We start from the raw sequence: 56,086 nt of genomic DNA on the forward strand, positions 1-56,086 counted from the left end.
ATGCAGGTGCTGGGCTCGGCGGACGCGGCGATCGTCCTGGTCGAGGGCAAGCCGACCGGCGTGGTCAGCCGGCAGGACCTGCTGGCGTTCCTCGCCAAGGGCGGCAACAAGTAGCGAACGCCGGATGAAGGGCCCAGGGTCCCGCCGGACTCGCGGTCACCTGGGCCATCGAGCCGTCCCGGAAGTGGTACGAGCGTGTCATGTGCGCGCAGCACCCGCTTAACACGGGTCCGGCACAGTGGTGGGTGTCGGCAGGGCGCGGGGCACCTCCCAGGCGTCAAGCACTGGGGGAGAGGCTCCCCGCCCGGGCCGGCGCCGAACGGCGCCAAGGACCTCCGGAGCGGCTCCCGGACCTCCATGGACGCCACGGACGCGCAAGCCCGGCCCTGACCCGGCACGCGTCCCTCGCGGGGACCGCCGTCGTCCCGCCCCCCGGCAACGGGGGTGCGGCGGTCCCCGCGCAATTCCTCTCCGGGCCCGGCCGGCCCCGGCACGTCAACCGCCGCCGGGCCGTGGTGCTGCCGGACCGGCGGGCGGAAGTGACGGGCGGCCGGCCCGCTCAGTCGTCCCCGCCGGACCGGTCCCGGCCGCGGCCCGCGAAGAGTTCCGGGTTCAGGCGTACGGCCTGTACCGCGTTGACCCCGACGATGCCGATCCAGGTGACCACCATCCCGGACAACCCGGCGAGGGCGCCGGCGATCGCGGACAGCGGGATCGCCAGGACCAGCGTGATCAGGGCGAAGCCGTAGCGCTCGCCCCAGGAGTCGGCCGGTTTCGGCCGCCGGGTCTCGCGGGCCGTGGCCATCTGCCGCTCGGCCAGCTGCCGTCGCACCCGGCGGTCCACCGCGTCGTCGATCCGCTGCTCGACCTTCTCCAGGAACGAGTCGACCAGGGCGGAGTCGTAGTCGTCGCCCAGCTCCCTGCGGGCCCCTACGGTCGCGTCCAGGTCCTTGCGGAGCCAGGGGTCCGTCCTGAGGCCGGCGTCGTCCCGGGGATCGAGTGTGTCCATGCCGGTCAGCCTAGAGAGCGGTCGGCTCCGCCGCAGTGGGGTCAGCCCCCCTTTCCGGTGCCGGGAAAACCACCGTCCGCCGGCGCGCGACCAGCCAGTACAGCAGCGCGGGCACGGCCAGGCCGACGATCCAGGAGATGTCCGCGCCGCCGAGCGGATCCACCAGCGGGCCGGTGTAGAAGCTGGTGGCGAGGAACGGCAGCTGAGCGAGGAGTCCGGCCGCGTACACGGCGAGGGCGTCCCAGCGCCAGGCGCCGTAGCGGCCGCCGGGATCGGTGAGGGCCGGGAGGTCGTACCGCTCCTTGGCGATCAGGTAGTAGTCGACCAGGTTGATCGCCGACCAGGGCGTGAAGAACGTCAGCAGGAACAGCAGGAAGTCCTTGAACGAGGACAGGAAGCTGTCCTTGCCCAGCAGCGCCACCGCGGTGCCGGCCACCATGATCAGCGCGATGTACGCGGCCCGGCCCGCCCGGGACAGCCGCCGCTGCCCGCGGAAGCCGCTCACGCTCGTCACCATCGACATGAAACCGCCGTAGGTGTTGAGGACGTTGACGGTGAGCTTGCCGAGCGCGATGACGAAGTAGAAGAAGGACGCGACCAGGCCCGTGCCGCCGAGGGCGACGACATAGCCGACCTGGCTGTCCAGGAACTTCTCGCCGGCCGTGGCCGCGACCAGCACCCCGAAGGTCATGGACCACTGGCTGCCGAGCGCCGAGCCGGACAGGGTCCACCAGAAGGTGGCCTTCGTGGACGTCGTACGCGGCAGGTAGCGGGAGTAGTCCGCCACGTACGGGCCGAACGCCAGCTGCCAGGACGCCGACAGGGACATCGCCAGCAGGAACATCGGCAGCGAGAAGTGCGCGTCGTGCAGCAGCGCGGAGGTGTCCGCGCGGTCCAGGAGGCGTACGGCGAGATAGCCGAAGGCGAGCGCGCAGACGGCGCTCGCGACGCGGCCGAGGGCGTGGATGACCCGGTATCCGACGGTCGCCGTGACCGCCGTGACGGCGGCGAAGACGACGATGCCGGTCGTGTCGTCGGTGTGGGTCAGCTCGCCCACCGCCTGCCCGGCGAGCACGCTGCCCGACGCGAAGAAGCCGATGTACATCACGACCACCAGCAGCAGCGGTACGACCGCCCCGCGCACCCCGAACTGGGCCCGTGACTGGATCATCTGCGGCAGGCCGAGGCGCGGGCCCTGGGCGGAGTGCAGGGCCATCACCGCGCCGCCGAGCAGGTTGCCGAGCAGCAGGCCGGTGACCGACCAGACCACGTCACCGCCGAAGACGACCGCCAGGGCGCCCGTGACGACGGCCGTGATCTGGAGATTGGCCCCGAGCCACAGCGTGAACTGGCTGAAGGCCGTGCCGTGCCGTTCCTCGTCCGGGACGACGTCGATGGAGCGCAGTTCCACAAACTGTGCCATGCGTTCTCCCCACACTGGGCTGTATAACGGTATGCAGCGACACACTTTCTGAATAGACGGTCTGTGTCTGTCAATGCCTCGGCGCTGTACTCTCCCGAGGCGGCAAGGAGATCTGGAGGGGGAGTACGGCATGAGCGCGACCGACAGTCCGGCGAACCGGTTGCAGGCGCTGTTCGAGGGTCACCGGCTCACGCCGACCCAGCGCCGCATCGCGCACAGCATGGTGCGCCGGGCCGCCGACGTGCCCTTCCTGTCCAGCGTGGAGCTGGCCGAACTGGCCGGGGTCAGCCAGCCGTCGGTGACCCGCTTCGCGGTCGCCCTCGGCTTCGACGGCTATCCCGCCCTGCGCAAGCACCTGCGCGAGGTCGTCCCGGCCGAACCGGCCACCGAGGCCGGCGCCTACAACGAGTACCAGCAGGCCGTCGAGGCCGAGATCGAGAACCTCAAGCACCTGGCCGAGCTGCTCGCGGACCCGCGCCCGGTGCAGAAGGCCGGCCGGGTCCTCGCCGCCTCCCGCCCGCTGCCGGTGCTCGGGCTGCGTGCCGCCGCCTCCCAGGCGTACGGCTTCGCCTACTTCGCCGCCAAGGTCCACCCGGACGTCCGGCTGCTGAACGAGGGCGGCACGATGATCCACGACCGTATCGACGCCGCGGTCCGCGCCGGCGCCACCGCCCTGCTGTGCTTCGCGCTGCCCCGGCACCCGCGCGAGGTCGTGGACAGCCTCGCCTATGCCAAGGACGCGGGCCTGACCGTGGTCACGGTCGCCGACTCGGCGTTCGCGCCGGTCGCCAAGTACTCCGACCTGCTGCTGCCCGCCGCCGTCGGGACCGGGCTCGCCTTCGACACCGCGTGCGCGCCGATGCTGCTCGGCCGGGTCCTGCTGGAGGCGCTCTGCGACGACCTGCCGGACGCCCAGGCCCGCCTGGAGGAGTTCGACGCACGGGCGGCGGCCCGCGGGCTGTTCGTCGAATGACCGCGGGGCCCCGCCGCTCTCAGATTCGTCTCACGTTCTGCCGTTAGCGTCCCCGCGAGACATGTGCGCTGTGGAGACACGTGACACGGGAGGCTGACGTGGCGCGCGGAGGACAGGGGCTGGCCCGGGTGGCCGTCGTCGTGCGGGCGGGTGCCGCGCCGCTGTGGTGGCTCGGGGTGGCCGCCGCGGGGATCGGTGTCGTACCGGAGGGACTGACCGGGCGCCGGATCGGCGTGCTGGCCGGGGCGGCGCTGTTCCTGGTCGGCGCGGCCGGTGTGGCATCGGCCCGCCGGGGCCGGTACGCCGCCCTCGCCCGCGGGGCGGCCCGCGCGGGCAAGTACGACGTGCTTCAGGACCGGGCGGTGACCGTGCGCGTCTGGCGCCGGGGGCACCGCTGGTGGCTGCTGCTGGGCTGGGCGCTCGCCTTCGGCTCCGCCTTCGTGGTGCCCGCGGCCGGCGGCATGCTGCTGGCCGGGCTCGGCACCGGGCTGCGGCTGAAGGCCGCCTGGCTCGGGCGGCTGGAGCGGGCCGGGCAGACACTGCTGTGGGTGCGCGTCGACTGGCTCGACCGGCGTGGCGGGCACCCGGCCGGCAAGGCCGTCAAGGGCCTGCGGGGTACGGGCATCGCGGCCGGCGACGCGGCCCCGGGCGGGGCCCGCCGCCGTACCGCGGCACTCGTCTGAGCTGCCGTCAGACCTCCAGGTCCTCCTCGATCCGCTTCAACTGGTGCCGGGCCATCGCCAGGTTGGCCCGGCTCGCGTCAAGCACCAGGTAGAGGAACAGGCCGTTGCCGCCGCGGCTGCTGAGCAGGCGGATCAGGTGGTACTGGTCCGACAGGGTGATCAGTATGTCCTCGATGCCGCCCTTGAGGCCCAGCATCTCCATGGTGCGCATCTTGGCGCGGATGACGTCCGTGTTGCCGGCGGCGGCCACGTTCAGGTCGAAGGTCTTGGTGCCGCCCATCGTGCCCAGCGCCATCCCGCTGGTGTAGTCGACGAGCGCGACGCCGGTGGCGCCCTCGATCGAGGTGAGGGCTTCCTTCAGTGCGGTTTCGGTGTTGGCCATGGTGGTCCTCTCAGCTGTCGGTCGCGGTGCGTGTTTCGGCGGCCGTGGTGCGTGGCGCGCGTGCGGTACGGGTTCGTGCGGGCGGGATCCGGGCGGTCGTGGGTACGGCGCGGGCGGCGGCCTCGGCGGCGTCCAGCAGCTCCCCGACCCGGGCGCCGGCCCGGCGGCCCTCCAGGTGCAGCCGGCCGACGTTGACCCGGTCCTGGGCGAGCAGCGTCAGGACGGCGGTGCGGCCGGCCGCGTAGGTGGCGATGTAGCCGCGCTCGCCGCGCACCAGCAGCTCCCGGAAGCCGCCGTTACCGGTGGCGTCGGTGACCCGTACGGCGACACCGAGCGCGGCGGCGGTCAGCGCGGCCAGGCCCTCCGGGTCGACGCCGGGGGTGTCGTGGGCGACGACGAGGCCGTCGACGCCGGCCGCGAGGGCGCCGGTGAGCTGCGGTACCCGGGTGCGCAGCCGGCGCAGCTCGTCCAGCACGCTGTGCAGGTCCTCTTCGGCCACCATCAGGTGTCTCCTCTCGGCGGGGCGGTGCCGTTCAAAGCGCCTCCAGCGCATCCCTGAGCCTCTTCAGCAGCGCGATGTCGGGGTCGGTGGTGACCGGTTGGGGCGGGAGCGGTGCGAGGGCCGGTGGCGCCGGTGCCGTCGGCGTGAGATGCCCGGCCGCCGTGAGCCGGCGGACGTCGACCAGTGTGTGGAACGCCTGCCGACCCAGGTTCCGGGCGATGTCGGCGGCCGTGCGCAGGCCGTCCACGCGGTCCAGGACGGCCCGCTGCCGGGGCGTGACCGGCGCCGCCGGGGCGTGACCGGCGGCCGGGGCCGCGCGGATCAGCGGGGCGCTGTCGGCGGCCGGGTCGGGCCACATCCGGTGCAGCAGCAGGCGGCGGCGCAGTGTCTCGCGCTCCAGCGCGACGACCGGGACCGAGGGCAGTGGGCCGAGCCGGGGCGCGGGGTCGTAGCGGAAGCGGCCCGGGGTGCTGCTCGGGGCCAGCGCGAAGTACCCGGCGTCGTACAGCGCGTCCAGGTGGCACAGCTCCAGCGCGCCGGTGGGCAGCACCCCGGAGCGCAGCAGGAGTTCGGCCGCGTGCAGGGGGCCCGGGGTCTGTGCCGCGGCCCGCTGCCAGGCGGTGCCCGCGAGGGTGCCGTGGGCCGTGAGGAGCACGTCGAGCCCCGGGGCGTGGGGGCTCTCGGCGTGCACCACCCGGCCCTCGGCGAGGTGCAGGACGCCGTGTTCGCGGACCAGGACGCCGGTGGCCCGCTCCTCGGCCAGCCGGGTCAGCATCGGGGACACGGCGCGCGCGGCCTGCCTGTCCCGCACCGGCAGGGCCGGCGGAGGGGTCCTGACCATGGTCATCCCAGCACCAGCCGGGCGGCCATCTCACCGAGCCGGATCCGGGCGAGCGCGAGGTTGCCCTCCTCGCGGCCGAGCCACAGGTGCAGGAACACGCTGCTGTCGAAGGACGTGTCCACGAAGCGCAGCAGGTGATAGCTGTCGCCGTTGCTGATGATCACGTCCTCGACCGGCGGGGCCTGCGCGCCGTGCGCCGCGAAGGTGCCGTGCTCGGCGGCCATCCGGGCCAGTTCGGCGGCCTCGGCGGCGGTCGTCTCGTGGTCCCCGCCGGGGGCCTCCCCGACCGTGCCGAGGGCCAGTCCGCTCGTCCAGTCCACCAACGCGGCTCCCCTGGCACCAGGCAGCCTCATCGCTTCCAGTAGGCACTCGTCGATTCCGGGCACCGTGGCTCCCCTCCCGCCTGGGACTCCGGCTGAGTGACGTTGACACTACGCAACGTGTACGCGAGAGGTGAGGCCTTTGGCATTTTCCAGTGGAACATGCGTCCGGCGTACTAGTGTTGTTCAACTGACGTGTGTTCCGCGGCCGTTGATCTATTTGTTCGAGGCGTGCCGGGGCGTGTCAACGGCTCCCGGGCGCGCGCAGGGTGGTGAGCGCGGACGCGTGCGCCCCTCCGGACTCCGCCACCACCTCGGCGACGGTCTGCCCCTGCCGTACGGTCGCGAAGGCCATGCCGCCGTCGCCGTCCGGCGCGTAGCCGTGGATCCCGGGCCGGGCCAGGGAGTTGTAGGCGTAGTGGTGGGCGAAACAGTACGCGCCGGTGTCGAGCGCCGCCGCGTAGTCGCCCTGCTCCAGCAGGGGCAGCGCGCGACGCTCGGCGAGCAGGTCGCCGGAGAAGCAGGCCGGCCCGGCGATGTCCTGCTCCACCTCCGGACCCGTCTTCGGGCGCCCCCCGGCGTCGTACGCGGCGATCCTGAGCGGCCACGCGTCCGGCGCGTACACCGTCCGCGTCGCCACCTGCACGCCCGCGTGCGTCACGGCGATGCGCCGCCCGCCCGCGCTCTTGGCGTACTCCACGCGGGCCACCACCGTCCCGTACTTGGCCAGCAGTGACCGCCCGAACTCGGTCACCAGCCCGTACCGCCCGTCGAACAGCCCCGGCACCTGGGCGGCCAGCATCCGCGCGTACTGGGCGTACGACGGTGTCGCCCCCTCCGAGGCGAAGTTCACCGGCAGCCCGCCGCCGATGTCGACCGTGTCGACCTGCCGCCGCCCGGCCGCGGCGTTGATCTCCTCCGCGAGCGCGTACACCTCCGCCACCCCCTCGGCCAGCAGCGACAGCGGGATGCCCTGCGAACCGGTGTGCGCGTGCAGCCGGGTCAGCCACGGCCGCCGCGTGTACGCCCGGACGACCCAGGCGCGCGCTCCCTCGTCCCGCAGCGCCACCCCGAACTTCGAGGTCCGTGTGGCCGTGGAGGTCGCCCCGATGGTGCCTCCGCCGATCTGCGGGTTGACCCGGAGGCCGAGCGGGGACCGGGTCGGCGCGGACCCGACCAGGGCGTCCAGGCGGTCCAGCTCCTGCGGGTTGTCCGCGTTCACGGCGATGCCGAGGGCCAGTGCCTCGCGCAGCTCCGCCGGTGTCTTCGCCGGCGAGTCCAGCACCGTCCGGGCGGGCGGCACCCCGGCGGCCCGGGCCAGCGCCAGCTCGCCGGGGCTCGCCACCTCCGCGCCGATGCCCGCCTCGTGCAGCAGGCGCACCACCGGCACCAGCGGGGTCGCCTTCACCGCGAAGGCGTGCAGCACCGCGGTGCCGGGTGCCGTGACCGCGTCGAAGGCCGCCCGCAGGTCCGCCGCCGCCTCCTGGATGCCGACGACGTCCAGCAGTCCCACCACGGCCGCGTCCGGCCCCAGCAGCCCCTGCTCGACCGCGGCCCGCACCGCCCGGTCCCGGCGGGCCACCCGCTCCCGGGTCCCGCCGTCGACCGTCCGCTCCTGCTCCCGCGTGTCCTCGCGCTCCACGGTTTCCCCGTCCTGTGTCTCGGCCTCGTGCTTCCAGCCAAACACCCGCCACGCGAGGACGCGGCCGCCCCGGCGTATTGACTAGTCCTATTCAGAGAGACAGGATGTGAATAGACATAGGCATGAAGGAGGCAGACGATGTCGGGACCCCGCCCCGTACGAGCCCCGCGCGGCACGGAACTCAGCGCCCTGGGATGGCAGCAGGAGGCCGCCCTGCGCATGCTGCAGAACAACCTCGACCCCGAGGTCGCCGAGCACCCCGACAAACTCGTCGTCTACGGCGGCACCGGCAAGGCCGCCCGCGACTGGCGCTCCTTCGACGCGATGGTCCGCACCCTGAGGACCCTCAAGCAGGACGAGACCATGCTGGTCCAGTCCGGCCGACCGGTCGGCGTGATGCAGACCCACGAGTGGGCCCCGCGCGTCCTCATCGCCAACTCCAACCTGGTCGGCGACTGGGCCAACTGGGAGGAGTTCCGCCGTCTGGAGGCCCTCGGCCTGACCATGTACGGCCAGATGACCGCCGGCTCCTGGATCTACATCGGCACCCAGGGCATCCTTCAGGGCACCTACGAGACATTCGCCGCCGTCGCCGCGAAGAAGTTCGGCGGCACCCTCGCCGGCACGATCACCCTCACCGCCGGTCTCGGCGGCATGGGCGGCGCCCAGCCCCTCGCGGTCACCATGAACGACGGCGTCGCTCTCTGCATCGACTGCGACCCGCGCGCCATCGAGCGCCGCATCGAGCACCGGTACCTGGACGTCAGGGCCGACTCCCTCGACCACGCGCTCCAGCTGGCCGTCGAGGCCCGCGACCAGCGCAAGCCGCTGTCCATCGGGGTCCTCGGCAACGCGGCCGAGCTGGTCCCGCAGCTGCTCGCGATGAACGCCCCCATCGACATCGTCACCGACCAGACCTCCGCCCACGACCCGCTGTCCTACCTGCCCGTCGGCATCGCCTTCGAGGACATGGCCGACGCCGCCGCCAAGGACCCCGCCGGCTTCACCACGCGCGCCCGGGAGTCCATGGCCAAGCACGTGGAGGCCATGGTCGGCTTCATGGACGCCGGTGCCGAGGTCTTCGACTACGGCAACTCCATCCGGGGCGAGGCCCGGCTCGCGGGCTACGACCGGGCGTTCGCCTTCCCGGGCTTCGTCCCGGCCTACATCCGCCCCCTCTTCTGCGAGGGCAAGGGCCCCTTCCGCTGGGCGGCCCTGTCCGGCGACCCGGCCGACATCGCGAAGACCGACAAGGCGCTCCTGGAGCTGTTCCCCGAGAACGAGTCCCTGGCCCGCTGGATCAAGATGGCCGGCGAGCGCGTCCACTTCCAGGGCCTGCCCGCCCGTATCTGCTGGCTCGGCTACGGCGAGCGCGACAAGGCCGGCGAGCGTTTCAACGACATGGTGGCGAGCGGCGAGCTGGCCGCCCCGCTGGCCATCGGCCGTGACCACCTCGACTGCGGCTCCGTCGCCTCCCCGTACCGCGAGACCGAGGCCATGCTCGACGGGTCCGACGCGATCGCCGACTGGCCGCTGCTGAACGCCATGGTCAACGTCGCCTCCGGGGCCTCCTGGGTCTCCATCCACCACGGTGGCGGCGTCGGCATGGGCCGCTCCATCCACGCCGGCCAGGTGACGGTGGCCGACGGCACGAAGCTGGGCGGGGAGAAGATCCGCCGGGTGCTGACCAACGACCCCGGCATGGGCGTCATCCGGCACGTGGACGCGGGATACGACATCGCGGAGTCCGTCGCGCAGGAGCGCGCGGTCCGGGTGCCGATGCGCGAGGGTGACCAGGCGTGACCTTCCACAGCATGTGGGCGGAGCTGCTGCCGATCGGCCGCAGTTCCGCCTCCGGCGGCTACCGCCGGTTCGCCTGGACCGGGGCCGACGCCGAGTGCCGGGCCTGGTTCAGGGAACAGGCCGAGGCGCGCGGGCTCACCTACGAGGTCGACCGCAACGGCAACCAGTGGGCCTGGCTCGGGGACCCGGCCGCCGGGGACGCCGTCGTCACCGGGTCACACCTGGACTCCGTGCCGGACGGCGGTGCCTTCGACGGGCCCCTCGGGGTCGTGTCCTCCTTCGCCGCGCTGGACGAACTGCGTCACCGGGGAGCGCAGTTCGACAAGCCGCTCGCCATCGTCAACTTCGGGGACGAGGAGGGCGCCCGGTTCGGGCTCGCCTGCGTCGGCTCCCGGCTCACCGCCGGGCAGCTGACCGTCGAGCAGGCCCACCGGCTCACCGACGGGGACGGGGTCAGCCTGCCGCGCGCCATGGAGGCCGCCGGGTACGACCCCGGGGCCATCGGGCCCGATCCCGAGCGGCTGGCCCGGATCGGCGCCTTCGTCGAGCTGCACGTCGAACAGGGCCGCGCGCTGGACCTGTCCGGCGACCACGTGGGCATCGCCAGCGCCATCTGGCCGCACGGCCGCTGGCGGTTCGACTTCGGCGGGGAGGCCAACCACGCCGGTACGACCCGGCTGGTCGACCGCCGTGACCCGATGCTGTCCTACGCCGAGACCGTGCTCGCCGCCCGACGCGAGGCCGAACTCGCCGGCGCCGTCGCCACCTTCGGCAAGATCTCCGTCGAGCCGAACGGCGTCAATGCGATCCCCTCCCTGGTGCGCGGCTGGCTCGACTCGCGCGCCGCCGACCAGGAGACGCTGGACACCGTCGTCGGCGGCATCGAGAAGGCGGCCCGGGAGTACGCGGACGCCCACGGTGTCGACCTCGACGTCGTCCGGGAGTCCTTCACCCCGGTCGTCGAGTTCGACCACGCCCTGCGCGACGAACTCGGCCGCATCCTGGGCAAGGACACCGGCCTGAAGGTGCCGGTCCTCGGAACCGGTGCCGGACACGACGCCGGGATCCTGTCCGGGAGCATCCCGACCGCCATGCTGTTCGTACGCAACCCCACCGGTGTCTCGCACTCCCCGGCCGAGTCCGCGGCCGAGGACGACTGCGTGGCCGGGGTACGCGCACTCGCCGACGTACTGGAAGGGCTGGCCCGCAGGTGACGACACGGACGTACTGGCTGGAGCACGCCTGGCTCGACACCTACGTCGAGCCGGGTGTCGCGGTGGAGGTCGCGGACGGCCGGATCAGTGCCGTCCGCACCGGGACGCCCGTCCCGCCGCCCGGCGCCGAGGTGCTGCGCGGGCTCACCCTGCCGGGCCTGGCCAACGCCCACTCGCACGCCTTCCACCGGGCGCTGCGCGGCACCGTCCAGGTCGGTTCCGGGACCTTCTGGACGTGGCGCGAGGTGATGTACTCCGTCGCCGACCACCTGACCCCGCAGACCTACCACGCCCTCGCCCGCGCGGTGTACGCCGAGATGGCGCTCGCCGGCATCACCTGTGTCGGCGAGTTCCACTACGTGCACCACGCCCCCGGCGGCACCCCCTACGCCGACCCCAACGCCATGGGCGAGGCACTGATCGCCGCCGCCGCCGAGGCCGGTATCCGGATCACCCTCCTCGACACCTGCTACCTCTCCTCGGGCTTCGGGGAACCGCCCAACACCCATCAGAGGCGGTTCTCCGACGGCAGCGCGGAGGCGTGGGCCGAACGCTGTGCAGTTCTCAAGGAACGGGACCACGCGCGGATCGGGGCGGCGATCCACTCCGTACGGGCCGTACCGGCCGAACAGTTGGGGACCGTGGCCCGCTGGGCCGAGGAGCGGCGGGCCCCGCTCCACGTGCACCTGTCGGAGCAGACCGCGGAGAACGACGCGTGCCTCGCCACGCACGGCCGCACGCCCACCCGGCTGCTCGCCGACCACGGTGTCCTCGGGCCGCGCACCACCGGCGTGCACAACACCCACCTCACCGACGAGGACATCGCCCTGCTCGGCGGCGCCGGCACCGGCACCTGCATGTGCCCCACCACCGAGCGGGACCTGGCCGACGGCATCGGCCCGGCCGTCGCCCTCCAGCGGGCCGGCTCCCCCCTCTCCCTCGGTTCCGACAGCCACGCCGTCATCGACCTGCTCGAAGAGGCCCGCGCGATGGAGCTGAACGAGCGGCTGCGCACCCGCACGCGGGGCCACTGGACGGCCGCGGCGCTGCTGCGGGCCGCCACCGCCGACGGCCACGCCGCCCTCGGCTGGGCCGACGCCGGCACCATCGCGCCCGGCGCGCTCGCCGATCTGACGACGATCGCCCTGGACTCGGTCAGGACGGCCGGGCCACTGCCCAGACTGGGCGCCGAGACAGCCGTATTCGCGGCGAGCGCGGCGGACGTACGGCACACGGTCGTGGGCGGCCGGCACGTCGTACGCGACGGCGCGCACACGCTCGTGCCGGATGTGCCGCAGGCCCTGGCCGCCGCCGTCGAAGCCCTGCGGGGCTGAGGAACGCCGACCTCCAGGAGGACGACACCATGAGCAGCAGCACCGTCATCACCAACATCGCCACGCTGGTCACCAACGACCCCTCCCTCGGATGCGGGTCCCCCCGTTCGAGCACATTCGAGAAGGGGGGAGGATCCCCCCTCGGTCTGGTCCAGGACGCGGCCGTCGTCATCGAGGGCGACCGCGTCGTGTGGACCGGTGAGTCAAGCAAAGCACCCGCCACTGACAACCGGGTCGACGCGGGCGGCCGGGCGGTGCTGCCGGGCTTCGTCGACTCCCACTCCCACCTGGTCTTCGCGGGCGACCGGACGCAGGAGTTCAACGCCCGCATGTCCGGCCGTTCCTACACCGCGGGCGGCATCCGCACCACGGTCGCGGCCACCCGGGCGGCGAGCGACGCGGAACTGGAGGCGAACCTCACCCGTTTTCTCGACGAGGCACTCCGCCAGGGCACGACGACGTTCGAGACCAAGTCGGGCTACGGCCTCACCGTCGAGGACGAGGCGCGCGCCCTGCGCCTCGCGGCGAAGCACACCGACGAGGTGACGTACCTCGGCGCGCACATCGTCCCCCCCGACCACGCCGACGACCCGGCGGCCTATGTCTCCCTGGTCACCGGCGAGATGCTGGACGCCTGCGCGCCGCACGCCCGCTGGATCGACGTGTTCTGCGAGAAGGGCGCCTTCGACGGCGACCAGGCACGCGCGATCCTCACGGCCGGCCAGGCGAAGGGCCTGCACCCGCGCATCCACGCCAACCAGCTCTCCTACGGCCCCGGCGTCCAGCTGGCCGTCGAGCTGGACGCGGCGAGCGCCGACCACTGCACCCACCTCACGGACGCGGACGTCGACGCCCTCGCCCACGGTCGTACGGTCGCCACCCTGCTGCCCGGCGCCGAGTTCTCCACCCGCGCCGCGTGGCCGGACGCCCGCCGTCTCCTGGACGCGGGCGTGACGGTCGCCCTCTCCACCGACTGCAACCCGGGCTCGTCCTTCACCTCGTCGATGCCCTTCTGCATCGCCCTGGCCGTCCGCGACATGGGGATGACCCCCGACGAGGCGGTCTGGTCGGCCACGGCGGGCGGTGCCGCCGCCCTCCGCCGCACCGACATCGGCCGTCTCACCCCGGGCGCCTACGCCGACCTGACCCTCCTGGACGCCCCGAGCCATGTCCACCTGGCCTACCGGCCGGGGGTGCCGCTGGTCAGCGAGGTGTGGCGCAGGGGCGTACGCGTCGTCTGACCGGCGGTCAGAAGGCCGCGCACCGGCCGCGCCCGCGAGGCCCCGGGGTCCGCAGCCGGACTGCTGCCGCGGGCCGGTCAGACGGGCCCGGGTCACGCAGCCGGACCTGCTGCCCGCGGGCCGGTCAGACGGGCTCCACGGCGGGACCCTCGGCCTGCACAGCGGCGCTCTCGGCCGCCGCCGCGGTGCCGTCGGAACCGCTCCCCGCCGCCGTGCCGTCGGAAACGCTCCCCGCCGCGGTGCCGTCCGGAACGCTCCCCGCCGCCGCGCCTTCGGGAACGCTCCCCGCCGCCGTGCCGTCGGGAACGCTCAGCACGGCGGCTGTCCCGCTGTCCGTCACCGCATCGTCGGCGTCCCGCTCCCGGTCCGCCGTCGCACGCCCCCACGCCGTACCGGCGAGCACCAGTACCGCGCCGAGCAGGCCGAGGACGCCCGGTCGGTCGCCGCCCACGGCGATGCCGACGGCCGCGGCCCACACCGGCTCCGTGCCGAGCAGCAGGCTGACACGGGAGGGTGAGGTACGGCGCACCGCCCACGGGGTTCACCGCCCCGACGGGGGGCGTCGGTTCGCCGACGACGGCCCCCTGGACGGCCGGGCCGGAAAGTCGCATCGACCGGAGGGCCGGGCCGGAAAGCCGCATCGACCGGAGGGCCGGACGGCCGCCGACGGTTCGCCGACGACGGCTCCCCCCTCGGACAACCGGGGCGGAAAGCCGCATGACGATCGCGGTGCCGGGTACTCCGCACTCGGTGAGCTGGGCCACGGACACGGCGAAGCGGCCCGGCGTCATCGCCGGGCCGCTTCCCGCAGGCCGTAATCGCTGATCCGTAGGCGCGAACCCCTGCGCACGGGCCGTTCGCACGGTCCGGACGGAGGTCACTCCTCCAGCGTCAGCCCCTTGCGCAGCCGTACCAGCGTGCGCGACAGCAGCCGGGACACGTGCATCTGGGAGATGCCCAGTTCCTCGCCGATCTCCGACTGGGTCATGTTCGCCACGAAGCGCAGGGAGAGGATCTTCCGGTCCCGGGACGAGAGTTCGGCGATCAAGGGCTTGAGCGACTCGATGTATTCGATGCCTTCGAGCCCGTGGTCCTCGTATCCGATGCGGTCCGCGAGCGCGCCCTCGGAGTCGTCCTCCTCGGGCTGGGCGTCCAGCGAGGAGGCGGTGTACGCGTTCGAGGCGGCCATGCCCTCGACGACCTCGTCGTTGGAGATGCCGAGGCGCTCGGCGAGTTCCGTGACCGTGGGGGCGCGGTCCAGCTGCTGCGCCAGCTCGTCGCCCGCCTTGGCGAGGTCGAGCCGCAGCTCCTGCAGCCGGCGCGGGACCCGCACGGACCACGAGGTGTCACGGAAGAACCGCTTGATCTCGCCGATGATGGTCGGCATCGCGAATGTGGGGAACTCCACACCACGGGCGAGTTCGAAGCGGTCGATCGCCTTGATCAGGCCGATGGTGCCGACCTGGATGATGTCCTCCATCGGCTCGCTGCGGGAGCGGAAGCGGGAGGCGGCGAACTTGACGAGCGCGAGGTTGAGCTCCACGAGGGTGTTGCGGACGTACGAGTACTCGTACGTCCCTTCCTCGAGCGACTCCAGGCGCTCGAAGAGAGTCTTGGACAGGGCCCGCGCGTCGACCGGGCCGATCTCGGCGTACGGGGGGATCTCCGGGAGTCCCTCGAAGAGGTCGAGGGCGGCGATGGGATGATCCAGTTGTTCCGGTGGGGGTGTCGACGTCGCGATCGGGGTATGCGATGCGTCGAGCCGGGGTGACATGGGTGTCCTCCATCGTTCTCGGCATATGGCTGCCGAAGCCAGTACGTGCACTGCGGTGTGCGGCGCCTCCGAAGCCGGCTGTAGGAATGTGTGTCCTTAATAGCCCTACCCGCTGCACCGAGCGGGTCGCAAGTGCGTTCTGTGGCGATATGTCCGATTGTGTGCGGATGTTCGGGTGTCGGAGTGCGCATGGAAGGCGTAATGTTCGAGGGCATCAGCAGCCACGACGCTCGGGAGAGAGACGGCATGGACCACGGGACGGTCGGCAGCGCACAGTCGGGCCGGCTTCTGGTGGAGGTTCGGGAAGAGGGCTCCAGCGCCGTCGTGACGCCGGCGGGTGAGCTCGATCACCACACCGCCGATCTTTTGCGTGAGCCCCTCGACGACCTCTTGGACAAGGGCTTCTCACGGCTCGTTGTGGACTGCTCACGCCTGGAGTTCTGTGACTCCACGGGGCTGAACGTCCTGCTCGGCGCCCGGCTGAAGGCGGACGCCGCCGGGGGCGGGGTCCACCTGGCCGGAATGCTGCCGGTGGTCGCCCGCGTGTTCGAGATCACAGGGGCCGAGGCGGTCTTCACCGTCCACGACTCCGTGGAGGCGGCCCTGGCCGACGGTGCCGACTGAACCCGCCGCCCCTCCTCGTCCGGTCCGGTCCGCGCACCGGCCCCCACCGGCGTTGCGTGTGTCACGCCGAACCCGGGGGTGTTCCGCCGGATCGGTCGGGCAGGAGAGGGCAGAAGAAGGCAGGAGGCGTCCTGCCGGCCACCGGCCGCCGGATCCCGCGGGAACCGGCGAACGGCCCGGACGGGGCGCGCGGACGAACGACCTGGACGGAACGCGCGTCCGGCGGGCGGACGGGTACGGGATCCCGTCCGGCCGGCGGGCGGACGGCGCCCGACCGACGGCCGGACGCCGTGACGGCCGGCCGGTGCCGACGGTGCCGGACCCTTGACCGGACTGCTGCCGGACTGCTGACCGGACTTTTGAATCATGAACTGGTGAATCGGTGAGGTGAAGCGCTGATGAGCACCACCCGGCCTTACTCGCCGGGCGACCGCGGCCCGGAGCCCAGCGGCGCTTCCGGGGCGTCCGAGGGGGCTGCGCCGGCTGTCGGCGCGGCCACGGGGGCAGCCGCGCCGTCCGTGCCGTCCGGGTCGACCGACGGCACACCGCAGGCCCGCGGCCGGCAGATGCGCAGACTCCGCCTGGAGGGCGAGAGCGGTGTCGTCCCGCTCGCCCGTGATTTCACCAGGCAGGCGCTGTACGCGTGGGGCTGGCTGCCCGCCGCCACCGCCGACCAGCGGGCCGCCGCCGAGGACGTGTTGCTGGTCGTCTCCGAGTTGGTCACCAACGCCTGCCTGCACGCCGAGGGGCCCGACGAGTTGTTGCTCTCCTGCGACAACAAGGTGATCCGGATCGAGGTCTCCGACCGCGGCGCCGGCCAGCCGGCCCCGCGCACCCCGCACCGCGCCGGACGCCCCGGCGGCCACGGCATGTTCATCGTGCAGCGGCTGTGCCTCGACTGGGGCGTGGTCCGCGTCCCCGAGGCGCCGGGCAAGACGGTGTGGGCGGAGCTGGGCGCGCCCGCCTGACCGTCCCGGTGGGCGCCCGGGCCCCCGTCTGCACTCCCACACCGCGTCGCACACGCCGGATCGCCACAACTCCGGCGTGTGACGCGTCTTCCTTCCTCACGACCCCGGGCGTACCTTGACGGCCGAATCTGATACGTCGTCAGGAATGGACGGGGTGGACCGACCGTGTCGTACCCGAAACGAAGCGCCGTGCTCGCGTCCGCCGCGGCCCTGGCCGGCACGGCGGTGCTGCTGGCCGCACCGGCGGCCCACGCCGACGTCGTCGACGTCAACTACCGCTGTCAGACGCCGATCGGCGTCAAGAGCGCCGTCTCGCCCATCGACATCAAGGGCGTCAGGAGCGGCAGCGGCTACCGGATCACCATGTCCTGGCAGAAGGGGGTCTCCTCCAGCCCGGTCGAGCTGGGCAAGGGCGCGATGAGTCCGAGCGCGACCATCAAGCTGGGCGGCGCCGACAGCGGCACGCTGGCGGTCAGCGGTCCCGCCAACGCCGCCGCCATCCCCGCCGACACCCCCATCAAGATCAGCGATTTGAGCGGCACCTACACGCCGGAGAAGAGCGGCAAGGTCACCTTCACGGCGGGCACGCTCACCATCAAGGCGCTCGGTACGACCACGACCTGCACACCGACCAACACCCCCAAGGCGTCCCTCACCCTGGACGTGACGGCGACCGGGGGCTCCACCGGCGGCACTTCCGGCACCACGGGCGGCGGCTCCGCCGGTTCGTCCACCGGGGGTTCCGCCGGTTCGTCCACCGCCGGGCAGCTTCCGCAGACCGGCCCCGACGACTCCGCGGTCGCCCTCGGCACGCTGGGCGGCACGGTCCTCCTGGCCGGCGCGGCGGGCGCCCTGTGGCTGACCCGGCGCAACCAGACCGCCCGCCCCTGACCGCTCCGAGCGGACCGCCCGCCCCTGACCGCTCCGAACCGGACCACCTGCCGCCGATCGGTCCCGGCCGGACCGCACCCAGCCCCCCGGCGCCCCCGCTGAACCGCCCGGCCACCACCGCTGGAGCCGCCCATGCCGCCCGCCGCAAGCGTCCTCGGCCCGCCCCCGCGTACCGCGCGCACCCTGCCGCCCACTCCGCGCCCCCTGCCCACCGCCGGCACCCTGCGTCCCCCGCACACCTTGCGCATCGCCGGCGCTCTGCGCACCATGCGCACTCGGCGCCCCCTGCCCCCCGCGAGCACCCCCCGCCCCCGGAACACCTTGGGCATCCCCTGCACTCCGCGCACCCCCCGCTCGCCCTTCGCGTTCGTCGTCCTGCTCCTGGCTCCGCTGATCCTGTGGACCGCCGCCCCGCGTGCCGTCGCGCAGCCCGTCGGGTGGTCGCTCGCGCCGCTGGGGGGTGGGCGGCCCGCGTTCTACGCCGAGGGCACCCCCGGGACGGTCCTGCGGGACACGGTGGCCGTGACCAACACCGGGCGGTCACCGGTCACGGTCCGGCTGCGCGGCTCCGGTGTCCCGGCGGTGTTCGCCCGCACTGGCCTGCGGGTCCCGGCCCGGACCCGCGCCGAGGTGCCTTTCACGGTGACCGTGCCCGGGGACGCCGGGCCCGGTGACCGCGCCGGCGCGATCGTCGCGCGGGATGCGCACGGCCGTACCGCGACCGTGCCGGTCCGGCTGCGCGTCGGCGGCCCCGCGCTTGCCGCGCTGACCGTCGAGCACCTCGCCGTACACGCCGGCCGGATCACGTACGACCTGGTCAACCGCGGTACGACCGTCCTCGTGCCGAGACTCGCGGTGCGCGCCGACGGTGTCTTCGGCGGGGTCCTGGACCGCGCCCCGCGCCCCCTGCCCGTCCGGTTGCCGCCCGGCGCCCGGCGCACGCTCAGCGAGCCGTGGCCCGACCGGCCGGTGCTGGACGAGGTGCGGGTCCGGCTGACGGTGACGGCGGCGGGCGGGGCGCGCGACACGGCGGACACGTCGGCCGCGTTCGTGCCGTGGGGCGCGGTGACCGGCGGCTCGGCGGCGGTGGCCGCCGGTACGGCCGTACTCCTGCGGTGGCGGCGCGGGCACCGTGCGCGGTCCCTACCCCGGCCGGCCGGGGCCGAACCGAGGGGAGCGGTGGCGTGAGGCGGATCGTGCTGCCGGCGGTCGCCGCGCTGCTGCTGGCCCTCGCCGGACCGGCCGGCCCGGTCCGGGCGGCGGACGGACCGGCCGTGCACCTGTCGGCGTCCCAGGCCGGCACCGGCGGCTCGGTCACCGTCAGCGGCACCGGCTGGCGGCCCCGCGCGCTGCTGATGATGCTGGTGTGCGGGCGGGCCACCCCGGCCCGGGGCGTCATCGGCGGGACCAACTCCTGCGCCAACGGCGACGGCAGGGCCGTGACCAGCGGCGCCGACGGCCGCTTCAGCCGGAGGCTGCCGGTCGCCGAACCGCCCGTGCCCTGCCCCTGTGTGGTCCACGTGGCCACCGTCACCGGCGCCAGGGCCGAGGCGGACACCGTCCTGGCGGTCGCCGGGCACCCTGTGGCCCCGCTGCCCGCCGAGCGCTCCGCGGGCCGGCTGGCGGTCCTCTCCGACACCCGGCTCACCGGGTCCGGCGGCCTGCTGACCTGGTTCGGGGCGCCGCCGAGCCGCACCCTGGTTTTCACCGTCGGCAACACCGGCACCAGCCCGATCGAGAACCCGGTGTTCCGGGTCGGCACCGCGCACGGCGTCTTCGCCCCCGAGTGGGACGAGCGGCAGTGGCACGGCACCCTGGCGCCCGGGAAGAAGGCGCAGATCGAACTGCCGGTCGAGCTGTCGGCCGGGGCGCACGGCGACTACACCGTGACGCTGCGGTACGCCGGCCGGGTGCTCTCCGAACAGCCGTGGGGGGTGGGCCGGCCGTGGGGTGTGACGCTGTTCTGGATCCTGCTCTGCCTGGTCGTCCCGGCCGCGCTGTTCCGCGTCGGCATGGCCGTGGTGGACCGCGTCCGGCCGCGCCGCCCGGGCGGCGCGAGCCACCGGCGGCGCCTGCCCCGGCCCACAGCGCGCCTGCCCCGGCCCACCGCGCTGCTGTCCCGGCCTACCGCGCGCCTGCTCCGGCCCACCGCGCTGCTGTCCCGGCCCACCGCGCGCCTGCGCCCGCCCACCGCGCGCCTGCGCCCGCCCCTGCCGCGTTCCCGTACCGACGGGTCCCCGGCGCCCGCGGCCGATCCGGCCGCCACGACTCCGACCCTGCCGTGGTTCACCCCGGACTCCACTCCGGGCGGCCCGGCCGGCCGGACCTCCGCACCGCACGACGACAGCCCGACGAGTCCTACGACTCCCACCACGAAGGGACCCACGTGAGCATGCGAAGGAGAGGCACAACGGCCGGGGGCACGGGCGCCCTGCTGGTGCTCTGTGCGGCGGGCGTCCTGCTGGGCCCGGCGGTGGCCCCCGCGCAGGCGGCCGAGGTGTCGTACGCCACCCACTGCGTGCCGCCCGCGGGCATCGACCCCGTCGACGGCACCACGAAGGTCGAGATCACCGCGCCGGCCACGGCGAAGGTGGGCGACACGGTGGACATCGGGTGGAAGTTCGTCCAGGCCGCGTCCAAGAACCCGGACATCATCGACCTGCCCGCGAACTCCGTCCAGCCGTCCGGTGTGCTGAAGGCGGCCGGCGCGCAGACCGCCGGCGTCGCGATGCGGGGGCCCCGCGAGAATCCCGCGATCCCCAAGGGCGGCGCCATGGTGCTCTCGGACATGAAGGGCACCCTGAAGCTGACCGCGGCGGGCGAGGTGACGCTGACCCCGGACGCGTACACCGTCAACGCGATGTCGACCGACACCAAGTGCGCGCCCAAGGAGACCGTGCAGCAGGCGGCGACGATCCAGGTGACGGCGGGCGGCGGCGGCACGCCCACTACGACACCCACCCGGACCGCGACGCCCACCGGCTCGGCGACCCCGACGCACACCGCCACCGCCACCCCGACGGCGACCGGCGGCGGGCAGACCGACTTCACCGGCAAGGAGGTGCAGATCCCGTACGCCTGCAAGACCCCGATCGGCGACAAGAGTGCGACCTCGCCGGTGCAGATCAACGCCAGGAAGAACGGCGGGAGTTACGCCCTCACCGTGCAGTTCAAGAAGTCGGTGATGGACAGCCCCGCCGAGATCCCCGAGGACTCCGTGAAGCCGTCCATGGAGGTGGTGCTGGGCGGTGCCGACCAGGGCACGGTGCATGTGGAGGGACCGACGAACGCGAGCCCCATCAAGTCCGGCGACCCGATCGCGGTTCCCGACCTCACCGGCACCTACAAGCCCGGCGCGAGCGGCTCCTCGACGCTGTCCCCGGGCGTGCTGACGGTCAAGGCGCTCGGGACGACCACGACGTGCACGCCGACGAAGACGGCGGTCTCGCTCACCCTGGACACCACCGGGCAGCCCGGCGGCGCCGCGGGCGGCACCTCGACCTCCGGCGGCACCTCCTCGGGCGGCTCGTCGACGTCGGGAGGCGGCGGCGGTGACAGCGGCGACGGCGGTCTCGCCGAGACCGGCGCGAGCGATCACGGCGGTCTGAAGGCCCTGGGCCTGGTGGCCGGCACGGCGATCCTGCTGGGCGGCGCGGTGTTCACGTTCCTGCCGGGGCGGAGGACGCGTTGACCGGCCCGGGGGCGCGGTGCCGTACCGGCGGGCGGCCCCGCCGCCCGGGTCCGACCGGCCAGGGACGGCCGTAGGCCACCGACGCGCCATGGCCCCCACGGCGCCCGGGCGTTGCCTCACACACGAAGAGGGCCGCCGCACCCCCCTGGGTGCGGCGGCCCTCCGTCGGCCGAGTCGCAGCGACTAGTTGACGTTGCCCATCAGCTTCTTGACCTTGTTGCGGTACATCCACACCGCGATACCGGCGACCACGGCGAGCGCGGCCTCCAGGGCGACGAAGCCCATCTTGTCGAGGTTGACGCCGCCGATGGCCGGGTTGGACAGCAGGGCGGTGACGGAGTCACCCGCGGTCACCGCGAGGAACCAGACGCCCATCATCTGGGAGGCGTACTTCTTCGGCGCCATCTTCGTCGTCACGGACAGGCCCACCGGCGACAGCGTCAGCTCACCGACGGTCTGCACGAAGTAGATCGCGACCAGCCACATCGCCGCGGCCTTGTGACCGCCCTCGGCGATCGACAGCGGAGCGAGGAAGACGAAGAAGGACGCCCCGACCAGCACCAGGCCGGAGGAGAACTTCACGATCGTGCTCGGCTCCTTGCCGCGCCGGTTCAGCCACAGCCACAGCCAGGCGAAGACCGGCGCCAGGGCCATGATCATGACCGGGTTGACCGACTGGTACCAGGAGACCGGGAAGTCCCAGCCGAGGACCGAGTTCTTGGCGCTCTTCTCGGCGAACAGCGACAGGGTCGAACCACCCTGGTCGTAGATCATCCAGAAGACGGCGGCGGCGACGAAGAACCAGATGTACGCCGACACCTTCGAGCGCTCGGCGGTGTCCAGGTCCTTGTCCCGGTGGATGCGGGCGATGACCACGATCGGCACGATCAGGCCGATGAGGGTGAGCGGGATCAGCGCCCAGTTCAGCGTGAAGTGGCCGGTGCCGCCGACGACGCCGTAGAAGACCGCGGCGACGGCCAGCCAGATCAGGCCCTTGCGCAGCGTGGCGGACTTCTCCTCGGCCGACAGCGGTGTCGGGACCTCGCTGCTCTTGGGGTTCAGGTGGCGACCGCCCAGCAGGTACTGGACCAGGCCCAGGGCCATGCCGAGCGCGGCCAGCGCGAAGCCCAGGTGCCAGTTGACGTTCTCACCGACGGTGCCGATGACCAGCGGCGCGACGAAGGCACCGAGGTTGATGCCGATGTAGAAGAGCGTGAAGCCACCGTCCCGGCGCGGGTCCTCCGGGCCGTCGTAGAGGTGGCCGACCATCGTGGAGATGTTGGCCTTCAGCAGACCGGAACCTATGGCGACGAGAACCAGGCCGACGTAGAAGCTCGCGGCGGCGGGCACCGCGAGGCACAGGTGGCCGAGCATGATGATCAGGCCGGAGACGGCGACCGTCTTGCGGGGGCCGAGCACACGGTCGGCGAACCAGCCGCCCGGCAGGGCGAGCAGGTACACGAGCGACAAGTACACCGCGTAGATCGCGCTCGCCGTGCCCGCACTCAGGTGCAGGCCACCCGGGGCCACCAGATACAGCGGGAGCAGAGCCCTCATGCCGTAGTAGGAGAAACGCTCCCACATCTCGGTCATGAAGAGAGTGGCCAGTCCGCGGGGGTGGCCGAAGAAGGTCTTCTCGGAACCGGGGGTGCCCGGTCGGACCGAGTCCTTCGTCAGGCTGGACGCCATGGTCGTTCCTTGCTGGTCGGGACGCGCGGCTGGAGCGTTGCGCGCCCGGTGGGGGCGGCCGGCACCGGCAGGTCGGTCGTCCACCCCCACGCCCAGGGGGAGTCCGCTCCGGATCGCGGAGCGGCGGACGGCGACCACCGGGATCCACGCCCACGACGCGTCGTCGCGTCCGGAGCCCGGCCAGAGGTCATTCCTTTCGAGGCTGATCTTGATCAGCCCGCACACAAAAGAGACCCTCAGCGTCAACTGGCCGCCAAAGGTCCCCGATGTGTACTACAGGCGTTCAGGTCACCATACGGCAGGACACTGCCGGATATGGAAGGACTTGAGACACGGATCACAGGTGTCGCGGGAACCGTGCGACCGGGTTCGAAGGTCCCTTCTACGATCGCATCCCCAGGTCAATGGTTCGTACCAGCAAGGTGCGAAGGTAAGAATCCCCGGAACCGATCACACCCCGGCACCGCACGCGGGCGGTCTACCATCACCTCATGACCCGTGTACTGCTCGCCGAGGACGACGCGTCCATCTCGGAGCCGCTGGCCCGCGCCCTGCGCCGGGAAGGTTACGAGGTCGAGGTGCGCGAGGACGGACCCGCCGCGCTCGACGCCGGAATGCAGGGCGGCGTCGATCTGGTCGTGCTGGACCTCGGCCTGCCCGGCATGGACGGCCTGGAGGTCGCCCGCCGGCTGCGGGCCGACGGCCACACCGTGCCGATCCTCATCCTGACCGCACGGGCCGACGAGGTGGACACCGTCGTCGGCCTGGACGCGGGCGCCGACGACTACGTCACCAAGCCCTTCCGGCTGGCCGAACTGCTCGCCCGGGTACGGGCGCTGCTCCGGCGCGGCGCCGCGGAGCCGCAGCAGCCGCCGGCCACGCACGGGGTGCGGATCGACGTCGAGTCGCACCGCGCCTGGATGGGCGACGAGGAACTCCAGCTGACCGCCAAGGAGTTCGACCTGCTGCGGGTGCTGGTGCGGGACGCCGGCCGTGTGGTCACCCGGGACCAGCTGATGCGCGAGGTCTGGGACACCACGTGGTGGTCGTCGACCAAGACCCTCGACATGCACATCTCCTGGCTGCGCAAGAAGCTCGGCGACGACGCGGCGAACCCGAGGTACATCGCGACGGTGCGCGGCGTGGGCTTCCGTTTCGAGAAGAGCTGAGCCCGGGCCCAGCGATCACCACCGGCCACAGGTAGCGGAGCATGCGCCGACGTCTCATCCAGTCCACCCTCGCCGTCGTCCTCGTGGTGATCGCCGTCTTCGGGATCTCCCTGGTGATCGTCGAGACGCGGACGATCAGCAACAGCGCCCAGGAGCGGGTGGAGTCGGAGGCGGTCCGGCTGGCCAGCATCGTGGACAGCCGCATCCTCGCCACCGAGAACGTCAACGCCGACGTGCTGCGCAATCCGGTCAGCAAGGATCAGTACGCGGTCATCCGCATGCCCGGCAGGGCGCCCATCGAGATCGGCAGCAAGCCCGAGGGCGACACCATCCACTCCACGCAGCACGGCGAGGAGGGCGAGACGGTCACCGTGCAGGAGCCCCGCTCCGCCGTGACCCGCGAGGTCGGCCGGACCCTGCTGATCATCGGGCTGGTCGCGCTGCTCGCGGTGGTGGCGGCGGTGCTGCTCGCCGTGCGGCAGGCCAACCGGCTCGCCTCCCCGCTGACCGACCTCGCCGAGACCGCCGAGCGCCTCGGCTCCGGCGACCCGCGCCCGCGGCACAAGCGGTACGGCGTCCCGGAGCTGGACCGGGTCGCCGATGTGCTGGACTCCTCCGCCGAGCGGATCGGGCGCATGCTGACGGCCGAGCGGCGCCTCGCGGCCGATGCCTCCCACCAGCTCCGTACGCCGCTGACCGCGCTGTCCATGCGTCTGGAGGAGATCACCCTCACCGACGACCCGGACACGGTCAAGGAGGAGGCCACCATCGCGCTGACGCAGGTGGAGCGGCTGACCGACGTGGTGGAGCGGCTGCTGACGAACTCGCGCGACCCGCGCACCGGCTCGGCGGTCTCCTTCGAGCTGGACGAGGTCATCCAGCAGCAGCTCGCCGAGTGGCGGCCCGCCTACCGCAGTGCGGGCCGGGCCGTGGTCAGCTCCGGCAAGGGGCATCTGACGGCGGTGGGCACACCGGGCGCCGTCGCCCAGGTGCTGGCCGCGCTGATCGAGAACTCGCTCATGCACGGCGGCGGCACCGTCGCCCTGCGCACCCGCGTCACCGGGAACCAGGCCGTGATCGAGGTCACCGACGAGGGGCCGGGCGTGCCGGCCGACCTCGGCGCGCGGATCTTCGAGCGCACGATCAGCGGCCGGAACTCCACGGGCATCGGCCTGGCCGTCGCCCGGGACCTCGCGGAGGCCGACGGCGGCCGGCTGGAGCTGCTCCAGGCACAGCCGCCGGTGTTCGGCCTGTTCCTCTCCCGCACGCCCCCGGCACGGAAGACGGACGAGCAACGGCCGACGGTTCGCTGACGCTCGGCCGTCGCCGCCGGTCGGCAGGTGGGCGTCGAGGAGGACCGCCGCGTGTGCCGCCGAGCGTTTCGCCGGCAGTGTCGCGGTGTGCTGTGGCGTCGATCGTCCGCGGCGCCGTCGTGGCCGGTCGCGCAGTTCCCCGCGCCCCTTCGGGGGCGCTGTCGTGGCCCCGCGCTGCCGGTCTCGCCTCGGAGGTGCTGTCGTGGCCCCGCGCTGCCGGTCTCGCCTCGGAGGTGCTGTCGTGGCCCCGCGCTGCCGGTCTCGGCTCGGGGGCGCTGGCGTGGCCCCGCGCTGCCTCGCCTCGGGGTGCTGGTGGCGTGGCCCGGCGGGTTACGGGACGCGCTGGCTCGGTGCCGGGTGGTCCGATTCCTGCTTCAGAATCGATTCCGCGCTCGCCACGGTCTCCCGGGCCGGCAGCGTCCGGAACACCCAGCTGCGGTACGACCAGAACCGGAACAGGGTCGCGACGCCGATGCCGACGAACTTGAAGACGTTGCTCTGCAGCGGGCTGTCCCAGCCGAAGCCGTAGGTCGCCAGGTACAGCACGCCGTTCTCGATCACCAGGCCGACCGCGCTGAACAGCAGGAACAGGGTGAGTTCCTTGGTGCGTCCGCCCTTGTCGCGGTCCCGGTAGGTCCAGTACCGGAAGCCGACGTAGTTGAAGACGATGGCCACGACGGTCGCGATGATGCTGGCACGCACCACCGGCAGGTCGGATACGTGCCGGACCAGGTTGAAGGCGCCGAGATTGACCAGGACGCCGGCGCCGCCGACGGCGCCGAACTTGACCACCTCGCGTACGAGCCGTTGCAGCCCCGAGGAACGAGGTTCCATGGCTGTGCAACTCCCGTCGGTAGGTTTCGTCAACCCCGCCATGCTAGCCGGGCGGGCCCGCCGGTGCCTGTGGACCGGGGCCACGGCTCGGAAACGGGCCGGAAAGAGGCGGGAAAGTGCCGGGTAAGAGATCGTGAAGAGGGACGCGATCCGGCCGCCTCGGCATGGCCGATACCCTAGGGGTGTGACGTTCCCGGTAGTCGGCATGGTCGGCGGGGGGCAGCTCGCGCGTATGACGCACGAAGCGGGCATCCCGTTGGGCATCAGGTTCAAGCTTCTCAGTGACACCCCTCAGGATTCCGCGGCGCAGGTCGTGAGCGATGCCGTCATCGGCGACTATCGCGACCTGGACACGCTGCGTGCATTCGCACGGGGTTGCGATGTGATCACCTTCGATCACGAACATGTACCCACCGAGCACCTCAGGGCCCTCGAGGCGGACGGCATCCCCGTGCGCCCCGGGCCCGACGCACTGGTGCACGCCCAGGACAAGGGAGTGATGCGCGCGAAACTCGACGCGCTCGGCATCCCGTGCCCACGGCACCGGATCGTGAGCGACCCGGAGGACGTGGTCCGGTTCGCGGCGGAAGGGGACGGCTTCCCGGTCGTCCTCAAGACCGTCCGCGGCGGCTACGACGGCAAGGGCGTGTGGGTCGTGGAGAGCGCCGAGGAGGCCGCCGACCCGTTCCGCGCCGGTGTCCCGGTGCTGGCCGAGGAGAAGGTCGACTACGTCCGTGAGCTCGCCGCCAACGTCGTACGCTCCCCGCACGGCCAGGCCGTCGCCTACCCGGTGGTGGAATCGCAGCAGGTCAACGGCGTGTGCGACACCGTGATAGCCCCTGCGCCCGACCTGGACGAGGACCTCGCCCTGCACGCCGAGCGGATGGCCCTGACCATCGCCAAGGAACTGGGCGTCGTCGGGCATCTCGCCGTCGAGCTGTTCCAGACCCGCGACGGCCGCGTCCTCGTCAACGAACTGGCGATGCGCCCGCACAACTCCGGCCACTGGACCCAGGACGGCGCGATCACCTCGCAGTTCGCCAACCACGTCCGCGCGGTGCTGGACCTGCCGCTGGGCGACCCGCGCCCGCGCGCCCGGTGGACCGTGATGGCCAACGTCCTGGGCGGCGACTACCCGGACATGTACTCCGCGTACTTGCACTGCATGGCCCGCGACCCCAAGCTCAAGATCCACATGTACGGCAAGGACGTGAAGCCCGGCCGCAAGGTCGGACACGTCAACACCTACGGCGACGACCTGGACGACGTGCTGGAGCGCGCCCGTCACGCAGCCGGCTACCTGAGAGGCACCATCACCGAATGAGCCCTGTTGTAGGCATCGTCATGGGGTCGGACTCCGACTGGCCCGTCATGGAAGCCGCCGCCAAGGCCCTGGACGAGTTCGAGATCGCCTACGAGGTCGACGTCGTCTCCGCGCACCGCATGCCCCGCGAGATGATCACGTACGGTGAGCAGGCGGCCGATCGCGGGCTGAAGGTGATCATCGCGGGCGCGGGCGGCGCCGCCCACCTGCCCGGCATGCTCGCCTCCGTGACCCCGCTGCCGGTCATCGGCGTGCCCGTGCCGCTGAAGTACCTCGACGGCATGGATTCCCTGCTGTCGATCGTGCAGATGCCGGCCGGTGTCCCGGTCGCCACGGTCTCCGTCGCCGGTGCCCGCAACGCGGGTCTGCTCGCCGCCCGGATGCTCGCCGCGCACGACGAGGACCTGCTGCACCGGATGCGCGACTTCCAGCAGGACCTCAACGACCAGGCCACCGAGAAGGGCAAGCGGCTGCGCACCAAGGTCGAGGGCGCGAGCGGCTTCGGCTTCGGGAAGTGACGCCGATGACCTCATCGGCTCCGCTGGACACGGCCCGTGCGCTGCTGCGCGAGTTCCCCGTCGTCGACGGGCACAACGACCTGCCCTGGGCGCTGCGCAAGCAGGCCGGCTACGACCTGGACGCCCTGGACATCGCCGGCGACCAGCACGAGCACCTGCACACCGACCTGCCGCGGCTGCGCGAGGGCGGGGTCGGCGCCCAGTACTGGTCGGTGTACGTGCCCAGCGAGCAGCCGGAGCCGGTCGCGGCCACGCTGGAGCAGATCGACTGCGTCCAGCGGCTGCTGGCCCGCTACCCGGCACAGCTGGCGCCCGCGCTGACCGCCGCGGACATGGAGGCGGCGCGCCGCGACGGCCGCATCGCCTCGCTGATGGGGGCCGAGGGCGGCCACTCCATCGCCAACTCGCTGGGCACCCTGCGCGGCCTGTACGCGCTCGGCGTGCGCTACCTGACGCTCACCCACAACTCCAACGTGGACTGGGCCGACTCGGCGACCGACGAGCCGAAGGTGGGCGGCCTGTCCGCGTTCGGCCGCGAGGTCGTGCGGGAGATGAACCGCCTCGGCATGCTCGTCGACCTCTCGCACGTGGCGGCGACGACGATGCGGGACGCGCTGGACGCCGCCGCCGCGCCGGTGATCTTCTCCCACTCCTCCGCCCGGGCCGTGTGCGACCACCCCCGCAACATCCCCGACGACGTGCTGGAGCGGCTGCCCGCCAACGGCGGTGTGGCGATGGCGACCTTCGTCCCGAAGTTCGTGCTCCCGGCCGCCGTGGAGTGGACGGCCGCGGCCGACGAGAACATGCGCGCCCACGGCCTGCACCATCTGGACACCGGTCCCGAGGCCATGCGGATCCACCGCGCCTTCGAGGAGCGCACCCCGCGCCCGGTCGCCACGGTGTCGACGGTGGCCGATCACCTGGACCACATGCGCGAGGTGGCCGGCATCGACCATCTCGGCATAGGCGGCGACTACGACGGCACCGCCTTCACCCCGGACGGCCTGAACGACGTCTCCGGCTACCCGAACCTGCTCGCCGAGCTGCTCAGGCGCGGCTGGTCGAAGCCCGACCTGGCCAAGCTGACGTGGCAGAACGCCGTGCGCGTGCTGGGTGCGGCGGAGGATGTGGCCCGGGACCTGACGGCCACGCGCGGCCCCTCCCTCGCCACCATCGAGTCGCTGGACGGCGCGAACGGCTGATCCGCCGCGGCAGGGCGGCCGGCGTGCCCGGCCGCCCTGTCCGGGGTACCCCCGAACGCCCCACTCACCAGGAAGGTTCCCCGCGCTCCGTGCGACCGTGTCGGTACGCCAGCCACAGCACGCCGTAGCTCACGACCGACGTAGCCCAGGACGACGTACGGAGCCCGTCATGGCCGACCTGCAGGACGACATCCCCACCGCGACCGAGGTCGGCGAGGACGACATCCTGCCGGACGCGCCTCCCCCCGTACCGGCGTCGTTCGGCCGGGGACACACCCCTGCGGAAGGGCCGGCCGCGGACCTGCTGGCACGGGCGCACGCCCTGCTCGCCGAGCACCCGGTCGCCGACGGCTGCAGCGGTCTGCCCTGGGCCCTGCGCCATCTGCCCTGGTACGACCTGGAGCTGGGCGAGGCCGCCGTCGACACGGACATGCCCCGGCTGCGCGAGGGGCATGTCGGCGCCCTGTTCTGGTCGCTGCACCTGCCCGAGGGACCGGGCGACGGGTGCGCGGTGGCCGCGGCCCTGGAGCAACTGGACCTGGTGCGCACGGTCATCGAGGCCCACCCGGAGGGGCTGCGGCTGGTGCGCACCGCCGGGCAGATCATCGACGCCCGCAACCGCGGCCGGGTCGCCGTGGTGCTGGGTCCCGCGCCCGGCGCCGCGCTGGAGGACTCCCTCGGCATCCTGCGCGTCCTGCGGGACCTCGGACTGCACGTGCTCACCCTCGCGGGCACCGCCTGGGCCGGCGCGTCCGGACTGACCCGGTTCGGGGAGGAGGTCGTGCGGGAGATGAACCGGCTCGGCGTGCTCGCCGATGTCACCGGCGCTTCCCCGGCCACCGTCGAGCGGACCCTCGCCCTGTCCAAGACCCCGGTGCTGTGCACCCGCTCGGCCGCCCGCGCGCTGCGCCCGCACCCGGCCAACCTGCCCGACGAGCTGCTCGTCGCCCTCGGTGCGGCGAAGGGCCTGTGCATGGTGCCGCTGACCGCCGAGCAGACCGGCCCGACCGTCCCGGACGTCGCCGACCACCTCGACCACGTCCGCGACGTGGCCGGCCCCGAGTGCGTCGGCCTGTCCGGCACCTACGACTCCGGGGTCGTCCACCCCCGGGACCTCGCCGACGCCTCCCGCTACCCGCACCTGATCGCCGAGCTGCTGCGGCGCGGCTGGTCCGAGACCGAGCTGGCCCTGCTGACCTGGGGGAACGTCCAGCGGGTGCTGCGCAGCGCGGACTTCACGGCCCGCGCCGCACAGCACCGCAGGGACCCGTCGACGGTACGGATCGGCGACCTGGGCGTCCCCTAGGACGACGTCAGGGCTGCTCGATCCGGCACAGGCAGAACGGATGCCCGGCCGGGTCCGCGTACACCTGGAAGTCCTTCTTCTCGCGGTCCTGAAGGTCCAGCGGACGGGCGCCGAGCGCGAGCACCCGTTCGTGCGCCGCGTCGACGTCCGCCCAGGTGGGGCCCGCGTCGAAGTCGAGATGGAACTGCTGGCCGTTGCGGTCCGCGCGCGGCCACTCCGGCGGGGTGTGCCCCTCGGCCCGCTGGAAGGCCAGCCGCGGACCGTCCGGGACCCGCAGCACGACCCAGTCGTCGTCCTCGGCCAGCGGGGTGCCCCCGGCCACCGCCGCGTAGAAGGCGGCCAGTGCGTGCGGGTCGGGACAGTCGAGCACGACGGAACGGAATCGGGCCACGGACGCCATGATGTCCTCCTTGTTCTCCCTCAGCAGGCGCAGAGACAGAACGGGTGCCCGGCAGGGTCGGCATAGACACGGAAGGTCCGGGACCGGTCCTCGGTGTCCAGTGGCCGCGCGCCCAGCTCCAGTACCCCCTTCTCGGCCGTGTCCAGGTCCTCCACGGCCAGGTCCAGGTGGAACTGCTGGGAGTGGTCCGCCGCCGGCCACTCGGGCGGCACGAACCCGGGCGCGTGCTGGAAGGCCAGCGCCGGGCCGCCGGGCACCTTCAGATCCACCCACGCGCTGTCCTCGGGGTCCTCCTCCACCGTGCCGCCGAGCACAGCGGCGTAGAAGCCGGCCAGCGCACGGGGGTCGGGACAGTCCAGCACCACGACGTCGAGCTTGGCGAGAGCCATGACCACCTCCGGGTGTTACCCATAGAGTCCGGTAACCGGTAACGGTTACTGCATACTGCCGTACAAGGGGTAACGTCGCAAGCATGAGCGAGAGATCGACCGCTCCCGGTGGCCTGGCCCTGGTCGAGGCGCTGGTGAACACGCTGGACATCGAGTCGGGCACCGACACGCTGGACACGCCGGAGGGCCGCCACCGCCTCGCGATCACGGAGGCGGGACTCGCCGAGGCCCGCGAACTGCGCGAGGCGCTGCGGGCCGCGCTGCTCGCCCACGCCGGCCACCCGCCGCACCGGACGGTGACCCCGTTGGGCTCCCTGCTGGCGCGGGCTCCGCTGTATGTCGCCGTCGACGACCACGACGGCTCGGCCCGCCTCGCCGCCGCCGACACGGATCCCCTGCTCTCCCGGGTCGCCGCCGCGGTCGCCGAGGCGCTCGTCGCCGGCACCTGGACCAGGCTCAAGGCGTGCGAGGCCGGGACCTGTCACTGGGCGTACTACGACCGCAGCCCCGCCGGCCGCGGGCGCTGGTGCTCGATGCAGGTGTGCGGGGCCCGCGCGAAGATGCGCCGGTACCGGGCGAAGGGGCCGTGAGGCACAGCGCCTTGGTGCAGAATGCGGACAGACGCCGGTTCGGCCGACTGAGCCTCGGCCGAACCGGCGTCGCCGCTCGCGTCAACCGGCAGCGCCCACCAGGACCCACGCGTCGCGGCAGCGCCCACCAGGACCCACGCGTCGCGACGAGCGCCCACCCGGGCCCCACGGCTCCTCAGCGGAGCGCCTACGCGGTCGGCCGCCCCATCGCGCGGTACGTCCAGCCGGCCCGGCGCCACAGCTCCGGGTCGAGGGTGTTGCGCCCGTCCAGGAGCACCCGGGCCGCCGCGGCCTCGCCCAGCGCCGCCGGGTCCAGCTCGCGGAACTCCTGCCACTCGGTCAGGTGCAGCACGACGTCGGCGCCCCGGACGGCCGCCTGCGCGGAGTCGGCGTAGCCCAGGGTCGGGAAGACCTTGCGGGCGTTCTCCATGCCCTTCGGGTCGTACACCGTCACCTGGCCGCCCTGGAGATGGATCTGACCGGCCACGTTCAGCGCGGGCGAGTCACGGACGTCGTCCGAGTCCGGCTTGAAGGTGGCGCCGAGCACCGCGACCCGCTTGCCGAGGAACGATCCGCCGCCGAGCGCCTCCCGGGTCATCTCGACCATCTGGCCGCGCCGGCGCATGTTGATGGAGTCGATCTCGCGCAGGAACGTCAGCGCCTGGTCGGCGCCCAGCTCCCCCGCCCGGGCCATGAACGCCCGGATGTCCTTGGGCAGACAGCCGCCGCCGAAGCCGATGCCCGCGCGCAGGAACTTCTTCCCGATCCGGTCGTCGTGCCCGATGGCCTCCGCGAGCTTCGCCACGTCACCGCCGGCGGCCTCGCAGACCTCCGCCATCGCGTTGATGAAGGAGATCTTGGTGGCGAGGAAGGAGTTCGCTGCCGTCTTCACCAGCTCGGCGGTCGGGAAGTCGGTGACGACGAACGGCGTGCCCTCCTGCGTCGGCGTCGCGTACACCTCGCGCAGCAGCTTCTCGGCGCGCTCGCTGCGCACGCCGACCACGATCCGGTCCGGGTGCAGGGTGTCCTGGACGGCGAAGCCCTCGCGCAGGAACTCCGGGTTCCAGGCCAGCTCGGCGTCGCTGCCCGCCGGCGCGTGCTCGGCGAGGTAGGCGGCCAGCCGGCCGGCGGAACCCACCGGAACGGTCGACTTGCCGACGACCAGCGCGGGGCCGCGCAGATGCGGGGCGAGAGAGGCGATCGCGGAGTCGACGTACGACATGTCGCAGGCGTACTCGCCGTGCTTCTGGGGGGTGTTCACGCACACGAAGTGCACATCGCCGAAGGCGCCGACCTCGGCCCAGTCCGTGGTGAACCGCAGCCGCCCGGTGGCCCCCTCGATCCCGGCCACGTGCCTGCGCAGCAGCTCTTCCAGACCCGGCTCGTACATCGGCGTCTCGCCACGCTCCAGCATGGCGATCTTCTCGGGCACGACGTCCAGACCCAGCACCTCGAAGCCCAGCTCGGCCATGGCCGCGGCGTGCGTGGCGCCTAGGTAGCCGGTGCCGATCACGGTGATCCTCAGGCTCATGGGTGCGCTCCAGCTCGGGTACGTCGGCAGTGCGGAGCCGAGCATAGTCGGGCCGCCCACCGGGCAATTTCCCCGCTGTCGCGTAGCTCACGTAGGCGTCGTCCGGCCTGCCCTCTAAAATTTGAGTTACTTAACGGTAATTAGCGTCAGTATCACTGCGTCTTTGGAGCGTGAGAGTCCGTGGCCGGAACGGCTGACTTCGACCTGTACCGCCCGTCCGAGGAGCACGACATGCTCCGCGACGCCGTCCGCGCCCTGGTCGAGGCGAAGATCGCGCCGTACGCCGCGGCGGTGGACGAGGAGGCCCGCTTCCCGCAGGAGGCCCTCGACGCCCTCGTGGCAGGCGACCTGCACGCGGTGCACGTCCCCGAGGAGTACGGCGGCGCCGGCGCCGACGCGCTGGCCACGGTCATCGTGATCGAGGAGGTGGCCCGCGCCTGCGTCTCCTCCTCTCTCATCCCCGCCGTGAACAAGCTCGGCTCGCTCCCGGTGATCCTCTCCGGCTCCGAGGAGCTGAAGAAGAAGTACCTGGGCCCGCTGGCCAAGGGCGACGCGATGTTCTCGTACTGCCTCTCCGAGCCGGACGCGGGCTCGGACGCGGCCGGCATGAAGACCAAGGCCGTCCGCGACGGCGACCACTGGATCCTCAACGGCGTCAAGCGCTGGATCACCAATGCCGGCGTCTCCGAGTACTACACGGTCATGGCGGTCACCGACCCGGCCAAGCGCTCCAAGGGCATCTCCGCCTTCGTCGTCGAGAAGTCCGACCCGGGCGTCTCCTTCGGCGCCCCGGAGAAGAAGCTGGGCATCAAGGGCTCCCCGACCCGCGAGGTCTACTTCGACAACGTCCGCATCCCCGCCGACCGCATGATCGGTGAGGAGGGCACCGGCTTCCTGACGGCCATGCAGACCCTCGACCACACCCGCATCACCATCGCCGCCCAGGCGCTCGGTGTCGCCCAGGGCGCCTTCGACTACGCCAAGGGCTACGTCCAGGAGCGCAAGCAGTTCGGCAAGCCGATCGCCGACTTCCAGGGCATCCAGTTCATGCTCGCCGACATGTCCATGAAGATCTCGGCGGCCCGCGCCCTCACCTACCAGGCCGCCGCCGCCTCCGAGCGCGGCGACGCCGACCTCACCTACCTGGGTGCAGCCGCCAAGTGCTTCGCCTCGGACACCGCGATGGAGGTCACCACCGACGCCGTCCAGCTCCTCGGCGGCTACGGCTACACCCGCGACTACCCGGTGGAGCGCATGATGCGCGATGCCAAGATCACCCAGATCTATGAGGGCACGAACCAAGTTCAGCGCATCGTCATGGCCCGTAACCTGCCGTAACGGAACCGGGTTCACCGCTTTTCGGGAAAGGCGCCCCACGGGGCGCCTTTCCGCTGTCGTGGCGCACCTCCCGACCGGTCGGTCACATGCGGGGCCGGGCGCCGGGACGTAGGACGGAAGCACACGGGGTCCGCCCCGGGCCCCCGCCTCCGAGGAGGAGCCATGACCCAGTCGCAGATGTCGCCCGCCCCCACCCGGCAGATGCAGGAGTGCATCGAGGCATGCATGAGCTGCCACAGCATGTGCGAGGAGACCATGAGCTCCTGCATGCAGAAGGGCGGCCAGCAGCAGATGCAGATCATGCGCGCCCTGCTGGAGTGCTCCGAGATGACCCGGATGTGCGCCGACATGATGATGCGCCGCTCACCCTTGTCCGCCGAGATGTGCATGCTCTGCGCCAAGGTCTGTGACATGTGCGCCGAGGCGTGTATGTCCATGCCGGACGACCAGCAGATGATGCGCTGCGCGGAGGCGTGTCGCCGCTGCGCGCAGACCTGCCGGGCGATGGCGGGCGCCGGCATGTGAGCCTGCCCCGGCCGGGAAAGGCCAAGGGCACCCACGCGGGTGCCCTTGGTCCTCGTACGGCGGTCGGGTGTCCCTGGTCCGCGTACGCCCGTCGGGTGCCGCTGGTCCTCGTACGGCCGTCGGCTGTCCTCGGTCCTCGTGACGGCGGCCGGCTAGTTGCCGGAGACGGTGACCTTCTCGTCGTTGTTCAGCTCGTCCACCAGCGTCTTCACCTTCGCCTTGTCCCAGACGAGGTTGCCGCCGGCGGAGCCGGAGATCGGCATGTTGATGGAGGTGCCGTCACCGCCGTTGACGCCCTTCATGGCCCAGAACATCGAGGCCAGGTCCCACAGGGACATGTCCTTGTCGACTATCAGGGAGTCCAGACCCGCGCCCATGGTCGGGTAGAACGTGAACGGGTTGAGGATCGTCGACGGGGTCGCCACCTGGTGGGCCAGGGCAGCCAGGAACTTCTGCTGGTTCTTGGTGCGCTGGAGGTCGGACGCGGCGAACGCGTGCCGGGTGCGGACGAAGGCGAGGGCCTGCTGGCCGTCCAGCGTCTGCTTGCCCGCCTTGAAGTCGGCGCCCGACCACTTGTCCTTGAAGCCCTTGTCGATGTCGATCTCGACGCCGCCGACCGCGTCCACGATGCTCGCGAAGCCCTGGAAGCCGATCTCCACGTAGTGGTCAATGTGCAGACCGGTGTTGGACTCGACCGTGCGGACCAGCAGCGTCGGGCCGTCCTCGGCGTAGGTCGCGTTCAGCTTCGCGTGCCGGCCCTGCGCCGGGTACACCTTCCCGGACGTCGAGCCCTTGTACGACGGGACCACCACGTCCGAGTCGCGCGGCAGCGAGATCAGCGTGTCGCCGTTGTCACCGACGTGCAGGATCATCATCGAGTCCGTGCGCTTGCCCTCGGCGCCGCCGGTGTGCAGCTTCTTCTCGTCCTCCTTGGACATGCCCTCACGGCTGTCCGACCCGACGATCAGGTAGTTCGTGCCGTCGCCCGCATCCGGCCGGTCGATGACCTTGGACAGGTCCACCTCGCGGCGCAGCTTGGAGTCGGCCCAGAAGTAGGTCCCGACCGATGTGACGATCAGCACGCTCGCCAGCGTGATCGCCGTCCACTTGATCCGGCGCCGCCAGTTCGGCGCGGGGCGCGGGCCGCGGCCGGGTGTGCCCGCCGGGTCGTCCGGTCCCCGGCCGCCGGGGGCGCCGTAGACCTGGCCGGTGTTGTAGCCGCTGTCGTAGTCGCCGTAGCCGGCGCCCTCGTCGTGTCCCTGGCCGTCGACGTACGACGGCTGCTGCGGCACGCCGGCCCCGTACGGCGGCGCCGCCGGGCCGGTGTTGCCGTACGCCGAGCGCGGTCCGGGCGGTACCGCCGGGCCGCGCCGCACCTGACGCATCACGCGGGGCCCCTCCGGCTGCGCGCCGGCACTGCCGCGTCCGTAGCGCGGGCCGCGGTTGTCGTCGGACCATCCCTCGGGCCAGTCATTCATGCGCCCCAGTGTGCCGGGCGGCGAGGTGTGCTCCATAGGGCTGTCGGAAAATCAGGGCGCCGCTGTTGCGAAGACGACACAAATTCCGCGAATGAGCCGTCGGCATAAGGTGGAGGGCATGACAGACCAGGCCACCGAAGCGGAACCGGACATGGAGCCGGACATCCCGGGCAAACCCACGTCCGCCTCGCGCACCACGCTCAGCCACATCATGACCCACAGTGACACCAACCTGCTGGGGACGGTGCACGGCGGGGTGATCATGAAGTTGGTCGACGACGCGGCGGGCGCGGTGGCCGGCCGGCACTCCGGGGGGCCCGCCGTCACCGCGTCCATGGACGAGATGGCGTTCCTGGAGCCGATCCGCGTCGGCGACCTGGTCCATGTGAAGGCACAGGTGAACTGGACCGGCCGGACCTCCATGGAGGTCGGCGTGCGCGTCCTGGCCGAGCGCTGGAACGAGTCGACCCCGCCCACCCAGGTCGGTTCGGCCTACCTGGTCTTCGCGGCCGTGGACGCCGACGGCAAGCCGCGCCGGGTGCCGCCGGTGATACCGGAGACCGACCGCGACCGCCGCCGTTGCCAGGAGGCGCAGATCCGCCGCACCCACCGTCTGGCCCGCCGGCGGGCGATCCGCGAGCTGCGCGAGAGGCGGGCGGCCGAGGGCTTCGAGGACTAGCCCCCGCCTTCCGGCCCCGCCGCGGATCCGTGCTCCGGTCCTGCCGGGGATCCGTGCTCCGGTCCTGCCGGGGGCGTGGCGCTAGGCGTCCCGGGAGCAGACCACCTCGCTGCCGCGCACCACGCTCTGCTCGGGCCGTCCCGGGTCGTCGAAGCGCACCTTGCGGACGGTCTGGAAGTCGGCGCCGGCCGTCACCTTCAGCAGCGGCCCCTGGCCCGGTGCCGGGCGCAGCTCGCTGCCCGGCAGGGCCGCGGCCAGGGACTGGGCGGAACGGTCCCAGCGGGGGTCGTAGAAGATCACGGTGTGCGGCACATGGGCGGGGGCGGTCACCGGCCGGCGGGTCGTGGCGAAGCCGGTCGCGGCGAGCGCCGCGTCGACCCGCTTGCCCAGGCCGATCGTGCCGGTGCCGTTCGCCACCTGGACCCGGATGGTGTCCGGGGCCACCTCCACCGGCACCGGACCGCTCGCCGGGCCCGGGCGCGGGCGGTCCGCGGTGAGCGGCTTGTCCTCCCGCAGCGCCCCGAACAGCCGGTCCGCCTTCGCCTGGTCCCACTTCAGGACCGAGCCGACGCCCTTGACCTGGTAGTTCAGCTGCCCGATGGGCACGGTGGTGAACTCCGAGGACGCCGGCGAGAAGGTCCGCATCGCGCGGCCCAGGTCGAGCAGCTCGTCGGTGCCGAAACCGGCGTCGGCGCGGACCGAGCCGAGCACCGCCCGGGTCACGTCCCGGAAGCGCATCGGGTTCAGCAGCACCCCGGAAGAGGTCGCCTTCTCGATCAGCGCCGCCAGGAACCGCTGCTGCCGCTTCATCCGGCCCAGGTCACTGGCTCCGTCGACGTGCCGGGCGCGTACGTACTGCAGCGCCTGCCCGCCCAGGAGGGTGTGCGTGCCGGCCGCGAGGTCGAGCCCGGTGTAGCGGTCCTTCAGCGGTGTCGGCGTGCAGACCTTGACCCCGCCGAGCACGTCCACGGTCTTCATGAAGCTGGTGAAGTCGACCTCCAGATAGTGGTCGATCTTCACGTGGGTCATGTTCTCGACCGTGCGGATGGTCAGCTGGGGGCCGCCCTCGGCGTAGGCCGCGTTGAGCTTGACCGGGTGCGGGCCGTGCCGCTGTCCCGAGTTCTGGTCGACGTGCGCGGGCATCTCGGCGTAGGAGTCGCGCGGCAGGCTCACCACGGTGGCCCGTTCCCGGTCCTCCGAGATGTGCACGATCATCATGGTGTCGGTGCAGTGACAGGGCTGGCCGCCGAGCCGGTAGGCGCGCCGGTCCTGCTCGCTGATCTTGTCCCGGCCGTCCGTGCCGACCAGCAGGACGTTCATGCCGTGGCCGGCCTGGGGCCGGTTCTTCATGTCCTTGAAGGCGTCGATCCGGGCGATGCCCGCGTCCAGGCTGGAGACGACCGCGTGCCCGATCCCGGCGGAGGCGAGCACCACCACCGACAGCGTGGTGACCGCACGCATGGCCCATCGGGGCCGCCGGGGCCGCCGGGGCGGCCTGACGGACCGCACGGGCCGCTCGGACGGCTGCGGTACACGGCGGGGTGGCTGCGGGCGGCGCTGCGGAGGCGCCGGGGACCGGGGCGGGCTGGGCAAGGGACACACCTCCGGACGAGGCCGTACGCGGGATCCGGGAGCACAGTAGGCCGATACGATCTCCAGCCCGCGCCCCGGGCCCGGCGGCGCGCACCCGTGTCCCCCGTTCGCGGTAACGTGAGGCCCCTATGAACGCCAAGCCCGACGTGCGGCTCCCCGCAGTGTCCGTGATCATGCCTGTCCTCAACGAGGAGCGGCATCTGCGCGGTGCCGTCCAAGCGATCCTCGCGCAGGAGTACGCCGGCGAGATGGAAGTCGTGATCGCCCTCGGTCCGTCCACGGACCGTACGGACGAGATCGCCGCCGAGCTGGTCCGTGACGACCCGCGCGTGCACACCGTTCCCAATCCGACCGGCCGCACCCCGGCCGCGCTGAACGCGGCGATCAAGGCATCCCGGCACCCGATCGTGGTCCGCGTCGACGGCCACGGCATGCTCTCGCCGAACTACATCGCGACCGCGGTCCGCCTCCTGGAGGAGACCGGCGCGCAGAACGTCGGCGGCATCATGTACGCCGAGGGCGAGAACGACTGGGAGCACGCCGTCGCCGCCGCGATGACCTCGAAGATCGGCGTCGGCAACGCGGCCTTCCACACCGGCGGCCAGGCCGCCCCCGCCGAGACCGTCTACCTCGGTGTCTTCCGGCGCGAGGCGCTGGAGCAGCAGGGCGGTTACAACGAGGAGTTCATCCGCGCCCAGGACTGGGAACTGAACTTCCGCATCCGCGAGGCGGGCGGCCTGATCTGGTTCTCGCCCGAGCTGAGGGTGTCGTACCGGCCGCGGCCGTCCGTGCGCGCGCTGGCCAAGCAGTACAAGGACTACGGCCGCTGGCGGCACGTCGTCGCCCGCTACCACTCCGGCTCCATCAACCTGCGCTACCTCGCCCCGCCGACGGCGGTGTGCGCGATAGCGGCGGGCCTGGTCGTCGGCGCCGCGCTGACCCCGTGGGGCCTCGTGATCCCCGGCGGCTACCTGGCCGCGATCGTCGCGGGCTCCGTCCCGGCCGGCAAGGGACTGCCCCTGAAGGCCCGGCTGCGGATCCCGGTGGCGCTCGCCACCATGCACATGTGCTGGGGCTGGGGCTTCCTGACCAGCCCGAAGTCGCTGGCGAGCAAGGTCATCGCCTCCCGGCGGCCCGCGGTCGTCGACGCCGCCTGAGCCGCCGTCCGAGTCCATGGACGAGGGGCCCTCCCCGGCCGGGGAGGGCCCCTCGTCGCTGTTCACCCGGCTACCACTGGTAGACGCTGTACACGTCCATGCACTTCGAGCTGTCCGAGCCGTTGACGGCGTCGGAGTTCGCGGGCAGGTCGCCGGCCTTGGGCGCGGACCGTTTCGGGTACGACGTGCCGGTGCGCCAGTCCGCGCCGACGACGACCGTGACCCCGGACACGTCGGTGGACTGCTGCACCGAACTCATCGGGATCCCCAGCGCCTTGGCCACGGTCTGGGCGTCACCCGCCAGATCCGCGCTCGGGTAGCGCACGAGCGTCTTGTCCTCGGTCAGGCTCCCCGAGGTGTCGGCCTGTGCACGGGCGTAGCCCTTCCCCACGAGCACCTGGCCGATCGCCGACGCCCGCTGCTGCACGGCCGCCTCGGTGGAGGTCCGGGTGGCGTTCTGCACCAGGACTCCGAGCCGGGCCACGTCGAGCGAGGGCTTCTTGGTCGGCTCGTCCTTGCCCGCGGCCTTCCCGGAGCCCGGCGTGCCGCCGTTCTTGTCGAACGCGACGTCGTCCTGGAGCATCTGCCACATCTTGTCGGCGTTGGCCTCGTCGGGCACGACGTGGTTCCGGTTCTGCGGGTCCTGCCTGTTGGGCATGGTCACCGAGGTGATGCGCTCCGACGGCACGGACTTCATCTGCATGCCCAGGTCGTAGAGCTTCTTGACGGTACCGATCTCCTCCGACACCTTCAGCGACTTGGTGGCCGCCTCGGCCAGGTCCATCAGCCGGCCGGTGTCGGTGAACACGTTCTGCTTCTTCAGCGTTCGGATCATCGAGTTCAGGTACATGTGCTGGGCGCGGGCCCGCATCAGGTCGTCGCCCCAGGCGTGCCGCGTGCGCAGCCACTGCAGGGCCTGCTCGCCCTTGACCTTCGTGGTGCCGGCCTTCAGCTTCAGCCCGGACCCGCCGGACACCTGGGGAGTCGGGTGGTCCCACACGTTCTGGTTCACGCACACGTCGACGCCACCGATCGCGTCCGCCATCCGCACCACGCCCGCGAAGTCGATCGTCATCCAGTGGTCGATGTAGACCCCGGTGAGGTTCTCCCAGGTGAGCAGGGTGCAGCCGGCGCCGCCGCGGGCCAGGGTGACGTTGATGATGTCGTTCGTCGGCGGATAGACCTTGCCGGTCTCGGGGTCCTTGCACTCGGGGACGTCCACCCGGGTGTCCCGGGGGATGCTGACCATGGCGGCGCTCTTGCGGTCCGCCGAGAGATGGATGAGCATCTGCACGTCCGCGAGCGGCGGATCGCCCGCGTGGTCCCTGTCGCCGCCCAGCTTCAGGTTCTCCGCGGAGTTCCGGCTGTCGGAACCGATCAGCAGGATGTTCAGCGGGGTCTGGCCGGCCGCGTTCGGCGCGGTCCGGCGCGCCTTGGAGTCGTCACCGTTGGCCCGCGCGCCCTTGCGGATATTGCCGTTGAGATGGCGGTAGTACAGGTATCCGGTGCCCGCGGTGCCGAGTATCAGCACCGCCAGGATGGTCGCCGACCAGCGCAGCGCGCGCCGTCTGCGCCGCCGGCGGTCGGTCTTCGGGCCCCCCGCCCGTCGCCCGCCGCCGCGCCGACCGGAACGCACCGGCGTGTCCGAGGTCTTCGGCGTGAGCGACATCGTGTCCTCGACCGCCGGAGCCTCCCCGCGCACCTCGCTCTGCGCCAACTCCCTGCCCTCCCCACCCTCGCGCCACGCAACGGGCCCGTCCCGCGCCCGGTTAGACGCACGACGGGCCCTCAGGGTTACCTATGAGGCGCACTGAACCTTGTCTGCCGTGGACTTGTTGACGTCCGGCGCCTTCGTCGGCGGCGTGAGGGAGACCCCCGCACCCTTGAAGTCCTTGCCCAGGGTCAGCGTCATCGCCGGCAGCCCCTGCGCGTTGGTCACGCTCTTGCCCGGCTTCAGCGCGGCCCCGGACAAGCCCATGATCGCGGCCAGTCGGCGTGCCTGGGCCGCCTGGTCGGGTGCGTACTCCAGCGTCGTCTTGGTGAGTGCGGCCGGGGCGTTGCCGGCGTTCTCCGACTTGGTCACGCCCTCGCTGTTCTGCAGCCAGGTGAGCGCCGCCTGGGCGCTGCCGGTCTCGGCTCCGCCGTTGAGGATGCGCACCCGCACCTCGGAGGCGGGCGCCTTGGTGCCCTTGAGCCGGGCGGCCTGGGCGTTCTTGGCGGCCTTCTGCTTCTTCTTCACGTCGGTGAAGGAGACGTCGTTCTGGACGGCCCCGAAGACCTGTGGGGCCAGGGTGGGGTCGACGATCACCGTCTTGTGCACGGCGCCGTCCGCCGGGTTGTCCTTGACCGGCACCGTCGTGAAGGTCAGGTTCTTGGGATTGAGCTTGCCCAGCTCCAGCCCCAGATCCTTCAGCTTGCCGATGCTGTCCAGCTTGTCGTCGACGGTCAGCGCCTTGGTGCCGGCCTCCGCCAGCTTCAGCATCTTCGTCGGGCTGGTGAGCGTGGCGTTGCCTTTCAGCTTGCGCATCAGCGCGCCCAGGAACTGCTGCTGGAGCCCGATCCGGCTCAGGTCGCCGCCCAAGCCGACGGAGTGCCGGGTGCGCACGAACGCCAGCGCCTGCTCACCGGAGATGTTGTGCGTGCCCTTGGACAGCTTCAGATGCGAGTCCGGGTCGTCGATGTCCTTGCCCAGACAGACCTCGACGCCGTCGACCGCCTCGGTCAGCGTCTTGACCGCGTTGAAGTCGGCGACCATGAAGTCGTCCGGCTTGATCCCGGTCAACTCGGTCACCGTGCGCATCGTGCAGCTGGGCGTACGGTCGTCCTGCCCCAGGCTCGTGTTGAAGCGGACACCCTGCGAGCCCGCGATGACCTTCTCGGTGCCGTCGTCCTGCTGGGTCGGGCAGTCCGGGACGTCCACGATCAGGTCACGCGGGATGCTCAGCGCGGTGGCGTTGGACCGGTCCTTGGAGAGGTGCAGCAGGATCGTGGTGTCGGCGTGCCCGACGCTGCCGGAGTCGCCGTAGCCCTCGTTGCCCGCGCCGGTGCGCTTGTCCGTGCCGATCAGCAGGATGTTGATCGCCTCGTCCTTGCGGAAGCCACCGGTGCTGGCGCCGTCGTCGGACACGGACGTGATGTTGTCGTTGAGGTGCTTGATGTAGAGGTAGCCGGCGGCCGACACGGCGACCAGCACGAAGGCCATGGACCCGCCGGTCCACAGCAGTATCTTCTTCGTCCTCGACTTCTTCTTCACCGGCCGTCGGGACGCGCGCCGTCCCTGGGCCGCCTCCGGTTCAGCGCTCCGGCGCCGGGCCGAGCGCGGCGGCGGCACGTCGGTGCCACGCGCCCGGGGCGTCTGCCGGGTCTCCCCGGCCGTCTGCCGGGTCTCCCCGGCTGTCTGCCTGGCCTCCCCAGTCGTCCGCCGGGTCTCGCCGGGCGTCTGCCGGGTCCCCCCGGCCGTCCGCCGGGCACGACCGCTGGCCGCGCCACCCCCGTCCTGGGGGGACGGTTTGCGCGGTCCCGGCACCGGCGGCTGCGCTGCGGAAGGGCTCAGTCGCAGTTCGTATTCGCCGGTGTTCGGATTGAGCACCCACTGGTCTGCGGGATCGATGTTGTCCGCCCGCCCACGGCCTTGCGCGTCCACGGTTGTCCGAATCCTCCGTCGGGGCCACGCGGCGCCTTTCCCCCTCCAAGGCGCTCGGGTCTCGGTGAATCGGTGCATGACCCAGGACAGACCTCGCGGCCAGGTGCACCGGATCGCTCACACTATCCGCCCGGTTCAGCGTCGGGCGACGCCGGTGACAAATTCCACCTGCCTACAACCGGGCAATCCGCCTCATTTTCTGAACTGAAGTTCGCCGACTTGGTGCGCGCCTTACTCACAGGTGTGTTCGGCGGCGGTGTACCCGCGGAACGTCGGGGCGGGCGAGGGGCCGTCCTGGCCGCCCGTACCCGTGGTCCCGCCGGAGACATTCTGTGAATTCTCCGGGATCACCGTCACCGGCTGGTCGGCCCGCAGCCGGGCGAACAGCTTCTCGGCCTCCGGTTCCACGAGTTGGTCACGGTTGGCGTTGTAGACGTACGACTCCCTCGGCACCGTCAGGAACCGCACGTGCTCGGTGGGGATGTCGCGCAGCCCGCGCACCAACTGGTACAAGCCGCGCAGACTCGCCAATTCCGGATCGGTGGTCAGCGCGGAGGTCGCCGCGTCCAGCAGCGGATACAGCTTCACCGGGTTCAGCAGGACGTCATTGCCCTGCACCTTGTCGACGAGCGCCCCGAGGAACCGCTGCTGCCGTTCCATCCGTTCGGTGTCGCTGCCGTTCCCGAGCGACTTGCGGGCGCGCACGTACCCGAGCGCCTGCTCCCCGTTCAGCGTGACCCTGCCCGCGGGCAGGGTCAGTTTCGCCGCCTTGTCGTCCACGGGTTCCTTCAGGCACACCTCGACGCCGTCGACGGCGTCCACCATCTCCTTGAACCCGCTGAAGTCGACGACCATGTGGTGGTCGATCCGGATGTCCGTGAGCTTCTCGACGGTCCGGATCGTGCACGCCGAACCCCCCACCTGGAAGGCGTGGTTGAACATCGCGAACACCGGGTCGCTGCGCCTGCCGTCCTCCTGGAGGCAGGAGGGGACGTCCACCATCAGGTCCCTCGGCAGCGAGACGGCGGTGGCACTGTCCCGGTCGGCGGCCAGGTGCAGCAGGATCGTCGTGTCCGACCGCTCGGTGCCGAGATCCTTGCCGTACTTGCGGTTGCCGTCCCCGGCCCGGGTGTCGGACCCGATCAGCAGGATGTTCTGCGCGTCCCGCACCAGCGCGGTGGGCCGCTCCCGCTCGTACCGCGCGAGTTCGGCGGCAGCGGCCTCGTCGGCGGTGATGTTGGCGCTGAGCTTGGTGTAGGCGGCCCAGCCGGCGCCGGCGGCCACGACGAGGACCACGGCCGCTCCCAGCGCGGAGTACCGCCGCCGGCGCCGCCGCCGGCGTCGTATCAGTCCGTCCCCGGTGGCGGAGGCTCCCGCCGCGGGACCGGGACCGACGGGCTTGCCTGCGGTGTCGGTCACGGTGGAGCCATCCCCTCATGGCGTACGAGCGTCGCGTCCTGCACTTACGACGATGGCGGGGGAGGGGGCCCCGGAGCGCCCTTTGCTGCTCCGAATGGGGGACAGGGGAAGGGAGGCGGGGGCGGGGCGCCGCGCCGGTGCGCGGTTCGGCCGTGTGGGTGCGGGACGCCGCGGCGGACCCGTGCCGGGCGGGCGGCCACCGCCGTCCGCCCGGCAGGCGGCTACCGCCGCACCGAGGTCACCCTCTCGCTGTCGATCCGCTTGGCCAGGGCCTCGTCGTCCGCCCGGTCCAGGTTCCGGCACAGCACCACCGATCCGCCGGCGGCCAGCGGTGCGAACAGGCCCGCGCTGAGCCCCTCCCACGTGTCGTACGGCAGTCCGGACAGCAGCCTCGCCCCGGGCCCCGTGAGCCCCAGGCCCCCCGCTTCCGACGAGGCCCGCTCGACGACCTCCGCCGCGCTGAACTCACGCCCGGCGACGACGAGGGCCGGCTCCCGCGGGTCCACCGGAGCGAACGGGGCGAACCGGTCACCCTGTCCCGGCACTTCCACGGCGTAGTCGGCGAACCCGGGCGGCGTCTGCGGGAAGCGTCCGCCGAGGGGCCGCAGCGCCAGTGCCACCCGCTCGCCGGTGCACGCGCGCGCGGCGTCGAGCGAGTCCGGCCCGCTCACGACGACGTCGGCCGCCGCCGGATCCCCGGTGACGTCCGCGACCGCGCCCACCGCGGAACAGGCCAGCAGCCACACCGCGGTCTGCCAGTGCGCGGGCAGCAGCAGCGCGACGCGGTCGCCGGGCCCGGCGGACAGGTCGCCCTGGAGGAGGTTGGCGGTCTTGGCCACCCAATTGGCGAAGGTGGCCACGGACAGTTCGACGCGTTCGCCCGTGGCGTCGTCGTAGAAGGTCACCAGCGGGCGGCCGGGGTCCGCGGCGAGCGCGGAAGTCAGCAGGTCGGCAGGGGTGCGATCGGTGGCGTTCACCCCGCACAGGGTACGCGCGGGCGGGTGTGCGCACGGGATGGATGGGCCACCGGTTCGGCGGAACGTCACCCGACGAACCGTCAGTACCCCTGCGGATAAATATATGTGGATATGTTCAGGATCATGCTCATGCGTGGATTCCTCACGCGGGTTCGTCTACACGAAGAAGATCAAGGCGGCGTTCGTGCACCACACGGCCACACCTGCGCCCAGGCCCCCTCCGTCATCCGCGGTATCTACCGCTACCACGTCAAGAGCATGGGCTGGCGGGACGTCGGCTACAACTTCCTCGTCGACACGTGCGGAAACATCTACGAGGGCCGGGCCGGCGGTGTGGCGAAGGCGGTGCTCGGCGCGCACACCCTCGGGTTCAACACCCACAGCATGGGCGTCGCCGTGATCGGCACGTACAGCGCGAGCAAACCGGCCGGCGCCGCGGTGACGGCCGTCGCCAAGCTCACCGCATGGAAGCTCGGGTTCTATGGAGCCGATCCGAGCGGAAAGACATATCTCACGTCGGGCGGTGGCAATCTCTACCCCAAGGGGAAGGACGTACGACTGAACGCGATCTCCGGCCATCGGGACGGGTACGCCACCGAGTGCCCCGGCGAGCGGCTCTACGCCAAGCTCGGCACGGCCCGCTCCAGCGCGGTGCACCATCAGGGGCGCTGAGGCCGGGGCCCGCGTTCACCGCCGTCGGGGGGACGGGCTGGCGGCTCGGGGAACAGGCGGGACCGGCCGGGGGGCCGGGGCGGTCGGGGGAAACCGCACGCCGATCTCGCGGGAGACCGCGCGGCCGTCGAAGGCGTCGTCGCACGGTCTGCATACACTGACCGGCCGTAACGAGAGTCAACGAGTAGTTCGGCCGGTCCCGGCAGGAAGCAGAGACGACAGGTGACAGAAGCGATCCTCCTGGTCGGCGGCAAAGGCACCCGGCTGCGACCGCTCACGGTGCACACGCCCAAGCCGATGGTCCCCGCCGCGGGGGTGCCGTTCCTCACCCACCAGCTGGCGCGGGCGCGAGCGGCGGGCGTGGAGCACATCATCCTCGCCACCAGTTATCTGGCCGAGGTCTTCGAGCCGTACTTCGGCGACGGCTCCGCGCTGGGCCTGCACCTGGAGTACGTGACGGAGGAGGAGCCCCTCGGCACGGGCGGAGCCATCCGCAACGTCGCCGCCCGCCTGCACTCCGGCCCCGACGACCCGGTGCTGATCTTCAACGGCGACATCCTGACGGGCCTGGACATCAGGGCCCTCGTCGACACCCACGAGTCGACGGGCGCGGACGTCTCCCTGCACCTGACGAAGGTGACCGACCCGCGCGCCTACGGCCTCGTCCCCACCGACCCGACCGGCCGTGTCCTCGCCTTCCTGGAGAAGCCGCAGACCCCGGAGGAGATCGTCACCGACCAGATCAACGCGGGGGCGTACGTCTTCCGCCGCTCGGTCATCGACACGATCCCGGCCGGCCGCCCGGTCTCGGTCGAGCGCGAGACCTTCCCCGGGCTGCTCGCGGCCGGTGCGCATCTGCAGGGCATGGTCGACTCCACCTACTGGCTGGACCTCGGCACCCCGGCCGCCTTCGTGCGCGGCTCGGCCGACCTGGTCCTCGGCCGCGCACCGTCACCGGCCGTCCCGGGCCGCTGCGGCGACCGCCTCGTCCTTCCCACGGCCAGGGTGGCGCCGGACGCCAAGCTGGCCGGCGGCACGGTGGTGGGCGAGGGCGCGTTCGTGGCGCAGGGGGCGCGGGTCTTCGGCTCGACCATCCTGCCCGGCGCGGTCATCGAACCCGGCGCCGTCGTCACCGACTCCCTCATCGGCAGCCGCGCCCGCGTCGGCGAACGCTCCGTCCTCACCGGCACGGTCGTCGGCGACGGTGCGGTCGTGGGCGCCGACAACGAGCTCCGCGAGGGAGTGCGGGTGTGGTGCGACGCCCGTATCCCGGCGGGGGCGGTGCGGTTCTCCTCGGACCAGTAGAGGGCGCAGCTTCCGCTGCCGCGTCCACGGCTGCTGCCGCTGCCGCCGCAGGGGTTCTTCCGTTCCCGCTCCCGTAGCCGGTGCGGCCTGCGGTGGTCGCCTGCGGTGGTCGCCTGCGGTGGTCGTCTGCGGTGGTCGTCTGCGGTGGTCGCCTTAGGCGGTCTCCGTAGGCGGCTCCGGGAGGGCGGTCCCGGGAGGGCGGTCCCCTTCGGCGACCGCCCTCCCGTAGACGCCTGCTTATGCATCCGAGCGTTGTGGCCATGGTCGTCGCCGTCCCGCTGCCGTTGACTGATCACATGACGACGCAACGCGGTACGGAAACGACAGACCCGAAGACACTGGTCATCGGCGGCACCGGAAAGACGGGACGGCGCGTCGCGGAGCGGCTGGCCCTGCGGGGCCTTCCGGTGCGCGTCGGCTCACGCTCCGGGCAGCCGCCCTTCCGGTGGGAGGACCCCGCCACCTGGGAGCCGGCGCTCGACGGTGTCACGGCCGTCTACGTCACCTACCATCCCGACCTGGCATTCCCCGGAGCCGCCGAAGCGGTGGGCGCCTTCGCCGAGCTGGCCGTCCGCAAGGGCGCCCGCCGCCTGGTCCTGCTCTCCGGCCGCGGCGAGGAGGGCGCGGTGCGCAGCGAGGACCGGCTCAAGGCGTCGGGGGCGGACTGGACCGTCGTACGGGCCAACTGGTTCGACCAGAACTTCAGCGAGAGCTTCTTCCTCCAGCCGGTCCTGGCCGGGGTGCTGGCGCTGCCCACCGAGGACGCGGTGGAACCGTTCGTCGACGCCGACGACATCGCGGACGTGGTCACCGCCTCCCTCACCGACGACACGCACGCCGGCCGGACCTACGAGGTCTCGGGCCCCCGGCTGCTGAGCCTGCACGACGTCGCCGCCGAACTGTCCGAGGCCACCGGCCGCGAGATCAGGTACACGCCGGTCTCCCTGGAGGAATATCGCCGGCAGCTGACGGAGAACGGACTGCCGGCCGAGTTCGCCGATCTCTTCCGCCTCCTCCTCGACGGGCGCAACGCCAGTGTCACGCCCGGCGTACGGGAGGCTCTCGGACGACCGCCCCTGGATTTCACGGAGTTCGCCAGGAAGACCGCCGCCACCGGCGTCTGGTCCGTCTGACGGCTGCGTGTCCGACCGCTCTGACACAGTCGCCCCATGGATGTTCTGGCCGGCCTGCTGCAAGGCCCGAAGGCACGCGGCGCGTTCGTGCTCAAGTCGGTGTTCCGGCCGCCTTGGTCGCTGCGCGTCGAGGACCGTGCTCCCGTGTCCCTCGTCACCATGGTCCGCGGTGACGCCTGGGTGCTGCCCGACCGCGCGACGCCGGTCCTGCTGAAGCCGGGCGACCTCGCGGTCCTGCGCGGGCCCGACCCGTACACCGTCACCGACGACCAGGGCACCGACGTGCGGGTGATCGTGGGTCCCGACCAGCGGTGCACCACCGTCGACGGCATCGATCTCACCGACTCGATGGCGCAGGGCGTGCGCACCTGGGGCGAGCCCGACGCACCGGACGCCGCCGTCATGCTCAGTGGCACCTACCAGGCGCCGGGCGCGGTCGGCCGCCGCCTGCTCGACGCGCTCCCCGCCCTCCTCGTGCGGACCGCCGCGGGCACCGACGACCCGCTGATCCCCCTGCTGGCCCAGGAGATCGCCCGCGAGGAACCGGGACAGGAAGTCGTCCTCGACCGCCTGCTGGACCTGCTCTTCGTGGGCCTGCTCCGGGACTGGCTGCGACAGCCGGAGCACGGCGTCCCCGCCTGGTACCAGGCACAGTCCGATCCGACCGTCGGCCCCGCTCTCCGGCTGCTCCACGACGACCCCGCCAGGCCCTGGACGGTGGCGTCGCTGGCCCGCGAGGTGGGCGCCTCCCGGGCGGCCCTGGCCCGCCGCTTCAGCGCGGTCGTGGGGGAGCCGCCGATGGCCTACCTGGCGCAGTGGCGGCTCACCCTCGCCGCCGACCTGGTGTGCCGGCCGGACACCACCCTGACCGAGGTGGCCCGGCAGGTGGGCTACGGCAGCGCGTTCGCGCTGAGTTCGGCGTTCAAGCGCGTGCGGGGTGTGAGTCCGCAGGAATACCGGGCGAACGGCGGTGAACCGGTGCCGGCCGCCCGGCCCGCGTCGGCCGGGACGGTCGTCCTGGGCCCGCCGTCCGCCCGCCCGTCACCCGTGTATCCGAGCACAGTGAGGACCTGATGATGTCAGTGGATCCGCGCCGTTCCGGCGGCGCAGCCGGTGTACTGCTCACCGTGGCCTGCGTGGCGATGGGCCTGCTGTCCGGCCTGTTCTACGCCTACGACCTGTCGGTCATGCCGGGGCTCTCCCGCCTGGACGACGCCGCCTATCTCACGGCGATGCGGAACTTCAACGACGCGATCGACAACAGCGGTCCGTTCGCGGTCGTCTTCCTCGGTGCCCTCGTGGCCACGGTGTGGGCCGCCGTCGCCGAGCACCGGCGAGGGCGCCGGGCCGCGGCCTTGTGGGCCGCCGGGGCCGGCGTGCTCTACCTGGCCGTGCTGGTGCTCACCGTCTCCGTGAACCTGCCGCTGAACGGCGAACTCGCCCGTCTCGGCGACCCGGCGAAGGCCGCGGACCTGTCGCTGGTCGACCGGTTCAAGGGCGTCTGGTCGGCCGCCAATCTCGCGCGGACCGTTCTGACCACGGCCGCGGTCGCGTGCCTGGCCCAGGCGCTACGGCTGCACGGCGCGGCCACCGCCCCGGCACCGCCGACCGCCCCCCACCTCACCACCGACCGGCCCGCGGTCCGCAACTGACCGATCGCTACCTCTTGCCCCGGCCGGTCCGCACTTCACAGTCGGCCGATGTCTCCGACCGGCATCCGCGGCGCCCGACGGGGCGGCACCCGTCCGCTCAGCAGGATCAGCCGAGCCGCCCGGTGCCGCTGGCCCGCGTACGGCTCAAGCAGCCGCAGCATCTCGGCGTCGTCCGCGTTCCGGTCCCCGGCCAGCGCCCATCCCACGATCCCCGGCAGATGGAGGTCTCCCACGGTGACCGCGTCCGACGCGCCGTGGCTGCGCTGCACCACCTCCGCCGACGTCCACGGCCCGATCCCCGGTACGACCTCCAGCCGGGCCTGCGCGGCCTCCGGTTCCATCCCGGCCGCCTCCTCCATCCGCGCGGCTACCCGCACGGCCCGCAGGATCGTCGACGCCCGTTTGTCGTCGACCCCGGCCCGGTGCCACTCCCAGGAGGGAATCAGCGCCCAGGTCCGGGGCGCCGGCATCACGTACATCCGCCCGGGCGCGGGGCCCGGCGCCGGCTCCCCGAACCTCCGCACCAGCATCCGCCACGCCGCGTACGCCTCGACGGCCGTGACCTTCTGCTCCAGCACCGACGGGATCAGCGACTCCAGCACCAGCCCGGTCCGGGTCAGCCTCAACCCCGGCCGCCGGTGCCGGGCCAGTGCCACCACCCGGTGCCGGGGCTCGAACGCGGCCGGTTCGTCGGCCGCGCCGAGCAGCTCGGGCAGCCTGTCCAGCAGCCATGCGGCACCCGGGCCCCATGCCTCGCCGAGCACCTCACCGCCGTACGCGCGCACACGCAGCGTGCCCGGTCCGGCGGGCGTGCGGCAGGCCCGCCACACGGACCCGTCCGGAGCGGCGCGGAACGTCGGGTCGGCGGGCCCGCGCCGGAGTGGGCCGAGGGTCAGCCCGAGGTCCAGCGGTCCGTCCGGCGCCCACCGCCGCGCCCGCCCGGGTGCCGCCTGCCGAGGTATCCGGGCGGCGGGACCCGTGGGTACGGCGACCTTCCCGCCGCGCACGGTGGCGCGGCCGGGGCGCGGGGCGAAACGTCCTGCCACTGGAGAGGTCCTAGGGGTGCCGGGGCTGTCCTACGAGACTAGGCGGTGTCCGGGGTGTTTCACCGCACTTCCACGAACGCTCCCGCGTCCCGCTCCGGCCGCGGACCGGGTTCCTGTGCCGGACGGCCGACCGCCACCGCGCCCATCGGGTCCCAGTCCGCCGGCAGCTCCAGCACCTCGCGCACCACGTCCCGGCAGAACATCGTGGACGACACCCACGCCGAGCCCAGCTGCTCCCCGGCCAGCGCGACCAGCAGGTTCTGCACGCCCGCGCCCGTCGCGACCACGAACATCTCCCGCTCGGCACCGTCCCGCCGGGCGTCCCCGTAGGTGTGCGAGCCGTCCATGACGAGGCAGGGCACGATCAGGTAAGGCGCGTTGCGCAGGACGTCACCGCGCCGGATCCGCTTGGCGATGGACTCCTCGCTCTTGCCGTCCCGGCGCAGGTCGGCGATCCAGGCGTCCCGCATCGCGTCGAGCAGCCGTACCCGTGACTCCTCCGACTCCAGCAGCACGAACCGCCAGGGCGTGGTGTGGTGCGGGGCGGGCGCGGTGACCGCCGCCGCCACCGCGCGGCGCACCGCGCCGGGGTCGACGGGCTCGTCGGTGAAGGCCCGCACGGTACGGCGCCGGGTCACGGCCTCCCGGACCGCCTCGGAGGTGCCGAGCCGGAACATGTCGTCGGCCGCGTCGCGCACCAGCGCCCGCGCGCCCTCGCCGTGACCACCCTTCTCACCGTCGCCGCCGTTCGTACCGCTACCGCCGTTCGTACCGCTACCGCCGCTCGCACCGTCGCCGCTGCCTCCGGCGTCGCCGCCGCCGTCCGCGTCGGCCGCGGGGCGCACGACATGGGGGAGACCGCGCACGACGGCCACCGGCCGCCCGGCGACCTTGCCCTTGACGAGGTCGCCCGCGGCGGCCAGTTCGTCCGCGGTGGCGACGACGGTCGCACTGAGCGGGTTTCCGTGCGCGTCCGAGCCCCCGCGCAGATCGTCCAGCACTTGCACCCCGGCGGCGCCGATCGCCACGTCCGTGAGCCCCGCGCGCCAGGGTCGCCCGAAGGTGTCGGTGACGAGGACACCGACGTTGACGCCGAGGGCGTCGCGCAGGCCGGACCGGATCGCGCGCGCGGAGGCGTCCGGCTCCTCGGGCAGCAGCAGCACGGTGCCGGCGGGGGTGTTGGAGGCGTCGACCCCGGCGGCGGCCATGACCAGGCCCTGCCGGTTCTCCACGATGCGCACCGTGCCGCGCCGGGCCACCACCCGGACCGTCTCGGCGTCGATCGCGGCCTCGCGGTCGGCCGCCCGCACGACGCGGCCCTCGGCCTTGGAGACGATCTTGGAGGTGACGATCAGCACATCACCGTCGGCCAGGCCCGGCTCGGCCGCGGCGACCAGCTTGGCGATGTCGTCGCCCGGCTGCACCTCGGGGATGCCGGAGGGGGCCCAGACCCGGTACTCCGGCCGCTCGTCCGCCCCGGCGGGCGCCGTCGCGTTCATGCCCCTCGCACCTCCTCGGCCAGCGCCAGCGCCTCCCGCGCCATCTGCGCGGACGCGTCCACGTCGGTCATCATCAGCGGTACGGCCCGGCAGCGGATGCCGTCCGCCTCGACCCGTTCGGCCACGCCCGCGTCCACGGTGTCGACCAGCCATCCGTCCAGCAGCCCGGAGCCGTAGTGCTGGGCGACCGCCGCGGCGGTGGACTCCACGCCGACGGCGGCGAGCACCTTGTCGGCCATCCCGCGCACGGGCGCGTCCCCGACGATCGGGGAGAGGCCGATCACGGGCACGCCCGCGTCGGCGATGGCCTCGCGGATGCCGGGCACGGCGAGGATCGTGCCGATGGACACGACCGGGTTGGACGGCGGGAAGAGGATCACGTCCGCCTGGGCGATGGCCTCCAGCACGCCCGGGGCCGGCTTGGCCTGCTCGGCACCGACCGGGACGACCGCCTCGGCCGGGACGGAGGCGCGCAGCCTCACCCAGTACTCCTGGAAGTGGATCGCCCTGCGCTCGCCGTCCATCTCGACGGCCACGTGCGTCTCGACCCGGTCGTCGGTCATCGGGATCAGCTTCACGCCCGGCTTCCAGCGGTCGCACAGCGCCTCGGTGACCGCGCTCAGCGGAAACCCGGCGCCGAGCATCTGCGTCCGCACGATGTGCGTGGCGAAGTCCCGGTCGCCGAGCCCGAACCACTCCGGCCCCACCCCGTAGGCCGCCAGCTCCTCCTTGAGGTGGAAGGTCTCGTCGGTCCGCCCCCAGCCCTGCTCCTCGTTGATGCCGCCGCCCAGCGTGTACATCACCGTGTCCAGGTCCGGGCAGACCTTCAGCCCGAAGAGGTGGATGTCGTCGCCGGTATTGCCGATGACCGTGACGTCCGCGTCCGGCACGGCCTGCTTCAGACCACGCAGGAAACGGGCACCGCCGATGCCGCCTGCCAGAACCACAATGCGCATGAGCCAAGTCTCGCAGGCGGGGCCGACAACACGTCAGGCAGTCACCGCACGCGCCTCGCAGAGCGGAGAGGTGTGCATGGGCATCTCGGTCAGGCCCGGGTAGTAGACGTGCAGGCTGACCGCCGGCTCCAGCGAGTCGTTGACGACCTCGTGGACGTACCCCGGCGCGAAGACCCTGCCCCACTCTCCGCTCCGCTCGAGCGGGGAGCCCGCCCTGGCGCCCGCCGCCAGCGCGCGCGTGCCGTGCTCGGCGTGCTCGGTGAGGGAGCCCTCCAGGACGGTGAACACTCCGCAGGAGCGGCCGTGGTCGTGCCGCCCGCTGCCCTGCCCGGGCAGCCAGGACAGCAGCCACACCTCGTAGCCGGGGCCGGTGCGCAGCCGGTGGTACCAGCGGGTGGTGGCGTCGTACCGGACGAGGTGCGCCCACTGGTCCCGGTCGGCGGCGATCGAGCGGGCCAGCCCCACGAACTCGGCGACGGTGGCCGGGTGCTCGCGCGGCGGCTGGAGCAGGTGCGGGACTTCGAGGATGTCGCCGGCGATCTGGAGATCGTTGTCGCTGTTCATCGGGATGCGGTGGTCCTCGGCGCGAGAGTGGGGGGCTGGAGCTGGGAGGCGGAGCTGGGATGACGCGTACGGTCCGCCCGGGTCACGGGCGGGCGCGGTGCCCTGGGTGAGGGGTCAGGGAGCGGTGAACGCGACCGAGCCGGGATGGACTCGGGGACAGCCGGAGCGGGCTTGGCTCAACAGCTGGGACAGCAACAACAGCTACAGCGCGCGCGGGCGGCACCGAGGGACCCGGCGGTGCGGGTCGAGGTGGGTGCCAAGTTCGCGAGCATGCCCACTAGGACATCGGTTCACACCCGGACTGTCAACTCGACGCCCGGTATGTGGGACATGTTTCACCTCATCCGGTTCATCTGTCAGGCGAAAGGTTTGCTCTCCGGGGTGCGGGGACACATGGGGCACATCCGAGCGCTGGAGGCTCGCGGAACGCGATCGAACACGGAGACGTCTTTCTTCGTACAGAGATCTGTACGGGGTTCGGCCGCCCCCGTGGGTCCGGCTGCGTGTCGAGGTTTATGGCGATTTGAACACTTTCCGCATGGCCTTGGTTCCGCAGAGTGAATAACGGGCCCAATAGCAGATCTCGGCTTGACTCGCCCGGAGCAGCACACTTGTAATTTCACTCGTGTCGTTCAGCCGAAACCGGTAACGGCCACGCACGGGGACGTGAAGACAGACGAGGGGCGCACATGACCGAGCTGGTGCAGCAACTGCTGGTCGACGACGCGGACGAGGAACTCGGCTGGCAGGAGCGCGCGCTGTGCGCCCAGACCGACCCCGAGTCCTTCTTCCCCGAGAAGGGCGGCTCCACCAGAGAGGCGAAGAAGGTCTGCCTCGCCTGCGAGGTCCGCTCCGAGTGCCTCGAATACG

At 72.4% G+C, this 56,086-nt stretch carries 52 protein-coding genes and 2 pseudogenes (2 of these 54 running past the window's edge); 30 read left to right on the forward strand and 24 right to left on the reverse strand.

What is annotated here, in order from left to right; translation table 11 throughout:
• Positions 1-114, forward strand: the end of a protein-coding gene (locus tag ACIGYR_RS34275; protein WP_391847971.1) for a cystathionine beta-synthase. It extends 1,278 nt beyond the left edge of the window; the window shows 114 of its 1,392 coding nt (coding positions 1,279-1,392); its start codon lies beyond the left edge, outside the window; the stop codon is at positions 112-114.
• Positions 115-559: 445 nt separating this feature from the next.
• On the opposite strand, the gene ACIGYR_RS34280 is transcribed toward ACIGYR_RS34275, so the two are convergent.
• Both ACIGYR_RS34280 and ACIGYR_RS34285 read right to left on the reverse strand, forming a co-directional pair.
• On the reverse strand, positions 560-1,009 hold the full coding sequence (locus ACIGYR_RS34280; protein ID WP_391847970.1) for a hypothetical protein: 450 nt from the start codon (positions 1,007-1,009) through the stop codon (positions 560-562).
• 10 nt (positions 1,010-1,019) lie between these two features.
• Positions 1,020-2,432 carry a purine-cytosine permease family protein gene (locus ACIGYR_RS34285; RefSeq protein ID WP_399607296.1) on the reverse strand — a complete coding sequence of 471 codons (1,413 nt, stop codon included), beginning with the start codon at positions 2,430-2,432 and terminating at the stop codon, positions 1,020-1,022.
• A 130-nt stretch (positions 2,433-2,562) separates the two neighbouring features.
• Here ACIGYR_RS34285 and ACIGYR_RS34290 point away from each other — a divergent pair, with 130 nt between their 5' ends.
• Together ACIGYR_RS34290 and ACIGYR_RS34295 are read left to right on the forward strand one after the other, a co-directional pair.
• Complete coding sequence (locus ACIGYR_RS34290) at positions 2,563-3,405, forward strand: MurR/RpiR family transcriptional regulator (protein WP_391847968.1); 843 nt, start codon at positions 2,563-2,565, stop codon at positions 3,403-3,405.
• A 98-nt stretch (positions 3,406-3,503) separates the two neighbouring features.
• Positions 3,504-4,088: a hypothetical protein gene (locus ACIGYR_RS34295; protein WP_391847967.1), complete on the forward strand. Its 585-nt coding sequence runs from the start codon at positions 3,504-3,506 to the stop codon at positions 4,086-4,088.
• A gap of 7 nt (positions 4,089-4,095) precedes the next feature.
• On the opposite strand, the gene ACIGYR_RS34300 is transcribed toward ACIGYR_RS34295, so the two are convergent.
• The 5 genes from ACIGYR_RS34300 to ACIGYR_RS34320 form a co-directional block, all read right to left on the reverse strand.
• A complete protein-coding gene (locus tag ACIGYR_RS34300) occupies positions 4,096-4,470 on the reverse strand; it encodes a hypothetical protein (protein WP_391847966.1) in 375 nt (124 codons plus the stop codon).
• Between the two features lie 10 nt (positions 4,471-4,480).
• Positions 4,481-4,972 (reverse strand): roadblock/LC7 domain-containing protein, encoded by a 492-nt coding sequence (locus ACIGYR_RS34305; protein ID WP_391847965.1) that lies wholly within the window; start codon positions 4,970-4,972, stop codon positions 4,481-4,483.
• Positions 4,973-5,003: 31 nt separating this feature from the next.
• On the reverse strand, positions 5,004-5,819 hold the full coding sequence (locus ACIGYR_RS34310; RefSeq protein WP_399607291.1) for a transcriptional regulator: 816 nt from the start codon (positions 5,817-5,819) through the stop codon (positions 5,004-5,006).
• On the reverse strand, positions 5,816-6,199 hold the full coding sequence (locus ACIGYR_RS34315; protein WP_391847963.1) for a hypothetical protein: 384 nt from the start codon (positions 6,197-6,199) through the stop codon (positions 5,816-5,818). The genes ACIGYR_RS34310 and ACIGYR_RS34315 overlap by 4 nt, the downstream gene beginning before the upstream one ends.
• Before the next feature lie 178 nt (positions 6,200-6,377).
• Entirely contained in the window at positions 6,378-7,775 is a 1,398-nt protein-coding gene (locus tag ACIGYR_RS34320; protein WP_399607287.1) for a diaminopimelate decarboxylase, read from the reverse strand.
• Positions 7,776-7,913: 138 nt separating this feature from the next.
• On the opposite strand from ACIGYR_RS34320, the gene hutU reads away from it, so the two are divergent.
• Genes hutU through hutI form a run of 4 tightly spaced genes read left to right on the forward strand, consistent with a single transcriptional unit; the run spans position 7,914 to position 13,367 of the window.
• Complete coding sequence (hutU, locus tag ACIGYR_RS34325; protein ID WP_399607284.1) at positions 7,914-9,578, forward strand: urocanate hydratase; 1,665 nt, start codon at positions 7,914-7,916, stop codon at positions 9,576-9,578.
• Positions 9,575-10,792 (forward strand): allantoate amidohydrolase, encoded by a 1,218-nt coding sequence (locus ACIGYR_RS34330; protein ID WP_391847960.1) that lies wholly within the window; start codon positions 9,575-9,577, stop codon positions 10,790-10,792. The genes hutU and ACIGYR_RS34330 overlap by 4 nt, the downstream gene beginning before the upstream one ends.
• Positions 10,789-12,126 carry a formimidoylglutamate deiminase gene (locus tag ACIGYR_RS34335; protein ID WP_399607281.1) on the forward strand — a complete coding sequence of 446 codons (1,338 nt, stop codon included), beginning with the start codon at positions 10,789-10,791 and terminating at the stop codon, positions 12,124-12,126. Before ACIGYR_RS34330 ends, ACIGYR_RS34335 begins: the two co-directional genes overlap by 4 nt.
• Positions 12,127-12,155: 29 nt before the next feature.
• Positions 12,156-13,367: an imidazolonepropionase gene (gene hutI, locus ACIGYR_RS34340; RefSeq protein WP_399607279.1), complete on the forward strand. Its 1,212-nt coding sequence runs from the start codon at positions 12,156-12,158 to the stop codon at positions 13,365-13,367.
• 364 nt (positions 13,368-13,731) lie between these two features.
• Here hutI and ACIGYR_RS34345 read toward each other — a convergent pair.
• Positions 13,732-13,902 (reverse strand): annotated as a pseudogene (locus ACIGYR_RS34345) (EamA family transporter); the annotation flags it as partial.
• A gap of 342 nt (positions 13,903-14,244) precedes the next feature.
• Positions 14,245-15,141, reverse strand: a complete 897-nt coding sequence (locus ACIGYR_RS34350; protein WP_391847956.1) for an RNA polymerase sigma factor SigF — start codon at positions 15,139-15,141, stop codon at positions 14,245-14,247.
• A gap of 246 nt (positions 15,142-15,387) precedes the next feature.
• Between ACIGYR_RS34350 and ACIGYR_RS34355 the strand changes: the two genes are divergently transcribed.
• From ACIGYR_RS34355 to ACIGYR_RS34380, 6 genes are all read left to right on the forward strand, one after another.
• Positions 15,388-15,765: an STAS domain-containing protein gene (locus tag ACIGYR_RS34355; RefSeq protein ID WP_161293920.1), complete on the forward strand. Its 378-nt coding sequence runs from the start codon at positions 15,388-15,390 to the stop codon at positions 15,763-15,765.
• Positions 15,766-16,163: 398 nt separating this feature from the next.
• Complete coding sequence (locus ACIGYR_RS34360; protein WP_391847955.1) at positions 16,164-16,733, forward strand: ATP-binding protein; 570 nt, start codon at positions 16,164-16,166, stop codon at positions 16,731-16,733.
• A 165-nt stretch (positions 16,734-16,898) separates the two neighbouring features.
• Positions 16,899-17,624 (forward strand): LPXTG cell wall anchor domain-containing protein, encoded by a 726-nt coding sequence (locus tag ACIGYR_RS34365; RefSeq protein WP_399607275.1) that lies wholly within the window; start codon positions 16,899-16,901, stop codon positions 17,622-17,624.
• Between the two features lie 132 nt (positions 17,625-17,756).
• Entirely contained in the window at positions 17,757-18,812 is a 1,056-nt protein-coding gene (locus tag ACIGYR_RS34370; protein WP_399607272.1) for a hypothetical protein, read from the forward strand.
• The gene (locus ACIGYR_RS34375) at positions 18,809-20,014 is read left to right on the forward strand and encodes a hypothetical protein (protein WP_399607269.1); all 1,206 of its coding nucleotides are present in this window, start codon (positions 18,809-18,811) and stop codon (positions 20,012-20,014) included. Before ACIGYR_RS34370 ends, ACIGYR_RS34375 begins: the two co-directional genes overlap by 4 nt.
• Positions 20,015-20,016: 2 nt before the next feature.
• Entirely contained in the window at positions 20,017-21,315 is a 1,299-nt protein-coding gene (locus ACIGYR_RS34380) for a hypothetical protein (RefSeq protein ID WP_399607267.1), read from the forward strand.
• A gap of 183 nt (positions 21,316-21,498) precedes the next feature.
• Here ACIGYR_RS34380 and ACIGYR_RS34385 read toward each other — a convergent pair whose 3' ends face one another.
• Positions 21,499-23,004, reverse strand: a complete 1,506-nt coding sequence (locus ACIGYR_RS34385; RefSeq protein ID WP_399607264.1) for a peptide MFS transporter — start codon at positions 23,002-23,004, stop codon at positions 21,499-21,501.
• 491 nt (positions 23,005-23,495) lie between these two features.
• Between ACIGYR_RS34385 and ACIGYR_RS34390 the strand changes: the two genes are divergently transcribed.
• Both ACIGYR_RS34390 and ACIGYR_RS34395 read left to right on the forward strand, forming a co-directional pair.
• A complete protein-coding gene (locus ACIGYR_RS34390) occupies positions 23,496-24,173 on the forward strand; it encodes a response regulator transcription factor (RefSeq protein WP_030653180.1) in 678 nt (225 codons plus the stop codon).
• A gap of 41 nt (positions 24,174-24,214) precedes the next feature.
• Positions 24,215-25,486, forward strand: coding sequence for an ATP-binding protein (locus ACIGYR_RS34395; RefSeq protein WP_399607261.1), 1,272 nt, complete (start codon positions 24,215-24,217; stop codon positions 25,484-25,486).
• A gap of 330 nt (positions 25,487-25,816) precedes the next feature.
• Here the strand turns inward: ACIGYR_RS34395 and ACIGYR_RS34400 are convergent, their stop codons facing one another.
• A complete protein-coding gene (locus tag ACIGYR_RS34400) occupies positions 25,817-26,320 on the reverse strand; it encodes a GtrA family protein (protein ID WP_391847948.1) in 504 nt (167 codons plus the stop codon).
• A gap of 184 nt (positions 26,321-26,504) precedes the next feature.
• On the opposite strand from ACIGYR_RS34400, the gene ACIGYR_RS34405 reads away from it, so the two are divergent.
• The 4 genes from ACIGYR_RS34405 to ACIGYR_RS34420 all read left to right on the forward strand — a co-directional run bounded on the left by ACIGYR_RS34405 (position 26,505) and on the right by ACIGYR_RS34420 (position 30,670).
• On the forward strand, positions 26,505-27,644 hold the full coding sequence (locus ACIGYR_RS34405; protein ID WP_399607257.1) for a 5-(carboxyamino)imidazole ribonucleotide synthase: 1,140 nt from the start codon (positions 26,505-26,507) through the stop codon (positions 27,642-27,644).
• Positions 27,641-28,162, forward strand: a complete 522-nt coding sequence (purE, locus tag ACIGYR_RS34410; protein WP_161336811.1) for a 5-(carboxyamino)imidazole ribonucleotide mutase — start codon at positions 27,641-27,643, stop codon at positions 28,160-28,162. Before ACIGYR_RS34405 ends, purE begins: the two co-directional genes overlap by 4 nt.
• Positions 28,163-28,167: 5 nt before the next feature.
• Positions 28,168-29,364, forward strand: a complete 1,197-nt coding sequence (locus ACIGYR_RS34415; RefSeq protein WP_399607254.1) for a dipeptidase — start codon at positions 28,168-28,170, stop codon at positions 29,362-29,364.
• Positions 29,365-29,533: 169 nt separating this feature from the next.
• Positions 29,534-30,670 (forward strand): dipeptidase, encoded by a 1,137-nt coding sequence (locus tag ACIGYR_RS34420; protein ID WP_399607251.1) that lies wholly within the window; start codon positions 29,534-29,536, stop codon positions 30,668-30,670.
• Positions 30,671-30,677: 7 nt separating this feature from the next.
• On the opposite strand, the gene ACIGYR_RS34425 is transcribed toward ACIGYR_RS34420, so the two are convergent.
• Positions 30,678-31,070, reverse strand: coding sequence for a VOC family protein (locus tag ACIGYR_RS34425; RefSeq protein ID WP_399607248.1), 393 nt, complete (start codon positions 31,068-31,070; stop codon positions 30,678-30,680).
• A gap of 20 nt (positions 31,071-31,090) precedes the next feature.
• The gene (locus tag ACIGYR_RS34430) at positions 31,091-31,459 is read right to left on the reverse strand and encodes a VOC family protein (RefSeq protein ID WP_399607246.1); all 369 of its coding nucleotides are present in this window, start codon (positions 31,457-31,459) and stop codon (positions 31,091-31,093) included.
• A gap of 83 nt (positions 31,460-31,542) precedes the next feature.
• Between ACIGYR_RS34430 and ACIGYR_RS34435 the strand changes: the two genes are divergently transcribed.
• Entirely contained in the window at positions 31,543-32,049 is a 507-nt protein-coding gene (locus tag ACIGYR_RS34435; protein ID WP_399607243.1) for a CGNR zinc finger domain-containing protein, read from the forward strand.
• 187 nt (positions 32,050-32,236) lie between these two features.
• Here ACIGYR_RS34435 and ACIGYR_RS34440 read toward each other — a convergent pair whose 3' ends face one another.
• A complete protein-coding gene (locus tag ACIGYR_RS34440) occupies positions 32,237-33,580 on the reverse strand; it encodes a UDP-glucose dehydrogenase family protein (RefSeq protein ID WP_391847941.1) in 1,344 nt (447 codons plus the stop codon).
• Between the two features lie 180 nt (positions 33,581-33,760).
• Between ACIGYR_RS34440 and ACIGYR_RS34445 the strand changes: the two genes are divergently transcribed.
• Together ACIGYR_RS34445 and ACIGYR_RS34450 are read left to right on the forward strand one after the other, a co-directional pair.
• On the forward strand, positions 33,761-34,918 hold the full coding sequence (locus tag ACIGYR_RS34445; protein ID WP_391847940.1) for an acyl-CoA dehydrogenase family protein: 1,158 nt from the start codon (positions 33,761-33,763) through the stop codon (positions 34,916-34,918).
• Positions 34,919-35,080: 162 nt separating this feature from the next.
• Complete coding sequence (locus tag ACIGYR_RS34450) at positions 35,081-35,443, forward strand: four-helix bundle copper-binding protein (protein ID WP_399607239.1); 363 nt, start codon at positions 35,081-35,083, stop codon at positions 35,441-35,443.
• 152 nt (positions 35,444-35,595) lie between these two features.
• Here the strand turns inward: ACIGYR_RS34450 and ACIGYR_RS34455 are convergent, their stop codons facing one another.
• Positions 35,596-36,921 carry an LCP family protein gene (locus ACIGYR_RS34455; RefSeq protein WP_391847938.1) on the reverse strand — a complete coding sequence of 442 codons (1,326 nt, stop codon included), beginning with the start codon at positions 36,919-36,921 and terminating at the stop codon, positions 35,596-35,598.
• A 91-nt stretch (positions 36,922-37,012) separates the two neighbouring features.
• On the opposite strand from ACIGYR_RS34455, the gene ACIGYR_RS34460 reads away from it, so the two are divergent.
• The gene (locus tag ACIGYR_RS34460; protein ID WP_391847937.1) at positions 37,013-37,600 is read left to right on the forward strand and encodes an acyl-CoA thioesterase; all 588 of its coding nucleotides are present in this window, start codon (positions 37,013-37,015) and stop codon (positions 37,598-37,600) included.
• Between the two features lie 81 nt (positions 37,601-37,681).
• Here ACIGYR_RS34460 and ACIGYR_RS34465 read toward each other — a convergent pair whose 3' ends face one another.
• Complete coding sequence (locus tag ACIGYR_RS34465) at positions 37,682-39,061, reverse strand: LCP family protein (protein WP_399607236.1); 1,380 nt, start codon at positions 39,059-39,061, stop codon at positions 37,682-37,684.
• Between the two features lie 260 nt (positions 39,062-39,321).
• Between ACIGYR_RS34465 and ACIGYR_RS34470 the strand changes: the two genes are divergently transcribed.
• Positions 39,322-40,350, forward strand: coding sequence for a glycosyltransferase family 2 protein (locus tag ACIGYR_RS34470; protein WP_399607233.1), 1,029 nt, complete (start codon positions 39,322-39,324; stop codon positions 40,348-40,350).
• 70 nt (positions 40,351-40,420) lie between these two features.
• On the opposite strand, the gene ACIGYR_RS34475 is transcribed toward ACIGYR_RS34470, so the two are convergent.
• The 4 genes from ACIGYR_RS34475 to ACIGYR_RS34490 form a co-directional block, all read right to left on the reverse strand.
• On the reverse strand, positions 40,421-42,019 hold the full coding sequence (locus tag ACIGYR_RS34475) for an LCP family protein (protein ID WP_399607552.1): 1,599 nt from the start codon (positions 42,017-42,019) through the stop codon (positions 40,421-40,423).
• A gap of 129 nt (positions 42,020-42,148) precedes the next feature.
• Positions 42,149-43,993 (reverse strand): LCP family protein, encoded by a 1,845-nt coding sequence (locus ACIGYR_RS34480; RefSeq protein ID WP_399607231.1) that lies wholly within the window; start codon positions 43,991-43,993, stop codon positions 42,149-42,151.
• A 231-nt stretch (positions 43,994-44,224) separates the two neighbouring features.
• Entirely contained in the window at positions 44,225-45,412 is a 1,188-nt protein-coding gene (locus ACIGYR_RS34485; RefSeq protein WP_399607228.1) for an LCP family protein, read from the reverse strand.
• 221 nt (positions 45,413-45,633) lie between these two features.
• Positions 45,634-46,389 (reverse strand): TIGR03089 family protein, encoded by a 756-nt coding sequence (locus ACIGYR_RS34490; protein ID WP_399607225.1) that lies wholly within the window; start codon positions 46,387-46,389, stop codon positions 45,634-45,636.
• Positions 46,390-46,534: 145 nt separating this feature from the next.
• On the opposite strand from ACIGYR_RS34490, the pseudogene ACIGYR_RS34495 reads away from it, so the two are divergent.
• The 5 genes and pseudogenes from ACIGYR_RS34495 to ACIGYR_RS34515 form a co-directional block, all read left to right on the forward strand.
• Positions 46,535-47,061, forward strand: a pseudogene (locus ACIGYR_RS34495) (peptidoglycan recognition protein); the annotation flags it as partial.
• Positions 47,062-47,283: 222 nt separating this feature from the next.
• Positions 47,284-48,366 carry a sugar phosphate nucleotidyltransferase gene (locus tag ACIGYR_RS34500; RefSeq protein WP_391847931.1) on the forward strand — a complete coding sequence of 361 codons (1,083 nt, stop codon included), beginning with the start codon at positions 47,284-47,286 and terminating at the stop codon, positions 48,364-48,366.
• A gap of 296 nt (positions 48,367-48,662) precedes the next feature.
• On the forward strand, positions 48,663-49,499 hold the full coding sequence (locus ACIGYR_RS34505; RefSeq protein WP_399607222.1) for an NmrA family transcriptional regulator: 837 nt from the start codon (positions 48,663-48,665) through the stop codon (positions 49,497-49,499).
• Between the two features lie 36 nt (positions 49,500-49,535).
• Positions 49,536-50,573 carry an AraC family transcriptional regulator gene (locus tag ACIGYR_RS34510; protein WP_399607220.1) on the forward strand — a complete coding sequence of 346 codons (1,038 nt, stop codon included), beginning with the start codon at positions 49,536-49,538 and terminating at the stop codon, positions 50,571-50,573.
• Between the two features lie 2 nt (positions 50,574-50,575).
• Positions 50,576-51,151, forward strand: coding sequence for a DUF1772 domain-containing protein (locus tag ACIGYR_RS34515; protein ID WP_400014384.1), 576 nt, complete (start codon positions 50,576-50,578; stop codon positions 51,149-51,151).
• Between the two features lie 35 nt (positions 51,152-51,186).
• Here the strand turns inward: ACIGYR_RS34515 and ACIGYR_RS34520 are convergent, their stop codons facing one another.
• Genes ACIGYR_RS34520 through ACIGYR_RS34535 form a run of 4 tightly spaced genes read right to left on the reverse strand, consistent with a single transcriptional unit; the run spans position 51,187 to position 55,216 of the window.
• A complete protein-coding gene (locus ACIGYR_RS34520) occupies positions 51,187-52,197 on the reverse strand; it encodes a DNA-3-methyladenine glycosylase family protein (RefSeq protein WP_399607216.1) in 1,011 nt (336 codons plus the stop codon).
• A gap of 59 nt (positions 52,198-52,256) precedes the next feature.
• Positions 52,257-53,696 carry a coenzyme F420-0:L-glutamate ligase gene (locus ACIGYR_RS34525; RefSeq protein ID WP_399607213.1) on the reverse strand — a complete coding sequence of 480 codons (1,440 nt, stop codon included), beginning with the start codon at positions 53,694-53,696 and terminating at the stop codon, positions 52,257-52,259.
• The gene (gene cofD, locus ACIGYR_RS34530) at positions 53,693-54,652 is read right to left on the reverse strand and encodes a 2-phospho-L-lactate transferase (RefSeq protein ID WP_399607211.1); all 960 of its coding nucleotides are present in this window, start codon (positions 54,650-54,652) and stop codon (positions 53,693-53,695) included. The genes ACIGYR_RS34525 and cofD overlap by 4 nt, the downstream gene beginning before the upstream one ends.
• A gap of 33 nt (positions 54,653-54,685) precedes the next feature.
• Positions 54,686-55,216, reverse strand: a complete 531-nt coding sequence (locus tag ACIGYR_RS34535) for a cysteine dioxygenase (RefSeq protein ID WP_399607208.1) — start codon at positions 55,214-55,216, stop codon at positions 54,686-54,688.
• A gap of 689 nt (positions 55,217-55,905) precedes the next feature.
• On the opposite strand from ACIGYR_RS34535, the gene ACIGYR_RS34540 reads away from it, so the two are divergent.
• Positions 55,906-56,086 carry the 5' portion of a WhiB family transcriptional regulator gene (locus ACIGYR_RS34540; protein ID WP_003975777.1) on the forward strand. Its footprint extends 83 nt past the window's final position, so the window shows 181 of its 264 coding nt (coding positions 1-181); the start codon lies at positions 55,906-55,908; its stop codon lies beyond the right edge, outside the window.

It is taken from the genome of Streptomyces sp. NPDC053076 (genome assembly GCF_044546845.1).
Lineage (GTDB): Bacteria > Actinomycetota > Actinomycetes > Streptomycetales > Streptomycetaceae > Streptomyces.

Bases quoted from the DNA above. Each gene is read 5' to 3' on its own strand.
- ACIGYR_RS34380 (WP_399607267.1), top strand. From the start codon at position 20,017: ATGCGAAGGAGAGGCACAACGGCCGGGGGCACGGGCGCCCTGCTGGTG.
- ACIGYR_RS34470 (WP_399607233.1), top strand. From the start codon at position 39,322: ATGAACGCCAAGCCCGACGTGCGGCTCCCCGCAGTGTCCGTGATCATG.
- ACIGYR_RS34300 (WP_391847966.1), bottom strand. From the start codon at position 4,470: ATGGCCAACACCGAAACCGCACTGAAGGAAGCCCTCACCTCGATCGAG.
- ACIGYR_RS34440 (WP_391847941.1), bottom strand. From the start codon at position 33,580: ATGAGCCTGAGGATCACCGTGATCGGCACCGGCTACCTAGGCGCCACG.
- ACIGYR_RS34305 (WP_391847965.1), bottom strand. From the start codon at position 4,972: ATGGTGGCCGAAGAGGACCTGCACAGCGTGCTGGACGAGCTGCGCCGG.
- hutU (WP_399607284.1), top strand. From the start codon at position 7,914: ATGTCGGGACCCCGCCCCGTACGAGCCCCGCGCGGCACGGAACTCAGC.
- ACIGYR_RS34400 (WP_391847948.1), bottom strand. From the start codon at position 26,320: ATGGAACCTCGTTCCTCGGGGCTGCAACGGCTCGTACGCGAGGTGGTC.
- ACIGYR_RS34460 (WP_391847937.1), top strand. From the start codon at position 37,013: ATGAGCCGTCGGCATAAGGTGGAGGGCATGACAGACCAGGCCACCGAA.
- hutI (WP_399607279.1), top strand. From the start codon at position 12,156: ATGAGCAGCAGCACCGTCATCACCAACATCGCCACGCTGGTCACCAAC.
- ACIGYR_RS34355 (WP_161293920.1), top strand. From the start codon at position 15,388: ATGGACCACGGGACGGTCGGCAGCGCACAGTCGGGCCGGCTTCTGGTG.
- ACIGYR_RS34370 (WP_399607272.1), top strand. From the start codon at position 17,757: ATGCCGCCCGCCGCAAGCGTCCTCGGCCCGCCCCCGCGTACCGCGCGC.
- ACIGYR_RS34395 (WP_399607261.1), top strand. From the start codon at position 24,215: ATGCGCCGACGTCTCATCCAGTCCACCCTCGCCGTCGTCCTCGTGGTG.
- ACIGYR_RS34505 (WP_399607222.1), top strand. From the start codon at position 48,663: ATGACGACGCAACGCGGTACGGAAACGACAGACCCGAAGACACTGGTC.
- ACIGYR_RS34290 (WP_391847968.1), top strand. From the start codon at position 2,563: ATGAGCGCGACCGACAGTCCGGCGAACCGGTTGCAGGCGCTGTTCGAG.
- ACIGYR_RS34360 (WP_391847955.1), top strand. From the start codon at position 16,164: ATGAGCACCACCCGGCCTTACTCGCCGGGCGACCGCGGCCCGGAGCCC.
- ACIGYR_RS34450 (WP_399607239.1), top strand. From the start codon at position 35,081: ATGACCCAGTCGCAGATGTCGCCCGCCCCCACCCGGCAGATGCAGGAG.
- cofD (WP_399607211.1), bottom strand. From the start codon at position 54,652: ATGCGCATTGTGGTTCTGGCAGGCGGCATCGGCGGTGCCCGTTTCCTG.
- ACIGYR_RS34390 (WP_030653180.1), top strand. From the start codon at position 23,496: ATGACCCGTGTACTGCTCGCCGAGGACGACGCGTCCATCTCGGAGCCG.
- ACIGYR_RS34285 (WP_399607296.1), bottom strand. From the start codon at position 2,432: ATGGCACAGTTTGTGGAACTGCGCTCCATCGACGTCGTCCCGGACGAG.
- ACIGYR_RS34515 (WP_400014384.1), top strand. From the start codon at position 50,576: ATGTCAGTGGATCCGCGCCGTTCCGGCGGCGCAGCCGGTGTACTGCTC.
- ACIGYR_RS34310 (WP_399607291.1), bottom strand. From the start codon at position 5,819: ATGACCATGGTCAGGACCCCTCCGCCGGCCCTGCCGGTGCGGGACAGG.
- ACIGYR_RS34350 (WP_391847956.1), bottom strand. From the start codon at position 15,141: ATGTCACCCCGGCTCGACGCATCGCATACCCCGATCGCGACGTCGACA.
- ACIGYR_RS34525 (WP_399607213.1), bottom strand. From the start codon at position 53,696: ATGAACGCGACGGCGCCCGCCGGGGCGGACGAGCGGCCGGAGTACCGG.
- ACIGYR_RS34385 (WP_399607264.1), bottom strand. From the start codon at position 23,004: ATGGCGTCCAGCCTGACGAAGGACTCGGTCCGACCGGGCACCCCCGGT.
- ACIGYR_RS34465 (WP_399607236.1), bottom strand. From the start codon at position 39,061: ATGCGTGCGGTCACCACGCTGTCGGTGGTGGTGCTCGCCTCCGCCGGG.
- ACIGYR_RS34430 (WP_399607246.1), bottom strand. From the start codon at position 31,459: ATGGCTCTCGCCAAGCTCGACGTCGTGGTGCTGGACTGTCCCGACCCC.
- ACIGYR_RS34280 (WP_391847970.1), bottom strand. From the start codon at position 1,009: ATGGACACACTCGATCCCCGGGACGACGCCGGCCTCAGGACGGACCCC.
- purE (WP_161336811.1), top strand. From the start codon at position 27,641: ATGAGCCCTGTTGTAGGCATCGTCATGGGGTCGGACTCCGACTGGCCC.
- ACIGYR_RS34435 (WP_399607243.1), top strand. From the start codon at position 31,543: ATGAGCGAGAGATCGACCGCTCCCGGTGGCCTGGCCCTGGTCGAGGCG.
- ACIGYR_RS34475 (WP_399607552.1), bottom strand. From the start codon at position 42,019: ATGTCGCTCACGCCGAAGACCTCGGACACGCCGGTGCGTTCCGGTCGG.
- ACIGYR_RS34535 (WP_399607208.1), bottom strand. From the start codon at position 55,216: ATGAACAGCGACAACGATCTCCAGATCGCCGGCGACATCCTCGAAGTC.
- ACIGYR_RS34510 (WP_399607220.1), top strand. From the start codon at position 49,536: ATGGATGTTCTGGCCGGCCTGCTGCAAGGCCCGAAGGCACGCGGCGCG.
- ACIGYR_RS34425 (WP_399607248.1), bottom strand. From the start codon at position 31,070: ATGGCGTCCGTGGCCCGATTCCGTTCCGTCGTGCTCGACTGTCCCGAC.
- ACIGYR_RS34415 (WP_399607254.1), top strand. From the start codon at position 28,168: ATGACCTCATCGGCTCCGCTGGACACGGCCCGTGCGCTGCTGCGCGAG.
- ACIGYR_RS34455 (WP_391847938.1), bottom strand. From the start codon at position 36,921: ATGAATGACTGGCCCGAGGGATGGTCCGACGACAACCGCGGCCCGCGC.
- ACIGYR_RS34420 (WP_399607251.1), top strand. From the start codon at position 29,534: ATGGCCGACCTGCAGGACGACATCCCCACCGCGACCGAGGTCGGCGAG.